Source organism: Variovorax sp. IB41 (assembly GCF_016405905.1).
Taxonomy (GTDB): Bacteria; Pseudomonadota; Gammaproteobacteria; order Burkholderiales; family Burkholderiaceae_C; genus Variovorax.
Map to the genome: position 1 here is coordinate 55,510 of NZ_JAEFCB010000019.1, position 55,322 is coordinate 110,831.

At 68.2% G+C, this 55,322-nt stretch carries 55 protein-coding genes (2 of these 55 only partly in view); 33 read left to right on the top strand and 22 right to left on the bottom strand.

The genetic code is table 11. The annotated features are described in order from the left end of the window. Positions 1-838 carry the 3' portion of a YihY/virulence factor BrkB family protein gene (locus JC881_RS26035; RefSeq protein WP_198788602.1) on the top strand. It extends 86 nt beyond the left edge of the window, so the window shows 838 of its 924 coding nt (coding positions 87-924); its start codon lies off the left edge, out of view; the stop codon is at positions 836-838. A 13-nt stretch (positions 839-851) separates the two neighbouring features. Here JC881_RS26035 and JC881_RS26040 read toward each other — a convergent pair whose 3' ends face one another. After that, entirely contained in the window at positions 852-1,403 is a 552-nt protein-coding gene (locus JC881_RS26040) for a DUF924 family protein (protein ID WP_198788603.1), read from the bottom strand. A 116-nt stretch (positions 1,404-1,519) separates the two neighbouring features. Here JC881_RS26040 and JC881_RS26045 point away from each other — a divergent pair, with 116 nt between their 5' ends. From JC881_RS26045 to JC881_RS26060, 4 genes are all read left to right on the top strand, one after another. Continuing rightward, on the top strand, positions 1,520-1,969 hold the full coding sequence (locus JC881_RS26045; RefSeq protein WP_093431920.1) for a CHRD domain-containing protein: 450 nt from the start codon (positions 1,520-1,522) through the stop codon (positions 1,967-1,969). A gap of 76 nt (positions 1,970-2,045) precedes the next feature. Beyond that, entirely contained in the window at positions 2,046-3,263 is a 1,218-nt protein-coding gene (locus JC881_RS26050; protein WP_198788604.1) for a patatin-like phospholipase family protein, read from the top strand. 78 nt (positions 3,264-3,341) lie between these two features. Further along, the gene (locus JC881_RS26055; RefSeq protein ID WP_198788605.1) at positions 3,342-4,091 is read left to right on the top strand and encodes an acetoacetate decarboxylase; all 750 of its coding nucleotides are present in this window, start codon (positions 3,342-3,344) and stop codon (positions 4,089-4,091) included. Between the two features lie 57 nt (positions 4,092-4,148). Beyond that, positions 4,149-4,931: a 3-hydroxybutyrate dehydrogenase gene (locus JC881_RS26060; RefSeq protein WP_198788606.1), complete on the top strand. Its 783-nt coding sequence runs from the start codon at positions 4,149-4,151 to the stop codon at positions 4,929-4,931. A gap of 3 nt (positions 4,932-4,934) precedes the next feature. Here JC881_RS26060 and JC881_RS26065 read toward each other — a convergent pair whose 3' ends face one another. Then, on the bottom strand, positions 4,935-5,885 hold the full coding sequence (locus JC881_RS26065; protein WP_198788659.1) for a bifunctional helix-turn-helix transcriptional regulator/GNAT family N-acetyltransferase: 951 nt from the start codon (positions 5,883-5,885) through the stop codon (positions 4,935-4,937). Positions 5,886-6,031: 146 nt separating this feature from the next. On the opposite strand from JC881_RS26065, the gene JC881_RS26070 reads away from it, so the two are divergent. Next, positions 6,032-8,431, top strand: coding sequence for a YgiQ family radical SAM protein (locus JC881_RS26070; protein ID WP_198788607.1), 2,400 nt, complete (start codon positions 6,032-6,034; stop codon positions 8,429-8,431). Between the two features lie 21 nt (positions 8,432-8,452). On the opposite strand, the gene JC881_RS26075 is transcribed toward JC881_RS26070, so the two are convergent. Continuing rightward, positions 8,453-8,833 carry a tautomerase family protein gene (locus JC881_RS26075; RefSeq protein WP_198788608.1) on the bottom strand — a complete coding sequence of 127 codons (381 nt, stop codon included), beginning with the start codon at positions 8,831-8,833 and terminating at the stop codon, positions 8,453-8,455. Between the two features lie 57 nt (positions 8,834-8,890). Continuing rightward, positions 8,891-9,580 carry a DUF1294 domain-containing protein gene (locus JC881_RS26080; protein WP_198788609.1) on the bottom strand — a complete coding sequence of 230 codons (690 nt, stop codon included), beginning with the start codon at positions 9,578-9,580 and terminating at the stop codon, positions 8,891-8,893. A 272-nt stretch (positions 9,581-9,852) separates the two neighbouring features. Here JC881_RS26080 and JC881_RS26085 point away from each other — a divergent pair, with 272 nt between their 5' ends. Together JC881_RS26085 and JC881_RS26090 are read left to right on the top strand one after the other, a co-directional pair. Then, complete coding sequence (locus JC881_RS26085) at positions 9,853-10,779, top strand: DMT family transporter (RefSeq protein WP_233102049.1); 927 nt, start codon at positions 9,853-9,855, stop codon at positions 10,777-10,779. A 37-nt stretch (positions 10,780-10,816) separates the two neighbouring features. Then, entirely contained in the window at positions 10,817-11,722 is a 906-nt protein-coding gene (locus tag JC881_RS26090) for a hypothetical protein (RefSeq protein ID WP_198788611.1), read from the top strand. Between the two features lie 6 nt (positions 11,723-11,728). On the opposite strand, the gene JC881_RS26095 is transcribed toward JC881_RS26090, so the two are convergent. Next, positions 11,729-12,604 carry a CoA transferase gene (locus tag JC881_RS26095; RefSeq protein WP_198788612.1) on the bottom strand — a complete coding sequence of 292 codons (876 nt, stop codon included), beginning with the start codon at positions 12,602-12,604 and terminating at the stop codon, positions 11,729-11,731. 152 nt (positions 12,605-12,756) lie between these two features. Between JC881_RS26095 and JC881_RS26100 the strand changes: the two genes are divergently transcribed. After that, positions 12,757-13,659 (top strand): SDR family oxidoreductase, encoded by a 903-nt coding sequence (locus JC881_RS26100; protein ID WP_198788613.1) that lies wholly within the window; start codon positions 12,757-12,759, stop codon positions 13,657-13,659. 12 nt (positions 13,660-13,671) lie between these two features. On the opposite strand, the gene JC881_RS26105 is transcribed toward JC881_RS26100, so the two are convergent. Further along, positions 13,672-14,130 (bottom strand): Lrp/AsnC family transcriptional regulator, encoded by a 459-nt coding sequence (locus JC881_RS26105; RefSeq protein WP_198788614.1) that lies wholly within the window; start codon positions 14,128-14,130, stop codon positions 13,672-13,674. Between the two features lie 114 nt (positions 14,131-14,244). Between JC881_RS26105 and JC881_RS26110 the strand changes: the two genes are divergently transcribed. Continuing rightward, on the top strand, positions 14,245-14,853 hold the full coding sequence (locus tag JC881_RS26110; protein ID WP_198788615.1) for a glutathione S-transferase: 609 nt from the start codon (positions 14,245-14,247) through the stop codon (positions 14,851-14,853). Between the two features lies 1 nt (position 14,854). Here the strand turns inward: JC881_RS26110 and JC881_RS26115 are convergent, their stop codons facing one another. Together JC881_RS26115 and JC881_RS26120 are read right to left on the bottom strand one after the other, a co-directional pair. After that, positions 14,855-15,253, bottom strand: a complete 399-nt coding sequence (locus tag JC881_RS26115) for a DUF488 domain-containing protein (protein WP_198788616.1) — start codon at positions 15,251-15,253, stop codon at positions 14,855-14,857. Between the two features lie 18 nt (positions 15,254-15,271). Beyond that, on the bottom strand, positions 15,272-17,146 hold the full coding sequence (locus JC881_RS26120) for a PhoX family protein (RefSeq protein WP_198788617.1): 1,875 nt from the start codon (positions 17,144-17,146) through the stop codon (positions 15,272-15,274). A 99-nt stretch (positions 17,147-17,245) separates the two neighbouring features. Between JC881_RS26120 and JC881_RS26125 the strand changes: the two genes are divergently transcribed. Together JC881_RS26125 and JC881_RS26130 are read left to right on the top strand one after the other, a co-directional pair. After that, positions 17,246-18,073, top strand: a complete 828-nt coding sequence (locus JC881_RS26125; RefSeq protein ID WP_198788618.1) for a crotonase/enoyl-CoA hydratase family protein — start codon at positions 17,246-17,248, stop codon at positions 18,071-18,073. Between the two features lie 287 nt (positions 18,074-18,360). After that, on the top strand, positions 18,361-18,675 hold the full coding sequence (locus JC881_RS26130; protein ID WP_042580912.1) for a hypothetical protein: 315 nt from the start codon (positions 18,361-18,363) through the stop codon (positions 18,673-18,675). A 34-nt stretch (positions 18,676-18,709) separates the two neighbouring features. On the opposite strand, the gene JC881_RS26135 is transcribed toward JC881_RS26130, so the two are convergent. The 3 genes from JC881_RS26135 to JC881_RS26145 form a co-directional block, all read right to left on the bottom strand. After that, on the bottom strand, positions 18,710-19,969 hold the full coding sequence (locus JC881_RS26135; protein ID WP_198788619.1) for an acyl-CoA dehydrogenase family protein: 1,260 nt from the start codon (positions 19,967-19,969) through the stop codon (positions 18,710-18,712). An 86-nt stretch (positions 19,970-20,055) separates the two neighbouring features. Continuing rightward, positions 20,056-21,198 (bottom strand): DSD1 family PLP-dependent enzyme, encoded by a 1,143-nt coding sequence (locus JC881_RS26140; RefSeq protein ID WP_198788620.1) that lies wholly within the window; start codon positions 21,196-21,198, stop codon positions 20,056-20,058. A gap of 172 nt (positions 21,199-21,370) precedes the next feature. Beyond that, entirely contained in the window at positions 21,371-21,679 is a 309-nt protein-coding gene (locus tag JC881_RS26145; RefSeq protein ID WP_233102050.1) for a hypothetical protein, read from the bottom strand. A gap of 204 nt (positions 21,680-21,883) precedes the next feature. Between JC881_RS26145 and JC881_RS26150 the strand changes: the two genes are divergently transcribed. Together JC881_RS26150 and JC881_RS26155 are read left to right on the top strand one after the other, a co-directional pair. Further along, positions 21,884-22,162 carry a hypothetical protein gene (locus JC881_RS26150; RefSeq protein ID WP_198788622.1) on the top strand — a complete coding sequence of 93 codons (279 nt, stop codon included), beginning with the start codon at positions 21,884-21,886 and terminating at the stop codon, positions 22,160-22,162. A 136-nt stretch (positions 22,163-22,298) separates the two neighbouring features. Next, positions 22,299-23,651, top strand: coding sequence for an LLM class flavin-dependent oxidoreductase (locus JC881_RS26155; protein ID WP_198788623.1), 1,353 nt, complete (start codon positions 22,299-22,301; stop codon positions 23,649-23,651). Positions 23,652-23,693: 42 nt separating this feature from the next. Here JC881_RS26155 and JC881_RS26160 read toward each other — a convergent pair whose 3' ends face one another. Together JC881_RS26160 and JC881_RS26165 are read right to left on the bottom strand one after the other, a co-directional pair. Next, positions 23,694-24,863, bottom strand: coding sequence for an ABC transporter substrate-binding protein (locus tag JC881_RS26160; protein ID WP_198788624.1), 1,170 nt, complete (start codon positions 24,861-24,863; stop codon positions 23,694-23,696). Continuing rightward, on the bottom strand, positions 24,860-26,566 hold the full coding sequence (locus tag JC881_RS26165) for a tannase/feruloyl esterase family alpha/beta hydrolase (RefSeq protein ID WP_198788625.1): 1,707 nt from the start codon (positions 26,564-26,566) through the stop codon (positions 24,860-24,862). The genes JC881_RS26160 and JC881_RS26165 overlap by 4 nt, the downstream gene beginning before the upstream one ends. 209 nt (positions 26,567-26,775) lie before the next feature. On the opposite strand from JC881_RS26165, the gene JC881_RS26170 reads away from it, so the two are divergent. Then, a complete protein-coding gene (locus JC881_RS26170; protein WP_198788626.1) occupies positions 26,776-27,417 on the top strand; it encodes a TetR/AcrR family transcriptional regulator in 642 nt (213 codons plus the stop codon). A gap of 27 nt (positions 27,418-27,444) precedes the next feature. On the opposite strand, the gene JC881_RS26175 is transcribed toward JC881_RS26170, so the two are convergent. From JC881_RS26175 to JC881_RS26180, 3 genes are read right to left on the bottom strand one after another with little or no spacing between them, the layout of a single operon-like run. Continuing rightward, on the bottom strand, positions 27,445-29,025 hold the full coding sequence (locus JC881_RS26175) for a class I adenylate-forming enzyme family protein (protein ID WP_198788627.1): 1,581 nt from the start codon (positions 29,023-29,025) through the stop codon (positions 27,445-27,447). Between the two features lie 29 nt (positions 29,026-29,054). Next, positions 29,055-29,288 carry a hypothetical protein gene (locus tag JC881_RS32750; RefSeq protein WP_332875288.1) on the bottom strand — a complete coding sequence of 78 codons (234 nt, stop codon included), beginning with the start codon at positions 29,286-29,288 and terminating at the stop codon, positions 29,055-29,057. Between the two features lie 9 nt (positions 29,289-29,297). Then, on the bottom strand, positions 29,298-29,876 hold the full coding sequence (locus JC881_RS26180; RefSeq protein WP_332875289.1) for an SDR family oxidoreductase: 579 nt from the start codon (positions 29,874-29,876) through the stop codon (positions 29,298-29,300). 183 nt (positions 29,877-30,059) lie between these two features. Here JC881_RS26180 and JC881_RS26185 point away from each other — a divergent pair, with 183 nt between their 5' ends. Next, positions 30,060-30,752, top strand: a complete 693-nt coding sequence (locus JC881_RS26185) for a glutathione S-transferase family protein (protein WP_198788628.1) — start codon at positions 30,060-30,062, stop codon at positions 30,750-30,752. Between the two features lie 91 nt (positions 30,753-30,843). Here JC881_RS26185 and JC881_RS26190 read toward each other — a convergent pair whose 3' ends face one another. Genes JC881_RS26190 through JC881_RS26200 form a run of 3 tightly spaced genes read right to left on the bottom strand, consistent with a single transcriptional unit; the run spans position 30,844 to position 33,157 of the window. Next, a complete protein-coding gene (locus JC881_RS26190; RefSeq protein ID WP_198788629.1) occupies positions 30,844-31,881 on the bottom strand; it encodes a threonine aldolase family protein in 1,038 nt (345 codons plus the stop codon). A 59-nt stretch (positions 31,882-31,940) separates the two neighbouring features. After that, a complete protein-coding gene (locus JC881_RS26195) occupies positions 31,941-32,798 on the bottom strand; it encodes an AraC family transcriptional regulator (protein ID WP_233102051.1) in 858 nt (285 codons plus the stop codon). A gap of 59 nt (positions 32,799-32,857) precedes the next feature. Beyond that, positions 32,858-33,157 carry a hypothetical protein gene (locus JC881_RS26200; RefSeq protein ID WP_198788630.1) on the bottom strand — a complete coding sequence of 100 codons (300 nt, stop codon included), beginning with the start codon at positions 33,155-33,157 and terminating at the stop codon, positions 32,858-32,860. A 609-nt stretch (positions 33,158-33,766) separates the two neighbouring features. On the opposite strand from JC881_RS26200, the gene JC881_RS26205 reads away from it, so the two are divergent. The 3 genes from JC881_RS26205 to JC881_RS26215 all read left to right on the top strand — a co-directional run bounded on the left by JC881_RS26205 (position 33,767) and on the right by JC881_RS26215 (position 35,623). Continuing rightward, the gene (locus JC881_RS26205) at positions 33,767-34,108 is read left to right on the top strand and encodes a hypothetical protein (protein WP_332875290.1); all 342 of its coding nucleotides are present in this window, start codon (positions 33,767-33,769) and stop codon (positions 34,106-34,108) included. Between the two features lie 499 nt (positions 34,109-34,607). Then, a complete protein-coding gene (locus tag JC881_RS26210; RefSeq protein WP_093433487.1) occupies positions 34,608-34,892 on the top strand; it encodes a hypothetical protein in 285 nt (94 codons plus the stop codon). Positions 34,893-35,404: 512 nt separating this feature from the next. After that, the gene (locus JC881_RS26215; RefSeq protein WP_198788632.1) at positions 35,405-35,623 is read left to right on the top strand and encodes a hypothetical protein; all 219 of its coding nucleotides are present in this window, start codon (positions 35,405-35,407) and stop codon (positions 35,621-35,623) included. 13 nt (positions 35,624-35,636) lie between these two features. On the opposite strand, the gene JC881_RS26220 is transcribed toward JC881_RS26215, so the two are convergent. From JC881_RS26220 to JC881_RS26230, 3 genes are all read right to left on the bottom strand, one after another. Then, on the bottom strand, positions 35,637-37,208 hold the full coding sequence (locus JC881_RS26220; protein ID WP_332875291.1) for a hybrid sensor histidine kinase/response regulator: 1,572 nt from the start codon (positions 37,206-37,208) through the stop codon (positions 35,637-35,639). Next, a complete protein-coding gene (locus JC881_RS26225; protein WP_198788633.1) occupies positions 37,205-38,707 on the bottom strand; it encodes an ATPase domain-containing protein in 1,503 nt (500 codons plus the stop codon). Before JC881_RS26225 ends, JC881_RS26220 begins: the two co-directional genes overlap by 4 nt. A gap of 159 nt (positions 38,708-38,866) precedes the next feature. Next, on the bottom strand, positions 38,867-39,688 hold the full coding sequence (locus tag JC881_RS26230; protein WP_198788634.1) for a ferritin-like domain-containing protein: 822 nt from the start codon (positions 39,686-39,688) through the stop codon (positions 38,867-38,869). A gap of 255 nt (positions 39,689-39,943) precedes the next feature. Here JC881_RS26230 and alaS point away from each other — a divergent pair, with 255 nt between their 5' ends. From alaS to JC881_RS26300, 14 genes are all read left to right on the top strand, one after another. Continuing rightward, positions 39,944-42,568 (top strand): alanine--tRNA ligase, encoded by a 2,625-nt coding sequence (gene alaS, locus JC881_RS26235; protein WP_198788635.1) that lies wholly within the window; start codon positions 39,944-39,946, stop codon positions 42,566-42,568. Then, positions 42,568-43,608: a 2-dehydropantoate 2-reductase gene (locus JC881_RS26240; RefSeq protein ID WP_198788636.1), complete on the top strand. Its 1,041-nt coding sequence runs from the start codon at positions 42,568-42,570 to the stop codon at positions 43,606-43,608. The genes alaS and JC881_RS26240 overlap by 1 nt, the downstream gene beginning before the upstream one ends. Before the next feature lie 60 nt (positions 43,609-43,668). Beyond that, complete coding sequence (locus JC881_RS26245) at positions 43,669-44,937, top strand: D-amino acid dehydrogenase (RefSeq protein ID WP_198788637.1); 1,269 nt, start codon at positions 43,669-43,671, stop codon at positions 44,935-44,937. Between the two features lie 178 nt (positions 44,938-45,115). Further along, positions 45,116-46,102 carry a Bug family tripartite tricarboxylate transporter substrate binding protein gene (locus JC881_RS26250; protein ID WP_198788638.1) on the top strand — a complete coding sequence of 329 codons (987 nt, stop codon included), beginning with the start codon at positions 45,116-45,118 and terminating at the stop codon, positions 46,100-46,102. Positions 46,103-46,109: 7 nt separating this feature from the next. Beyond that, complete coding sequence (locus JC881_RS26255) at positions 46,110-46,925, top strand: SDR family oxidoreductase (protein ID WP_198788639.1); 816 nt, start codon at positions 46,110-46,112, stop codon at positions 46,923-46,925. 26 nt (positions 46,926-46,951) lie between these two features. Next, positions 46,952-47,500 carry a cupin domain-containing protein gene (locus JC881_RS26260; RefSeq protein ID WP_198788640.1) on the top strand — a complete coding sequence of 183 codons (549 nt, stop codon included), beginning with the start codon at positions 46,952-46,954 and terminating at the stop codon, positions 47,498-47,500. A gap of 7 nt (positions 47,501-47,507) precedes the next feature. After that, complete coding sequence (locus tag JC881_RS26265) at positions 47,508-48,380, top strand: alpha/beta fold hydrolase (protein ID WP_198788641.1); 873 nt, start codon at positions 47,508-47,510, stop codon at positions 48,378-48,380. Positions 48,381-48,421: 41 nt separating this feature from the next. Beyond that, positions 48,422-49,258, top strand: coding sequence for an IclR family transcriptional regulator (locus JC881_RS26270; protein WP_198788642.1), 837 nt, complete (start codon positions 48,422-48,424; stop codon positions 49,256-49,258). An 11-nt stretch (positions 49,259-49,269) separates the two neighbouring features. After that, positions 49,270-50,100, top strand: coding sequence for an SDR family oxidoreductase (locus JC881_RS26275; protein ID WP_443083376.1), 831 nt, complete (start codon positions 49,270-49,272; stop codon positions 50,098-50,100). After that, positions 50,093-51,790, top strand: a complete 1,698-nt coding sequence (locus tag JC881_RS26280) for a thiamine pyrophosphate-binding protein (protein WP_198788644.1) — start codon at positions 50,093-50,095, stop codon at positions 51,788-51,790. The genes JC881_RS26275 and JC881_RS26280 overlap by 8 nt, the downstream gene beginning before the upstream one ends. 29 nt (positions 51,791-51,819) lie before the next feature. Continuing rightward, complete coding sequence (locus JC881_RS26285; protein ID WP_198788662.1) at positions 51,820-52,608, top strand: aspartate dehydrogenase; 789 nt, start codon at positions 51,820-51,822, stop codon at positions 52,606-52,608. 22 nt (positions 52,609-52,630) lie between these two features. Further along, positions 52,631-54,106 carry an aldehyde dehydrogenase gene (locus JC881_RS26290; protein WP_198788645.1) on the top strand — a complete coding sequence of 492 codons (1,476 nt, stop codon included), beginning with the start codon at positions 52,631-52,633 and terminating at the stop codon, positions 54,104-54,106. A gap of 13 nt (positions 54,107-54,119) precedes the next feature. Beyond that, complete coding sequence (locus JC881_RS26295; RefSeq protein WP_198788646.1) at positions 54,120-55,091, top strand: VOC family protein; 972 nt, start codon at positions 54,120-54,122, stop codon at positions 55,089-55,091. 14 nt (positions 55,092-55,105) lie between these two features. After that, positions 55,106-55,322 carry the 5' portion of a tripartite tricarboxylate transporter substrate binding protein gene (locus tag JC881_RS26300; protein ID WP_198788663.1) on the top strand. 770 nt of this gene lie beyond the right edge of the window, so 217 of the gene's 987 nt are visible here — the first part of the coding sequence; its start codon is at positions 55,106-55,108; the stop codon falls past the right edge of the window.

Consider the following 55,322-nt stretch of genomic DNA (forward strand, 5'->3'; position numbering starts at 1 on the left):
GGCGCTCGCGTACTACACGGTGTTTTCCATCGCGCCGCTGCTCTTGATCGTGATCGCGGTGGCGGGACTCGTGTTCGGCCAGGAGGCCGCGCGCGGCGAAATCTTCGCGCAGCTCTCGGGCCTCATGGGCGCACAGGGCGCGGCGGCGGTGCAGGGCATGCTGCAGGCGGTGAACAAGCCGGCCGAGGGCATCGTGGCCACGGTGATCGGCATCGGCCTCCTGGTGGTCGGCGCGACCACCGTGTTCGGCGAGCTGCAGGACGCGCTCGACCGCATCTGGCGCGCGCCGGCCCGCGCCAAGAGCTCGGGCATCTTCAACCTGCTGCGGGTGCGGCTGCTGTCGTTCAGCATGATCATGGGCATCGGCTTTCTGCTCATGGTGTCGCTGGTAGCGAGCGCGGCGCTCGCGGCGCTGGGCAAGTGGTGGTCGCCGGTGTTCGGCGCGTGGGAGAGCCTGGCGCAGGTGGTGAACTTCGTCTTCAGCTTCGCGATGGTGACGGTGATCTTCGCGATGATCTACAAGATCATGCCGCGCGCGAAGGTGCAGTGGCGCGACGTGTGGGTGGGCGCGGCCGTGACGGCGCTGCTGTTCACCGTCGGCAAGCACCTGATCGGCCTGTACATCGGCAAGAGCAGCGTCGCCTCGGGCTACGGCGCCGCGGGCTCGCTGGTGGTGGTGCTGGTGTGGGTGTACTACTCGGCACAGATCTTTTTGCTGGGCGCCGAGTTCACCTGGGTCTATGCGCGCACCTACGGCTCGATGAAGGACAAGGCGAGCCTGCCCGATGCGAACCCGTCGCCCACGCGCGAGGTGCCCCTCGCGCACAACGACGCCTGAGGGCCAGCGTTTATCAACCTGAGAAGCCGCCTTCGTCGAGGAACTTCTGTTCTTCCGCGGTGGTGCTGCGCCCCAGCATCCGGTTGCGGTGCGGAAAGCGGCCGAAGCGCGCGACGATGTCCCGGTGCAGCACGGCGAAGCGCTGCGTGTTGGCGTCGAGCGCCGCATTGAGTTCGACCGAACGCTCCTGCTCGGCGAGCACCTCGGAGTGCATGAAGGGCAGGTAGAAGAAAGCGCGCAGTTCATTTTCGAACTGCTGGTCGAAGCCCGCATCGATCGCCTTCTTCGCTGCGGCCAGCGCGAGGCCGTCGGTAGCGAGCATGTGCGGATTGTTGCGCCAGGCGTTGCGCGGCAGCTGGTCGAGCAGCACGAGAAGCGCCAGCGCGCCGTCAGCATCGCCAATCCAGTGATCGAGTTCGCCACGAGCGGCGGCCTGGTGCGCGGCCAAGAAGCGCGTGAGGAATTCGGCATCGAATGCATCGCTCTTGGCGAACCAGCGCGAGGGGCCGGCTTCGCGCCAGAAATCGACCACTTCGCGCGCGGCAGGGAGTGCTTGGGAGGTCATCGTTGCATTCTCTTTCACTCTGTGGCGGGCCCGCAAAGTCGGGGTGGTGGCCGACACGGCGGGGCGCGCGTGCTGCCTATGCTGTGGAGGCTTTCATAACCCAGGAGATAAAGCTCATGACCAAATACGGCACCCTTTTGCGCGCAGCCCTCATCACCGGCGTGGCCAGTGCTGCCCTGGTCGGCTGCGGGATGATGTCCAAGTCGAACACCGCCAGCTTCAGCGGCGCGATGAACGCGGCCAGCGAAGTGCCGCCCAACATGACGCGCGGCAGCGGCATGGCCGAAGCCTGGCTCAACCGGGACACCAACGTCCTCAAGTACAAGATCACCTACACGGGCCTGAGCGGCCCGGCCACCGCGGCGCATTTCCACGGCCCTGCCGCCGCCGGCGCGAATGCCGGCGTGGTGCTGCCGTTCGCCAATGCGGCCAGCCCGATCGAAGGCCAGGCCACGCTCACGCCGGCGCAGGCCGCCGACCTAGTCGCGGGCAAGTGGTATGCGAACGTCCACACCGCGGCCAACCCGGGCGGCGAGATCCGCGGACAGATGCTGCCGAAGATGTGATCTTCTTGCGGGAGAGGGACCGGGGGCTTCGGCTTCCGGTCAGGTTGCTGTCGCGGGGGTGGTGTCAAATGAATGCATGACGACGACCCCGAAGAAGAAGCCCCGCGCGGCATCCCCCTCCCACCCCCCAGCCCTCAATCCTTTCGCGTCTCGCCGCGAGGACATGCGCCAGGCCCGCAAGGCCCTGGTGCTCCAGGGTGGGGGCGCGCTCGGCGCCTACCAGGCGGGCGTGTATGCCGCGCTCAGCGAGACCGAACTGCAGCCGCACTGGATCGCCGGCGTCTCCATCGGCGCGATCAATGCGGCGCTGATCGCGGGCAACGCGCCCGAGCACCGGGTCGACAGGCTGCGCGAGTTCTGGCACCTCGTGTCCTCCGGGCCGTCGCAGCGCCTGCCTTCGTGGCTCGGCGATCGCGCCACGCAGAACCAGTACAGCGCAGCGATGGCATCGCTGGTCGGCATTCCGGGATTTTTCGAGCCACGCTATTCGCCGGCCTTGCTGATGGGCGGTGCGGCGCCGCTCTTGAGCTATTACGACACCTCGCCGCTCAGGGGCACGCTGGAGCGCCTCATCGACTTCGACCGCATCAATGCGTGCGAGGCGCGCTTCAGCGTGGGCGCGGTCAACGTGCGCACCGGCAACTCGGTGTACTTCGACAACACGCGCCAGCGCATCGGCCCCGAGCACATCATGGCCAGCGGCGCGCTGCCGCCGGGCTTTGCGCCGGTGCACATCGACGGCGACGACTACTGGGACGGCGGCATCGTCTCGAACACGCCGCTGCAGTACGTGCTGGACCTGCATCCGCGGAGCGACCCGCTGGTGGTGCTGCAGGTGGACCTCTTCAATGCGCGCGGCGAGATGCCCCGCACCATGGCGGGCGTGATGGAGCGGCAGAAGGACATCACCTATTCGAGCCGCACCCGCATGAACACCGACGCGCTGGCCGCCAACATGAACCTGCAGCAGGCCATTGCCGACCTGATCACCAAGCTGCCGGCCAACCTGCGCAAGGATGCGAGCGTGCTCGCGGTGCAGTCGCAGCTCACGCACGAGCCCATCGACATCTTTCACCTGATCTACCGCGACAAGCCCTACGAGCTCGAGTCGAAGGACTACGAGTTCTCGCGCGCCGCGGTCGAGGAGCACTGGGAGTCGGGCGCGCGCGACATGCGCGTGACGCTCGCGCACCCGGAGACCCTGCGCGCCGACGCCACCGTCAATGGCGTGACGACGTTCGACCTGGGCGACCACGGCTCGGGCCGGGTCAAGCGGCCGGGCCTCTCGCGCTGAGCGCCAGGGCGAGCGATCAGGTTCGACTAAGAAACCAGCGCGAGACTGGATCGGTCACTTCACCAGGAGGAAATGTTCATGAACATTGAAGATGTACGGCGCCAAGCTTTCGCCATGCCGCTCACCAGCCCCGCCTTCCCGCCCGGACCGTACCGGTTCGTGCGCCGCGAATTTCTCATCGTCACCTACCGCACCGACATGGAGGCCCTGCGCGCCGTGGTGCCCGAGCCGCTCGAGGTGGTCGAGCCGCTCGTGAAGTACGAATTCATCCGCATGCCCGATTCCACCGGCTTTGGCGACTACACCGAATCGGGCCAGGTCATTCCGGTGCAGCTGCGCACCGCCAAGGGCGTGGAGCAGGGCGCGTACGTGCACGCGATGTACCTGAACGACCACCCGCCGATCGCCGGCGGCCGCGAACTCTGGGGCTTTCCGAAGAAGCTCGCCTCGCCGGTGCTCGACTACGAGACCGACGTGATCGTCGGCACGCTCGACTACGGCAAGGTGCGCGTGGCCAAGGCCACGATGGGCTTCAAGCACCGCGCGCTCGACCCCGCGCCGATTCTTGCGGGCATCGCGCAGCCGAACTTCCTGCTCAAGATCATTCCGCACGTCGACGGCACGGCCCGCATCTGCGAGCTGGTGCGCTATCACATGGTCGATGTCACGCTGCACGGCGCGTGGACCGCGCCGGCCTCGCTCGAACTGCATCCGCATGCGCTCGCGCCGGTGGCCGACCTGCCGGTGCGCAAGGTCGAATCGGCGGTGCACTACATCGCCGACATGACGCTCGCGCTGGGCACCGTCGAGCACGACTACCTCGCCTGACGACCGCGCCCGATTTTTGCTGTCTTCTTTTCATCCCAACCCGAAGGAACATTCACCATGCAACTCAAGGACAAGGTCGCCTACATCACCGGCTCGGCCAGCGGCATCGGCAAGGAAATCGCGATCCTCTTCGCACAGGAAGGCGCCAAGATCATCATTGCCGACCTCAACAAGGAAGCGGCCGACGCGACGGCCGCCGAGCTCAAGGCCACGGGCGCACAAGCCATCGGCGTGGCCGTGGACGTGACCAACGAAGACCAGGTCAACGCCTCGGTCGAAGAGGGCGCGAAGGCGTTCGGCGGCATCGACATCCTGATCAGCAACGCCGGCATCCAGATCGTGCATCCGGTCGAGGAATTCAGCTTTGCCGACTGGAAGAAGATGCTGGCGATCCACCTCGATGGCGCGTTCCTCACCACCAAGGCGTGCCTGAAGCACATGTACGCGCAGGGCCGCGGCGGCAGCGTGATCTACATGGGCTCGGTGCACTCGAAGGAAGCGTCGCTGCTGAAGGCGCCCTACGTCACGGCCAAGCACGGCCTCATCGGCCTCGCGAAGACGGTCGCGAAGGAAGGCGCCAAGCACGGCGTGCGCGCCAACGTGATCTGCCCCGGGTTCGTGCGCACGCCGCTGGTCGAGAAGCAGATTCCGGAGCAGGCCAAGACGCTGGGCATCAGCGAAGACGAAGTCATCAAGAACGTGATGCTCAAGGAAACGGTGGATGGCGAATTCACCACGACCGAGGACGTGGCGCGCGTGGCGCTGCTGTTCGCGGGCTTCCCGACCAATGCGCTCACCGGCCAGTCGCTGGTGGTGAGCCACGGCTGGTTCATGCAGTAGGCGCTACAGCTTCAGCTCCCACGTCTCGCCCACGAGTTGCTTTCCATAGCTCTCGTGCGGCTCCGACTTGGTGAGCTGGAAGCCGCGCTTGGCATAAATGGCGCGCGCGGCCGTGAGGTCGCTGTTGGTCCACAGCACCATCTTTCGGTAGCCCTTGCGGCGTGCGAAGGCGATGCATTCGTCGACCAGCTTGCCGCCCAGGCCGAGGCCCCGTGCGGCCGGTGACAGGATCAGGAGGCGCAACTGCGCCACGCCGGCCGACTTGCGCACCACGAAGATCGAGCCCATGCGCTCGCCGTTGAGCTCGGCGATCCAACAGCGCTCCCATTCGGGCTGGAACTTGAGCAGGAACTCCCCCGCGATCTGTGCCACCAGCGCTTCGAAGCTGCTGTCCCAGCCGTATTCGCGCGCATAGATCTCGCCGTGCTGCTGCACGACCCAGCCGATGTCGCCGGGCGCCGGGTCGCGCAGGACGGCGGCCTGGGTCTTCGCGGGCGCGGCCGCAGAGTCGAGCAGCGATTGCATCGTGCCCATGGCCTGCACCAGTTGGTTTCGCTGGGCCGGAGCGAGCGGCGAGAGCAGGGCGGCCGCTTCGTCGCGCGATTTCTGTTGCAGCGGCGCGAATGCGGCATGGCCGGCTTCGGTCAAGCGCAGCACGCTTTGCCGGGCATCGCGCGCATGGGGCGCGCGCGTGAGCCAGCCCGCGGATTCGAAGCGGCGCAGGATGCGGCTCATGTAGCCGGCGTCGAGCCCGAGGTCGCGGCCGATCTCGCTGGCGACCGCCGTTTCGCGGTGCGCCAGCTCGTACAGAACGCGCACGTCGGTCAGCGACATGTCGCTGCCCAGGTACGGATCGAGGGCGCCGATCTGGCGCGTGTAGAAGCGGTTGAACTGCCGGATGGCCTTGACGGCGGCGGCGTCGACGGTGGGTGAGGGGGTGGACATAGTTGCCATTGTCATTCGATTGATTGACTTTGGCAATTAATTGATGACCGCACCGAGACCCGGTCACTGGATGTTTGTCGCGACAGGCATGCTCGAAAACCCTAAAATCGAGGGTTGCCCACCACAGCGCCGCCACGGCCCTGTCCACTCCCACGATGAACGCTCCCGTCGACGTCTCCTTTTTTGCGCGCGCCGCCAAGCCGCTGACCAGCTACCGCAAGTACTGGGCAGCCCGTTTCGGCACGGCCAAATTCCTGCCGACCACGCGCAAGGAAATGGACGCGCTCGGCTGGGACAGCTGCGACATCATCGTGGTCACGGGCGATGCCTACGTCGACCACCCCAGCTTCGGCATGTCGGTGATCGGCCGCATGCTCGAGGGGCAGGGCTTTCGCGTGGGCATCATCGCCCAGCCCGACTGGCAGAGCGCCGAGCCCTTCAAGGCGCTGGGCAAGCCGAACCTGTTCTTCGGCGTGACCGCCGGCAACATGGATTCGATGATCAACCGCTACACCGCGGACCGCAAGATCCGCAGCGACGACGCCTACACCCCCGGCGACATCGGCGGCTCGCGCCCCGACCGCGCGGCCATCGTGTATTCGCAGCGCTGCAAGGAAGCCTGGAACGACGTGCCGATCATCCTGGGCGGCATCGAAGGCTCTTTGCGCCGCATCGCACACTACGACTACTGGTCGGACAAGGTGCGCCGCTCCATCGTCGTCGACGCCAAGTGCGACCTGCTCCTGTACGGCAACGCCGAGCGCGCCATCGTGGAGATCGCGCACCGCCTGGCCGCCAAGGAGCCCGTGCAGCAGATCACCGACGTGCGCGGCACCGCCTATGTGCGCCGCGAAACGCCCGAGGGCTGGTTCGAGATCAATTCCACCAGCGTGGACGAGCCGGGCCGCGTCGAGGCACACGTCAACCCTTACCTGATGGTGTCGGACCAGGCCAAGGCCAACGGCGCCACCTGCGCGAAGGAAGACGAAGCGAAGGACGTGGCCAAGGCCGCGGAAGCTGCCGGCTCGCCGGCGGTGCAGTCAGTGCAGTCGATGGTGAACCCCGCCATCAAGCCGCTGACCTTCATGCCCAACCCCGCGCTGCAAAGCCGCGGCAAGATCACCGTCCCGCCGCGCGACCGCTCGGTGATCCGCCTGCCGTCGTACGAGCAGGTGCGCAGCGACCCGGTGCTTTACGCCCACGCCAACCGCGTGCTGCACCTGGAGACCAACCCCGGCAACGCCCGCGCGCTCGTGCAGGCGCACGGCGAGGGCACCACGGCGCGCGACGTGTGGATCAACCCGCCGCCCATTCCGCTCACCACGGCGGAAATGGACTACGTGTTCGACCTGCCGTATGCGCGCAGCCCGCACCCGCGCTACGCCGACGAGAACGGCAGCCACGACGGCGCGACGAAGATCCCCGCCTGGGAAATGATCCGCTTCAGCGTGAACATCATGCGCGGCTGCTTCGGCGGCTGCACCTTCTGCTCGATCACCGAGCACGAAGGCCGCATCATCCAGAGCCGCTCCGAAGAATCGATCATCAAGGAGGTCGAGGCCATTCGCGATTCCGTGAGCGGCTTCACCGGCACCATCTCCGACCTGGGCGGCCCGACGGCCAACATGTATCGCCTGGGTTGCAAGAGCCCCGAGATCGAATCGGCGTGCCGCAAGCCCAGCTGCGTGTACCCCGGCATCTGCCCGAACCTTGGCACGAACCACGATCCGCTCATCAAGATCTACCGCCGCGCGCGGGCGCTGCGCGGCATCAAGAAGATCCTGATCGGCTCGGGCCTGCGCTACGACCTGGCCGTGCAGTCGCCTGAATACGTGAAGGAGCTCGTGCAGCACCATGTGGGCGGTTATCTGAAGATCGCGCCCGAGCACACCGAGCAGGGCCCGCTCACCAAGATGATGAAGCCCGGCATCGGCAGCTACGACAAGTTCAAGCAGATGTTCGAGAAGTTCTCGGCCGAGGCGGGCAAGAAGCAGTACCTCATTCCGTACTTCATCGCCGCGCACCCGGGCACCAGCGACGAGGACATGATGAACCTGGCGATCTGGCTCAAGAAGAACGGTTTCCGCGCCGACCAGGTGCAAACGTTCTATCCGAGCCCGATGGCCACGGCCACGACGATGTACCACACCAACAAGAACCCGCTGCGCAAGATCACGCGCGAGAGCGAGACGGTGGACATCGTGCGCGGCGACAAGCGCCGCCGCCTGCACAAGGCGTTCCTGCGCTACCACGACGCCAACAACTGGCCGCTGCTGCGCGAAGCCTTGAAGAGCATGGGCCGCGCCGACCTCATCGGCAACGGCAAGCACCACCTCATCCCGACGTGGCAGCCGCTGACCGATGGCGGCTACACGAGCGCGCGCCGCAAGAACTCGACCTCCGCGCCTGTCGCCGCCAAGGCCTCGGCGCCCGTGAGGCTGGCGCCGGTGAAGCCCTCCAAGGGCCGCATCCTCACGCAGCACACGGGCCTGCCACCGCGGGACAACGGCAGCGGCAAGCCAGTCAACAAGCCTTCATCGCGCAAGGTGCGTTGATCGGACGGTAGCGGGCGACCGCTACGCGTACTGCATCTCGCCGTTCCCGAACGACCAGTTCTCCTTCATCACCTCCACGAGGTTGATGAACACATCCTCGCGCCGGATGCCCAGCTTCTCGTGCAGGTCGTCGGCCACGCGCCGGTAGAAGGCCTTCTTCATCTCGACCGTGCGCCCCTGGTTCAGCGTGATCTGGATCAGCACGAAGCCCGCCGAATACGTGACGCCCAGATAACTCGCCGGATGCACCAGGCCCTGCGCGGCATGCCGCGTGATGACCTGGAACTTGTCGTCCTTGGGCACGTTGATGGTTTCCGTCATCGCCTGGTAGACCAGGTCGCCGATGGCGGGGCCCAGCGTGTCGGCCGAGGCGTCGGACAGTTCGATTCGAACGAGTGGCATGGGAGGTTTCTCCTGGATGGGGGTGAAGCCCAGTCTAGAGACGGCGTGCGCGGCAGGTCAGGTCGCGGGCGAAATACCACGCAGCCAGAAGACCCAGCCCAGCAGCGCCGCGCAGTGAAGGACGACGGTGGCGCGGTACACGCGCAGAAAACCCTGCTTGCTCGACTTGTGGCGCAGCAGCCTTTGTCCGGCCCAGGCGCCCGGCCAGCCGCCCGCCAGCGCGAGCAGGTGCAGCGTGCTTTCCTTCGTGCGCCAGCGGCCGGTCTGTGCGGCGTTCTTGTCGAGGGCGTAGGCGAAGAAGGCCAGCAGGCTCAGCCCCGGGACCACGCCGAAAACCAGCAAGGGCAAGCGGCCGGACCAGACGGCCGCGCCGATCAGTACACCGTACGCCAGGAGGAAAAGCAGGCCCCACGAGGCCGAGGGCCCGGAAGCGCTCGCGCGGCGCGGATTCGCCCGCTTGGTGGGAGCCGGAGCAGGAGCGCGTTCACGGCGGTTGACCCGCGTTTGTTTCGGCGGGGGCCGCGAAGCCTCGGCCGATGCCGCTGCCGCCTGCACGGCCACGGCGCGCGGTCCCTTGCCGCCGACATGAATCTCTTCGAAGCTCAATGCCATGCCCACCTGCGGCAACACCCGCCGGTCGCTGAAGTCGCGCAGATGCACGAACACATCGGCCGACACGTCGGGGCTGCGAATGAAACCGAAGCCGCGTTCGGCTTCCCATCGGACGAGTCGGCCTTGGCGTTTCATGTTTCGTGGCGGATTGGGGGAGGGCTCATGCCTGCGATTCTCCCTTGCCCCTCCCGGCCCGCGCTTCTATCATCGGCCGCTCATGCACCTGCACCATTCTCCCCCTCCGTCGACCCGCAGCTGACGCGCGCCTCGCGCCGCGCTCAGACCCGCAAGTGGTCGCCGTCGTCCGCCTTCTTTCGCAAGGCGGACTGACGGCCCGATGGTCATGCCCGCCTTCGACAAGAACGAGCGGCGGGCGTCATGGAGAAATTTCAACAATGAACGCAAGAATGTCTGCCGCCCTGGCCTGGGGCGGCGTGTTGCTGGCCGGCGCGCTCTGGGGCGGCGGTGCCCTGGTGGCGCAATTCCTCATCGATGGCGGCATCGCGCCGCAGAGCCTGTCGCTCGCGCGCTTCGCGCTCGGGGTGCCGCTGTTGTGGTGGCTGCATTGGAGGGCGCAGCGCACGGCGCGGTCCTCCGACGCGCGCTGGCGCGACCTCACCCGGCGCGAGCAGTTCCAGGTCGTCGGCACCGGCGCCGCGATGGCGCTCAACGTGAGCTGCTGGTTCGCGGGCATCGCGCACCTGGGCGCCGCGCTGCCGACGGTGATCTCGATCTGCTGCGCACCGGTGATCGTCGCGCTCGTCTCTGTGCTGCGTGGCTACGAGCCCTTCGGCCTGCGCCTGCTCGGCGGCCTCGTGATGGCGCTCGGGGGCGTGGCGCTGCTGGTGATGCCGGCCGGGGGATGGGGCCCGCTGCCCGCGGGTCATGCCGCGGGGCTGGCCTGGTCGTTCGGATCGGCCTTCTGCTATGCGCTGGTGGTGCTCGGCAACGCGCGCATGCCCGTGCGAGTGCCGGCCGTCACGGCATCGGCGTGGGGCATGAGCGTGGCGGCGCTGTGTATGCTCGCGGTGGCGTGGCCGTCGGGCATCACGTGGCCGGGCGGCACGAGCCAATGGCTGGGTGCGGCCTACACCGGCGTGGTCACGACTTCGGTGGCCTACCTGGCCTTCGCCTGGGGCGCGCGGCGCCTGTCGCCGACGGCGGCGGTGGTCGGCACGCTGATCGAGCCGCTGGTGGCGGCGTTGCTGGCGGCGCTGCTGCTTGCCGAGCCGATGGCGCCCCGCCAGTGGCTGGGCGCCGTGCTGCTCGCGGTGGCCATGCTGCTGCTCATGCGGCGCGGTGCGAAGACGGCATCCGAAACAGAAGCCGACTGAAGCCAAAAGTGGTCGCTCCGTTGTATGGTGTGGCCCCATGAGCAGTTCGCCCCACCTGCCGGCATCGTGGACCCGCACCCTGTGCGGCGCCGTCCTGTTCGCGGCCTCGCTGCAGCTGTGTGCCGCGGCACCCGCCGAGTCCGCAGCGCCCGCTCAGGCGCTGCGCGACACCCACCAGCGCCTGAGCGACAAGCTCGACCGCAGCAGCTTCGGCCGCCCCGTGCAGCTCGACTCGAGCGAGACGCCCGGCGGCCTGGAGGGCGACATCTACGCCGTGATCGACCACCCGCTGTCGGAGGTCACGGCGGCGTTCAAGGGGTCGGCCCACTGGTGTGAACTGCTCACGCTGCACATCAACAACCGGCGCTGCAAGATCGGCACGGCGCAGGGGCACGAGACGTTGACGCTCTATGTGGTGCGGCGCTATGACAAGCCGGTTGACCAGGCCTTCGAGCTGCCCTTCGTCTATCGTGTGGTGAGCGCGACGCCCGAGAACCTGTCCGTGGAGCTTTCGGCCGCCAGTGGTCCGTTCGGCACGAGCAATTACCGCGTCACGCTCGAGGCCGTGGCGCTCGATGAGCGCAAGAGCTTCGTGCACTTCAGCTACAGCTACGACCACAGCATGATGGTGCGAATGGCGACCCAGGCCTACCTGGCGACCTTCGGCCGCGACAAGGTGGGGTTCACCGTGGTGGGCAAGGCGTCCGATGGCAAGCCCGAATACATCCGCGGCCCGCGCGGGCTGGTGGAGCGCAATGCGATGCGCTACTTCCTCACGCTGGACGCCTACCTCTCGACCGATGAGAAGGACGCCGCCGAGCGCCGCCAGCGCCACTGGTTCGCCGCGGCCGAGCAGTACCCGCGGCAGCTGCACGAGGTGGACCTGGACACCTACCTCGCGCTCAAGCGAGAAGACCGGCAACGCGACGGCGTCGCCCGCTGAAAGTCTTCAGCCGGCCAGCGTGAGCAGCGGCACGTCGCGCTCGCGGCTCATGGCATCGAGCTCGGCGCGCGTGCGCGTCGCCAGCCACGCCGCCAGCGCCTCGTGCGTGGCCGCTGCCATCATGTCGGGCGGCGTCACGCCGGCGGCTTCGCACAGGCGCTGCGCGAAATGCGGCTCCAGCGCCGCCACCGCCACGCGGCCATCGGCGCACGGGTAGACGCGGTAGCCCGCATGCGCGCCGCCCACCGCGCCCGTGGGCTGCGTGAGGCCCCAGGTGCGCGGCAGCGCGAGCCAGTCGGCCGAGGCGTTCAGCGCCACTTCGAGATAGATCCCTTCGGGCTTTTCACCGCCGCGGGCGCGCCGCAGCATGGCGGTCAGCACCGCCTCGCTCGCGAGCAAAGCGCCGCCCATGTCGGCGTAGAGCGTGGGCGGCAGCTCGGTGCCGGTGACGAGACCGCTTTCGGCGACGTAGGTGAGGTCGTGGCCCGGCTCCTCGGCGCGCTCGCCCGGCGCGCCGACGATGGCCACCTGCGAGAGCGACGGATGGCGCGCCTGCAGCGCGGGCCAGTCCAGGCCCAGCTTGCGCAGCGCGGAGGGGCGGAACGAGGTGAGCAGCACGTCGGTCTTTGCCAGGGCGGCGTGCAGATGCTGCTGTCCCGCTTCGGTCTTGAGGTCCGCTTCCTCGATGGCGATGCCTTCGTGCAGCGCGGCATACGCCGGCCGGTTGTAGAGCGCCATCGGATCGCCGGCCGGCGGTTCGAGCTTCAGGCAGCTGGCGCCCATCTGGCGGCAACGCAGCAGCGCGGCCGGGCCGGGCAGGTTGAGCGCAAGGCTCAGGACGCGCACGCCTTCGAGCGGCAGGAAGGAGGTGGGGCTGGACATGGGTGTCGTCGATCCGCAAAACAGGTCAACGGTCATTCTCACCCGAGCGGCGAGGGAGCCAGATGCCGCAAGCCGCCGCGCGGGCGCCGCGCGTAGCATGCGCCATGGCAGCGCTCGTCCTTGCCGCTGCCGCAGACCCAAGGAGACTCCTCATGTTTCAACCTTCCCTGATGAGCGGCCAGCGCATCCTCGTGACCGGCGGCGGCACGGGCCTCGGCCGCGCGATGGCCGAGCGCTTCCTCGGCCTGGGCGCCGACATCGCCATCTGCGGCCGGCGCCAGTCGGTCTGCGAGGAAACGGCGGCCGAATGGCGCCAGCAGTTTCCGGGGCGCCGCATCGACACCTTCGGCGTGGACATCCGCATCGCGCAGAGCGTGGACGAGATGGTCGAGAGCCTCTTCCAGAGCGGCGGTCTCACCGGCCTCATCAACAACGCCGCGGGCAATTTCGTCGCGCCGACCGAGAGCCTCTCGCCGCGCGCCTTCGATGCGATCGCGAACATCGTCTTCCACGGCAGCTTCTACGTGACGCAGGCGGTGGGCAAGCGCTGGGTGGCCGAGGCCAAGTCGGGCAAGTGGAAGCAGGGCGACCCTTTCCGCAGCGTGATGAGCATCATCGTCACCTGGGTGGACAACGGCAGCCCCTACGTCGTGCCCTCGGCCATGAGCAAGGCGGGCATCGAGGTGATGACCAAGTCGCTCGCGGTGGAGTGGGCGCGCCACGGCATCCGCCTGAATGCCGTGGGCCCCGGCGAGATTCCCACCGAAGGCATGAGCAAGCGCCTGAATCCGGGCGAGGAGCCCGGCGCGCGCACCAAGGAGATGAGCCCGATGGGGCGCACCGGCCGCATGAGCGAGCTGCAGAACATCGCCGCCTTCCTGATGGCGCCGGGCCAGTGCGATTGGCTCACGGGCCAGAGCATCATGATGGACGGCGCCAACGCGCTGGCCAACGGCGGCAGCTTCTACGAGCTGCGCCAGTGGAGCGACACCGACTGGAAGGACGCGCGCGACCGCATCGAGGCGCAGAACCAGAAGGACAAGGCGCAGCGCTGAGCGCGTCGTCGTCTACTTTTTCGGCGGCTTCACCGCGTGCACGGTGACGGGTTTCTGCACGGGGCTGGACAGCACCAGCGAGGTGGTCACCGCGCCGTCCACCGCCAGCGCGTCCACCACGCGCTGCAGGTCGGCCGGCTCGGCGATCGCGCAGCGCACGATGAAGCAGTCTTCGCCCGTCACGCGGTCGGCGCTCAGCACCTCGGGCATGTCATGGAAGAGCTGCTGGTACCTGGCGATGCCCGCGTGCGAGGTCTGCACGCGGATGATGGCCTGCAGGCCCACGCCCAGCGCCCGCAGGTTGACGCGCGCGCCATAGCCTTCGATCACGCCAGCATCTTCCAGCTTGCGCACGCGCTCGCTCATCGCGGGCTGCGAGAGGCCGATGCGCTTGCCCAGCGCGGCCAGGCTCTGGCGCGCATCGGTCTGCAGCGCTTCGAGGATCAGTCGGTCCTTCTTGTCGATGTTCATGGTGTGTTTCACGACCGATGGTCGATCGGTTTGCGGGCCTGATTTTCGATGGATTGCCATTCGCCGCGGGCGGGTGCGGCCGCTATCGTGGCACGTATCTTTTCAGGAGAAACCATGCAACTCGTCGGCATGCTCGACTCACCCTATGTGCGCCGCGTCGCCATTTCGCTGCGGCTGCTCGGCCTGCCGTTCGCGCATCGCCCGGTCTCGGTCTTCAGCGGCTTCGAGGCCTTTCGCGCGATCAACCCGGTGGTCAAGGCGCCCACGCTGGTGTGCGGCGACGGCACGGTGCTGATGGATTCCACCTTGATCATCGACCACGCGGAAGCCCTCGCCGGACGCAGCCTGATGCCCGCCGATGCGGCCGGCCGGCTGCGCGGCCTGCGCACTGTCGGCCTGGCGCTCGCGGCGTGCGAGAAGACCGTGCAGATCGTCTACGAACACAACCTGCGCCCGGCCGAGAAGCTGCACCAGCCGTGGCTCGATCGCGTTCAGGGGCAGCTCGTCGCGGCGTACTCGGCGCTCGAGCAGGAGGCGGCTGCAACGCCGTTGCCTTCCGACGAATCGACGATGACGCAGGCTGGCATTTCGTCGGCCGTCGCCTGGGCCTTCACGCAGCTGATGCTGCCCGAGGTCATCGTGCCGGGCCGTTTTCCGACGCTGGCGGCCTACTCCGCGCGCGCGGAAAACCTGCCGGCGTTCCTGGCATCGCCTCAGGTGTAGTTCAGTCCGCGATGTCCGCGCCGCGCTCGGCCAGCAGGCCGCGCAGCAGCGAGCGATGGCAGCGCGATTCGTCCTCGCAATAGCAGCCGACCGCCAGCGCGGTGCCGTGCGAAAGCGCAGCCAGCAGGTCGAGGCTGCGGCTCGCGTCGGCCTCGGCCATCTCGGACTTGTACTTGCGCGCGAAGGCGTTCCATTGCGCGGGCTCTTGCGTCGCTTGCGCCTCCTGTCCGAGCTTCATCGTCTCGGCGGACGGCGCGAGGTTCGGGTACCACACGTCGTACCAGTTTTGCGAGGCGAATTCGGTCTTCGGAACGCCGCGCGGCGGGCGGCGCACGGTGCCGACGCGCAGGCCCTCGCCGGGTGCGCGCGGTGTGCCCAGGCGAACGATGCGGATGCTCATGGTGGTCCTCCGTTTTTTTCAGGTGCCGACGATGCCGCCGTCGCGACGACGGATCGCGAGCGTCGCCGAGCGCGGCCGCGCGCTGCCCGGCGTGGTGCCGTCGGGCCAGGCGCTGACGGGCGTGCCATTGCCATCGTCGCGCGCCTCGCCCGGATGCTGGATGTTCACGAACAGCGTGCGGCGGTCCGGCGTGACCACGCAGCCGGTGATCTCGCTGCCGCTGGGGCCGGTCAGGAAGCGCTTGATGCGGCCGGTGGCCGGGTCGGCGCAGAGCATCTGGTTGTTGCCGAGGGATGCGTAGGCGGGCTTGCCGATCACCTGGCCGCTCATGTCGGTCTGGATCCAGAGCAGGCCGCCGCTGTCGAAATGCAGGCCATCGGGGCTGCCGAACATGTCGGCCTCGGCCGAGGGGTAGCGCGCGCCGCTACCCGCCTGCGCGGGGTCGCCGGCGAGCGCGAAGTGGTCCCAGGCGAAGCCCGTGCTCGCCGCATCCGCGCCGTCCTCGCGCCAGCGCAGGATGCCGCCGAAGAGGTTGTTCGCGCGCGGGTTGGCCGCATCGGGTGCGGGCTTGCCGGCGTCGCCGCGCTGGCTGTTGTTCGTGAGCGTGACGTACACCTCGCCGCTCGCCGGATGCACGGCGATCCATTCGGGGCGGTCCATCTTCGTGCCGCCGACGATGTCGCCCGCCAGGCGCGCGTGGACCAGCACTTCGGCCGGGCCGGCAAAGCCGTTGGCCGCATCGAGGCCGTTGCGGCTGTGCGTGAGTTCGAGCCACCGGCCGCGCCCGCCCGCGTCGTAGCGCGCGACGTAGAGCGTGCCCTCGTCCAGCAGGTGGCGGTTGGCGGCGCGCGCGGCCGCGTAGGTGCCGGGGCGCACCTTCTCGCGGCTCACGAACTTGTAGATGTATTCGAAGCGCGCGTCGTCGCCCATGTAGACCACCACGCGGCCGTCTTTCGCGAGCGTGCAGGTGGCGCTCTCCTGGCGCTTGCGGCCGAGGGCCGTGCGCTTGACGGGCGTGGACGCCGGGTCGAACGGATCGATCTCCACCACCCAGCCGAAGCGGTGCGGCTCGTTCGGATGGCGGGCGAGGTCGAAGCGTTCGTCGAAGCGCCAGTACTCGACCCACTGCGAGCCGGGCACCGTGCCGTAGCGGCGCTGCGCATCCGTCATGTCCTTGGCCGCTTCCTTCGGTCCGCCGAAATAGCCGTGAAAGTTTTCTTCGCAGGTGAGGTACGTGCCCCAGGGCGTGACGCCCATGGCGCAGTTGGCGAAGGTGCCGAACACCTGGTCGCCGGCCGGGTTGGCGGCGGTGCGCATCAGCGGCGTGCCCGCGGCCGGGCCGGCGATGCGCATCGGGGTGTTGCCGTGGATGCGGCGCGCGAACGGCGAGGGCTGCACCTGCTGCCAGCCGCCGGCGGTGCGGCGCACCTCGATCACCGAGACGCCCATCGCGTGGAGCGACTTGCGCACCTTGTCGGCGGTCCACACCTTGACGCCGTCGGTGTGCAGCAGTTGCTCGTCGGTGTATTCGTGGTTCATCACGAGCAGGCCGCGCTCGCCACGCTTGCCGCCTTCGTCAAGCGCGAAGAAGTGCATGCCGTCGTGGTGCATGCCGGCCTGCACGGCCTGGTCGGCGGCGCTGTTGGAACCATCCGCGGCGAAGGCCGGCATCTGCCCGGCGATGCCGGTAGGCGTGCCCCACGGATAGAGCAGCTGCCACTCGTATTCGGGCGGCACGACGACGGTGTCGCGCAAGGACACGGGCACGCCTGTGAATCCGAGTGCGTTGCCGCCGCGCGCCGCGGAAGGCAAGGCGCAGCCCTGGCCGAACAGCGCCACCACGGCGGCGGCCGAGCCCGATTGAAGGAGAAAGTGACGGCGGTCCAGCGGCATGGCAGGGGTGTTGGGTGGGCGACAGCCGCCATCATCGCCCAGGCGCCGCGCCGGGCGATACTGGCCAAAACCCACGACGAGACCCCCAAGGAGACACGCATGAGCGATCGCATCGAATGGACCCGCCACCCCGACGGCGTGGTGGAACTGCAACTGGCGCGCGCCGACAAGATGAACGCGCTCGACCCCGCGATGTTCGATGCGCTCATCGAAGCCGGCGAAGCCCTGCGCCGCGACGCGGCGGTGCGCGCCGTGGTGATCTCCGGCCGCGGCAAGGCGTTCTGCGCGGGGCTCGACATGGCGTCGTTCGAACGCATGCAGCAGGGCGCGGGCGAGGGCGTGCTGGGAGAGGGCGCGGCAGGGGCCGATCTGGTGACGCGCACCCACGGCATCTCCAACGCCGCGCAACACGTCGCGATGGTCTGGCGCGACGTGCCGGTGCCCGTTATCGCCGCGGTGCACGGCGTGGCCTTCGGCGGCGGCCTTCAGGTGGCGCTGGGCGCGGACATCCGCATCGTCGCGCCCGACACCAAGCTGTCGGTGATGGAGATCAAGTGGGGCCTGGTGCCCGACATGGCCGGCATGGTGCTGATGCGCGAGCTGGCACGCAGCGACGTGGTGCGCGAGCTCACGTTCACCGGGCGCATCTTCTCGGGCGAGGAGGCGCTCCAGATCGGCTTTGCCACGCGGCTCTCGGCCGATCCGCTGGCCGAGGCGCTGCAGATGGCGCACGAGATCGCCGGCAAGAGCCCGGATGCGGTCCGGGCCGGCAAGCGCCTGCTCAACGCGGCCATGTCGCAGGGCGCCGCCGAGCTGCTGATGGCCGAATCGGTCGAGCAGAAAGCGCTGATCGGCAGCGCGAACCAGGCCGAAGCGGTGAAAGCCAACATCGAGCGCCGCCCGCCGCGCTTTTCTCCGCCTGCTTGACCGGCACACCCCGCTGCGTTGCACGTTCCGCGCTTCGAAAAGAGGCGTGGGGCGCTCCCTTTTTGGGTTCTTTACGTGTTTTGGTCGCCGAAAAAGTCAGTACTTAGCACACATCGGGTATCGGTGTGTAAGAATTAAGTAGTTGTTTTATGGCAAGGATGGGCGGAAATGGAATCACTTTGTGTGCAGAAGGTCACGGCTTTCCGGGGAGTAGTCCCTTGGAAGGATGGCTCCTGAACGCGCCCTCCTTAACAATCGAACGCTTTGCCTAGCGACGGCGATCCTGCATGTCGACGACCACGTTTTTTTGTAACCTCAGCGTGCCCATCCTGGTGGGCGAGGACCGCTACAAGTACGTCCCCATCGTTGGGGTTTTCCGCAGCATTCCATTCGATCAAGTCGACGAATGGGTGATGCATCCCGACGGCGGACCGCGCAGCGATCGCGAACTCGCGGCCGAAGTGCTTGTGGAGATCAGGAAGCCCCTCGGCGCGAGCGGCCGCACGGCGCCGCACGCCTTCGACGTGGCCGACATCCTGCAACTGGACCGCGCCGCTGCGATCGTCGTCTCCACCTTCCTCGCCGCACTGCCTCGCGTCTGAGGCTCGCGCCTGTCTTGCGCCCTTGGCCTCGGATTCAGGCCGCAATCGCCCCCACCGCCCAATAGAACGTCGGCCTCGCTCCGTTGAGCAGGTGATCGCCGACCACGCGCCCCTTGTAGATCGTCGGGTTGTGCGATGCCAGCGTGCGCGCGTTGCGCCAGTGGCGGTCCAGCCGCCGGTCTTCCTGCAGCGCCGAGGCGCCGCCGATGTCGAAGAGCCGCGTGCCGGCCTGCAGCACCGCATCGACGATGCCGGCCTGCGCCTTGGCAGTGTTGAGTTCCACCTCGAAGAGCAGCGCTTCGGGAACGGTTTCGCCGCGCTGGCGGAAGCGGTCGATCTCGCCGAGCCCGCGCGCCACCGCCTGCACGGTCGAGGCCGCGATGAACGCGGTGCTCGCGAGCTGGCCGATGACCTGCTGCACCAGCGGATCCTCGCGCGGCGTGTCGCCGCTGCCGTGGCTGTAGACGCGCTTGCGCGGCTGCACGAAGGCGACCGCGTCGCGCACGATGGCACGCGCGATGCCGGCCAGCGTGGCCAGGTGCGTGAGCTGGAAGTGGGCGGTCAGCGGCGTCGGCTGGTCGCGCACGTAGAGCAGCACGTGCTCGGGCTTCACCCGCACGTTGCGAAAGCGCGTGGTGCCCGAGGCGCTCAGCCGCTGGCCGAAACCGCGCCAGTCGTCCACGCGCTCCACGCCCGTGGCCTCCGAGGGCACGAGCGCGATCACGCGGTCGCTGCTGCCGTCGGCATTCAGGCGCTGGGCCGAGACCGAGATCCAGTCCGCGTAGAGCGTGCCGGTGCTGTAGTACTTGTCGCCGTCCAGGCGCCACGCATCGCTGTCGCGCGACAGCGTGGTCTGCAATGCGCCGAGCGCGCCTTCGCCCAGTTCGGTGGTGGCATTGCCGAAGACCACGCCTTCCGCGGCGAGCCGCATCCACGGGCCGTGCAGCGACGGGTCGATCTCCGCGAACAGCCGCTCGATGAAGCCGAAGTGCGCGCGCAGGATCTGCGGCAGGTTGGAATCGGCTTCGCCCAGCTCGATGAGCAGGTCGTACAGCTGCTCGACCGAGGCCCCCAGGCCGCCGTATTCGAGGGGCACGCGCAGCGCGCCGAAGCGCTCGGCGTTGAGCCAGGCGACCGGTTCGTAGGCGAGCTCTCGCTCGTTTTCGCGCTGCGCCGCGCGCACCGCGATGCGATCGAAGATGGGGCGAAAGCGCGCGAAGAGCTGTTGCGAGGAGGGCGCGGCCGGTGCCGCAGGGGCGCGCACCGGGCGCGGCGTGTCTTGAGTGATGGCCATGAAAGCCGGACTGTGCCCGGCCGCATGCGCCTTGGGAAATACGCTTTCCGAGTTTCCTTATGCCGCGCCGGCAACCGCCTTATCGGCTATCGCTTCCCGCGCGCATCCACCGGCCAGATCGCCACCAGCGCCCCGCCTTCGACCACGTGATAGACGTCGTGCAGGTTCACCGTCGGATCGCAGTGCGGCGTCACGAACTCGATGCGCGTGCCCAGCGCCGGCCGCGGTCCCGCCGGCATCAGCTTGCCGTGTTCGTCGCCGAAGAAGGCATAGCGGCTGGCGGCATCGATGCCGCGCGCGACCAGCGGCACGCCGCCGTCGGTGGCGAAGCATTTGGTGCCGCCGTCGACGGTGACCCAGTCGGGCGCATTGGTGCTGACCACGGCCGTCTGCACGAAGAGGGCCACCTCGAAGGGCGAGGGCTCGGTGCCGGCGGCCAGCACCTGGGTGTATTCCGCGTCCATGAAGACATAGGAGCCGGCCTGCAGTTCGGTGAAGGCGTTCTGCTCCGTGTCGAGGTCGTGCGTGCCGGTGCCGGCACCGGTGACGATCTCGAAATTGAACCCCTTGCGCCGCGCCGCCGCGACGATGCCCGCCACGGTTTCGCGCAGGCCCGCGGCCGCCGCGCTGCGCTCGTCGCGTGCCACGATGTGCTGCAGGTTGCCCGCATACGCCTGCAGGCCGCGCAGCCTGAGGCGCGGCTCGCCGGCGATGGCGGCGGCGAGCGCGAGCACCTGCGCCTCGTTCGCGGCGCCGGTGCGGTTGTAGCCGGCGCCGTAGTCGACAAGCACGGGCAGCGGGTGCAGGAGGCCGCTCGCGGCCCGGGCCAGGTCGGCCACGTTGGCCAGGTTGTCGGCCACCACCATCACGCCGCCGGGCGCCGCGCGCTCGGCCAGCTTGACCAGGCGCGCAATCTTGCTCGGCGTGACCGCGGGCGAGGTGATCAGCACGCTGCGGATGCCGCCGTCGACCATGACCTCCGCTTCGCCCAGCGTGACGCAGCTCACGCCGATGGCGCCCGCGGCCACCTGGCGCCGCGCGATCTCGATCGACTTGTGCGTCTTCACGTGCGGCCTGAGGCCGATGCCGCGCGCCTTGGCGAAGGCGGCCATGCGTTCGATGTTGCGGGTCATCGCGGGCAGGTCGATCAGCAGGGCGGGGGTGTCCAGCAGGTGGCGGCCGCCGGGAACGCCGATCAGCGGGGCATTGGGATGCAGGGGGCGGGGCATTCTTTTGTCTTCCTTTGTTCTTGGATGGGGATGTGCGATGCGGGGTGCATGGTGCAGGAGGGCGAAATGATCGCATCCAAATATTCGCACGATCCGCGGAGGTGCAAACGGCTGCCGTTGCGCCGGTGCGCCGTTGTGCAGTGACAGCGCGTGGCGTCGAAGCCGTGCAGGTCTACCGGGTCCGCTTCGCGGCGCTGCTCGGCACGTCGCTTGGGAATTCCGCATCCCTCGGCCGCAGGGCCAGCCACCAGAGCAGCGCCGCATTGACCGCCCAACCGCCCGCCAGCAGCAGCAGCGCGGTGCTCGCCACACCGGGCGAGAGATCGAGCGTCAACAGGCCCAGCGACCACGGCAGGCCGCCCGCGATGGCGGCCAGCATGCCCACGTCGCTCTCCGGCACGACCGCGCTGCCCAGCACGCAGACCACGCCGGCGACCGTGTAGACCGACGCCGCGATGCGCCAGCCGGGGCGAAAAGACAATCGTGAACGCGCCGTGGACATGACCCGAGCATCGCCGATAGCGGTGTCCGCCGTGAAGGCTGGATACGCGAAGAAACGTAGTGTTTTGGCGACGGTTCGCGCGCAGGGTTGCCAAGCATTTCACGATCGCTGCGCTCCGCTACGGCAGCAGAACCTTCACGGCCCTTTCGCGCGACTGTCACCTGAGGGCGCCACCATCGGCGCATGGCTGGCCAACTCATCTCCATCTCCCTGACCGTCGACCAACACGATGCCGGGGACTATTTCTGGGTGCTCCTCGAATCCTTCGACAACTCGATGGAGTTCGAGCCGCTGATGGAGGCGGCCACCGGCTTCGCCACCTACGGCGATGCGCTGCAGGCGGGCTACGTGGTGCTCAAGGGGCTGTCGGAGGACCTGAACGTCGGGCCCCGGGAAGAGGGCGACGATCCGGATATCGTCGTGATGGACGAAATGGAAGAAGCCGACCGACAAGGTCGCTGACTTCCCGGGTCTTCAGGGGTGCAGGCCGGGGATGGTGCCTGCGCGGGGCGTGCCGCATATCGAAGCGCGAAATTCTTCTTTGGCGGCATTGCCATGGCGGACTAAGGTCGCGCGTCACCCGCTGCAACCAATCCTCATGAGTCAACGCAAGCTGCGCCTGGGCGCCTTCATCATGGCCACGGGCCACCACGTGGCCGCATGGCGCCATCCGGGCTCGCAGGCCGATTCGGGCGTCAACATCGATCACTACATCGAAGTCGCGAAGACCGCCGAGCGCGGCCTGTTCGACCAGGTGTTCGTGGCCGACAGCCCGGGCGTCGCCTTCCACGGCGACGACGAGGCCTTCAGCCGTCAGGGGCGAGTGTCTTACTTCGAACCGGTGACCTTGTGGGCCGCCTTGTCGGCCGTGACCAAGCACATCGGCTTCGTGGCGACCGCGTCCACCACCTACGAAGATCCGTTCCTGCTCGCACGCAAGTTCGCATCGCTGGACCACCTGAGCAAAGGCCGCGCGGGCTGGAACGTGGTGACCACCAGCGCGGACAACGTCCACGGCAACTTCGGCCTGGACAAGCACCCCGACCCGGCCTCCCGCTACGAGCAGGCGCACGAGTTCATCGACGTGGCCAAGGGCCTGTGGGACAGCTTCGAGGACGACGCCTTTCAGCGCGACCCCGTCTCCGGAAAGTACTTCGACCCGGCCAAGCTGCACGCGCTGAACCATTCGGGCAAGTACTTCAAGGTCGCCGGTCCGCTCAACCTGGAGCGCCCGCCGCAGGGCTATCCGGTGATCGTGCAGGCCGGCTCGTCCGAGCCCGGGCGCGAACTGGCGGCCGCGTCCGCCGAAGCGATCTTCACCGCGTGGACCAGCCTGGCCGAGGCGCAGGCGTTCTACCGCGACGTGAAGGGACGGCTCGCCAAGTACGGCCGCCGTCCCGAGCAGTTGCTGGTGCTGCCCGGCATTTCGCCGGTGATCGGCCGCACCCAGGAAGAGGCCGAGGCCAAATGGGCCGCGCTGCAGAAGCTGATCCACCCGTCGGTCGGGCTGAACACGCTGCACACGTTCTGGCCCGGCGAAGACCTGTCGAAATGGGACCTGGATGCGCCGCCGCCCTACATTCCGGATGCGCCGCCCGGGCGAAACAGCCGCGCCCACGTGGTGCTGGAGCTGGCCCGGCGCGACAGGCTCACCGTGCGGCAGCTCTACGAATACCTGGCCGGCGCGCGTGGCCACTGGGTGGTGGTCGGCACGCCGCAGACCATCGCGGACCGGATGCAGGAGTGGTCCGAAGGCGGCGCGGCCGACGGCTTCAACGTCATGCCGCCGGTGCTGCCCGAATCGCTCGACGAGTTCGTGGACCTGGTGATCCCGGAGCTCCAGCGCCGCGGCCTCTTTCGCACGGCCTACGAAGGGCGCACCCTGCGCGAGAACCTGGGGCTGGAGCGGCCGGTGAATCAGTTCTCCGTCAAGGGGCGCAAGGTCGCGTAGCAAATCGAGAGCGCCGATGCGGCATCGCGCACCGGCTGCCGATCAACGCAAGACGCGTTTCGAGGCGCCGACGATCGTCAGCTCGACGTGGCTCGACCCGTTGTGGTTGCGGTCGGAAAAGCGCACCAGGTAGCCGCCGAGGTCGAGTTCACGAAGCCCTTCGAGCCCGCGCACGAAGCTCTCGCGCGTGGGCGACGGGCCGGCCTGTTGCAGCCCTTCGACCAGCACCCTGGCGGACACGAAACCTTCCATGTGGTTGTAGCCGGCCTCCACGCCCTTGCGGCTTGCCAGCTCGGAGAGTTCGCGCGCAAGCCGCGTGGCGCTGCCCCACGGATAGGGCATCACCTGCGCGATCGCGACGCCCTTGCTGCGATCGCCCAGCGCCTGGATCAGTTGCTGGGAGCTGACCACCGACAAGGCATAGAACTGTGCGCTGGCCCCGGCCGACGCATAGGCCGCGATGAAGTCGCTCGTGACCTTGCCCGCCGTGACCAGGACGATCACCGGCGGCCTGGCGCGTGCGAGGTCTTGCGCCGCCGTTTGCAGCCCGCTGCCGTCGACCGCCAGCGGCGTTGCCGCCGCAAGCGCCACGCCGCGCCGGGCGGCCGCGCTCTTGAGGGCGTCCAGCCCGCCCGTGCCGAACGCGTTGTCCAGATAGGCCACGCCCACGCGGTCGATGCCCAGCACGGCCAGGTGCTGCACGATCTTCTCGATCTCGTCCGCATAGCCGGCGCGCACGTTGAAGACGTACCGCTCGAAGCCGCTGCGCAGCGCATCGGTTCCGGTGAAGGGCGCGACCAGCGGCACCTTGCGCTCCCGCACCACCGGGAGCGCGGCCAGGGTGGTCGGCGTGCCCGCGAGGTTGAAGAGCGCGAAGACGCCGTGCTTGTCGATCAGCTGCCGCACGTTGTCCGCCGTGCGCTGCGGGTCGTAGGCGTCGTCCAGCGCGACCACCTTCAGCTGCCGCCCGTGCACGCCGCCCCTGGCGTTGACCTGCTCGAAGCACCAGGCCGCGCCTTCCTGGAGCTCGCGCGTCAACGGGGCGAGCGGGCCGCTCAGCTGGCACGACTGGCCGATCAGGATCTCCGCGTCGGCCTCGGTGCGCGGCGCCGAAGACGCCCATCGGGGCCACGGCGCCGCGGCCAGCGCCGCCGCGCCCGCGCCCATGACTCGCAGCGCGCGACGCCGCGTCGCCGTCGCTCGATCCCTCACGGCGTGCAGGTGAAGCTGGCCGCGGCGTTGACGTCGCCCGTCCCGTCGTAGCGCGGGTACTTCGGCGACTCGCAGACCGGCATCGTGCGGGCCGTGGCGCCGGCCATGAAGTTGTAGGTCAGCTGGTCGGGCGCCTTGCTGTTCTCCACCCAGTCGACGACGGCGCTGAGCCAGTCGACCTCGTTGAGGTTGCCGCCCGCCCCGTGGGTCGGAGCGGGCACGATGAACATGCGGGCGTTGGCGCGCGGGTCGGCGAGGCCGAAGGCCTTCGCGGCGGCGGACATGGTGGTGAAGTTGCGAACGTGGTCGTTCACCGACATCAACGGATCCCCCGCGTCGTGCCAGGAGAGCAACTTGCCGCCCGACGCCACGTAGGCCGCGATGGCGTTCCTGTCGTGGTCGGCGCCCAGGCGCTGCAGGCCGCTGCTGAAGACGTAGTAATCGCGGTTGACGTCGAAGCTCGCCAGGTTGGGCGCCGGCGCCGTGCCCGGAGGCGGCGCGCCGAACCACAACGGATCGTTGGTCGCCAGGAACGCGAAGCCGCCACCCAGGCCGCCATAGCTCGTCACGCCCAGCGCCGGCACGCCGGGGATGGGAGACGCGGGCGCGAAGTTGGTCCAGTTGTACCTGCTGTACGCGGTCGCGCCGGAGGCCAGCGTCAGGTCGTTGAGCAAGCCCGCGAGCGTGGGCACCTGCGCCGCCGACAGGCAGAGCGCAGGGTCGGCATTCGCGCCGGGCTGGCCGCATTGCAGCGACGCGGCGGGCAGGGCGCACGCGCCGGGGTTGGCGAGGTAGCCGTCGGTCGCGCCGTCGCTGGCGTCGCAGGCTGCCACCGCGGCCGCATAGGCGGCGGCGTACTGGGGCGGGCTGATCTCGGCCGGCGTGGCCGCCTTGGCGGCGGTGTTCATGAGGCCGGTGACGGCACCGCCCATGTCCATGGTTTCGCAGCCGGCGACGATGCCGTCGAACTCCTGCGGCCAGCGCTGCGCGGCGATGTAGGCGTTGCGCCCGCCGTTGGAGCAGCCGCTGAAGTAGCTGTGGCTCGGTGCCTTGCCGAAGAAGGCCTTGGCGACGGCCTTGCCGAAGTGCAGCGTGGTGCCTCCGGCGGCGTACGCGTAGTCGATGGCCGATTGCTGGGCGTCGGGCGTGCCGCTCACCCACACCCCCGGCGCGGCCTGCGCGGGCACGCTGGCCCGGTTGCCGCCATTGGAGGCCGCGTACACCGCGCCCTTCACCGCGAGCACGGGGCTGACCGCGACCACCGCGCCGCCCGAGTCGGTCGTCAACACCGAGGCGATGCGCCCGTCGAAGCCGCCGCCGCCTTGCTGCCAGTAGCGGCCGGTCCAGTTGTCGGGCACGTCGATCTCGATGTCCAGGAACGGCGCGCGCGTGCCCAGCACCTGGCAGAAGCCCGACGGATAGAGCGGCGCCTTCGCCTCGAAGCGCACGGTGCCGGTGACGGTCACGCCTTCGATGACCTGTCCCTTGAGCGTGGTGCAGGTGCTCTTGAGCTGCTCGGCGGTGGGGCCCGTGGGCGGCGGCGGTGCGGGGGGCGCCGGTGCGGGTGCGGGCGGAGGAACGATCGGCAGAAAGCTGCCGCCGCCCCCGCCGCCACCTCCTCCGCAAGCCTGCAGGGCCAGGCCTGCGGCCAGCAGCAGGCCCTTTGACAGCAGGGCTCGGGGTCTACGTTTTTCGTCGCGCATGGGTTGTCTCCAGTGTTTGAGTGGTGCGCCGGATGCCCGGCAAATCTCTCTCGATGCCTGCTCGATCGAGCTACCGACCGGTCGGTCGGTATGAAAGCAGGGCGAGGCTAACGCATGAGCCCGAACCCAGGCAAGCGGCGGACGCTCGGGACTAACCCCTAAGATCCACGATCGCGCCGCCTGGCGCAGGGCCCCTCCCTCTCGAACCCATGACCGTTGACCTTCCTTCTCCCCGCCCGGGCGACCAGCGCAGCCTGATCGCCCGAAGCGCCGCCGAGCTGTTCGCCCGCAAGGGCTATGCGGCGACGTCGATGAACGAGATCGCCGAGGCCAGCCACCTCTCCAAGCCCGGCCTGTACCACCACTTCAAGGACAAGGCCGAGGTGCTGCTGCACATCGCCGACGGCCATGTCTCGCGGCTGGTCGACATCGTGACGGGGGTGGAAGCGCTGGACCTCGCCGCGGAGCAGCGGCTGCCCGAGCTCATCGAGGCGTTCATGCGCGAGTACGCGGAGGCGCAGAACGAGCACCGCGTGCTCACCGAAGATGTGCGCTTCCTCGCCCCCGAGGCGCAGGCGCGCGTGCTCGACAAGGAACGCACGGTGGTGCAGGTGTTCGCCGATGCCATCGCCGCGACGCGCCCCGACCTGCACGACGCGCAGCTTCACAAGCTGCTGACGATGTTCCTCTTCGGCATGCTCAACTGGATGTTCACCTGGTTCCGGCCCGGCGGACGGTTCACCTACGAGGAGATGGCGCCGATCGCGACGCAGCTGTTCGTGAACGGCATCTCGGGCCTGGAGATCGCGCCGAAAAAGAAGACCGAGGCGACGCGCGGCAAGCGCCGGTGAAGTCGCCCTGACCGGCTGCGCGCGGGCCTATCCCTCTTCGGCCGCAAAGAGCGCCAGATGCGCGGTGCGCAGCTGGAACTTCTGCACCTTCCCCGTCGGCGTCATCGGCAGCCCGCCGACGAAGCGAACCGACTTGGGCACCTCGAAGCGGCCCAGGCGCTCCCTGCAGAACGCGAGCAGTTCGTCCTCGCCGCACGCGTCGGCCATTGGGCGCAGCACCACGAACGCCGCGACCGCCTCGCCCCAGTGCGGATGGGGCAGCCCCACCACGGCCGCGCCGGCGACCGCGGGGTGGGCCAGCAGCACGGCTTCGAGCTTGATGCTGGAGACGTTCTCGCCGCCGGACTTGATCATGTCCTTCTTGCGGTCGAGGAACAGCATCTGCCCGTCGGCGTCGAACATGCCGATGTCGCCCGTGTGGTGCCAGCCGAAGCGGCGCGCCGCGGCGGTGGCCTCGGGGTCCTTGAGGTAACCCAGAAAGACGTTGGGGCCGCGGTGCACGATCTCGCCGACCTCGCCCGGCCCGAGCAGCCGGCCGTCGTCGTCCATCACGGCGGTCTCCACGCCCGCCACCGACACGCCCCAGCAGTTGCCGTCTTTGCCCGGATGCTCGCTCGCGCGGTAGACCATGGTCGGCGGGTACATCTCGGTCTGGCCGGTGCCCAGGCGCACGTCGGCGCACATCTCGCGGCGCACGTCCGCAAGCAGGTTCTTCGGCATCGGCGCGAGGCCGTACATGCACATGCGCAGCGAGGAGACATCGGTGCGCGGGCGCTCGGGGTGCTTCATCAATGCGTCGAACATCATCGGCAGGCACGAGAGCCAGCTGATGCGTTCGCGCGCGATCGCCGCCAGCATGGCCGCGGGGTCGAAGCCGTTGGCCAGCCAGATCGTGGCCCCCACCATCAACGCCCCCATGCTGATGGTGTGCTGCGCGCAGTGAAAAAGCGGCAGCACCGAGCCCACGACATCGCGCTCGGTGGCCTCGAAGCTCTGTGCGCAGCTCAGCAGCGCGCCGTGGATCGCGCGGTGCGAATGCATCACGCCCTTTTGCTTTCCCGTGGTGCCGCTGGTGTACATGACGAGCGCGAGGTCGTCGTCGCCCTGGTCCACGGCCAGCGGCTGCGCCGGCGGGCGCGACGCGAGCGCATCGAACTGCAGCGTGCCGGCGATGGGCTCGTGCGCGCCGATCACGACCGCGAGCAGCCCCAGCCGCTCGACCAGCGCGCGCAGCGCCGGCACCGCGAACAGCGTGGCGTCGATGAAGACGCCGCTGGCTTCGGCGTGGCTGAGCACATGTTCGATCGAGGCCGCATCGAGCTGCACATTCACCGGCACCCAGACGTTGCCCGACTTGTGGATGGCCTGGATGGCCGCGAGGTGCTCGATCGAGTTGACGCACATCGTCGCGATGCGGCGATCGGTGAGCCCCTGGTCGCGCAGCGCCTCGCCGACGCGTTCGCTCGCCGCATCGAGCGCCGAGAAGGTGATGCGCCGCTCGCCCTGGATGACGGCGGTCTTGTCGGGGTTGCGGCGGGCGCTGCGCCGCACGATGTCGGCGAGCGAGATGCGGGCGATGCGGGTGCGTTCGGCGTCGGCTGTCTGCATGAGGGCTCCTGGAGGGCTCGCTGGTCCGGTCACGGTTCGACGAAGAAATCGATCAGCGGCTCGACGCCCGGCGTCACCAGGTACGGCGCGAAATCGGCGACGCCGGCATCGCGCAGCACCTGCTCGTCGATCAGCAACTGGCCGGTGAGCTCGCGGCTCGGGCGGGTCAGGATGTGCCACGCGGCGTCGGCCATGATGGCCGGCAGGCGCGCCTGTCCGGCCACGTCGGGCGCCGCGATGCGCAGGGCGCTGGTGGCAATCACGGTGCGCGGCTACAGCGAGTTGCTCGCGATGCCGCGCCCGCGCAGCTCCTCGGCCAGGCCGCGGCTGAGCATGCTCATCGCGTACTTCGAGGTGGTGTAGGCCGCATGGCGCGCGAACCACTTGGGGTTCATGTCCAGCGGCGGCGACAGCGTGAGGATGTGCGGGTTGGCCGCTTTCTCCAGGTGCGGCAGGCAGGCCTGCGCGCACAGGTAGCTGCCCCGCGCGTTGATCTCGAACATGAGGTCGTAGCGCTTCATCGGCGTGCGCTCAACGGTCTCCAGGTGGATCGCGCTGGCGTTGTTGACCAGGATGTCGATGCCGCCGAAGCGCGCCACCGCCGCATCAACGGCGGCGCGCACCTGGGCTTCGTCGCGCACGTCGACCACCACCGCCAGCGCCTGCCCGCCGGCCGCGACGATTTCCTCGGCGGCGCTGTGGATGGTGCCGGGCAGGCGCGGATCGGGCGTTGCCGTCTTGGCCGCGACCACGATATTTGCGCCGTCGCGCGCGGCCCGCAGCGCGATGGCCTTGCCGATGCCGCGGCTCGCGCCGGTGATGAAGAGTGTTTTCGATTTCAGGGACGGCATGCAGGCTTTCGGAAATCGCGATGCGCGATCGCAGGAGCCCGCAGGCTATGCGCCGGTGCGGCAAAAGACTTGCGCAGACTGGCTGCGGCGGATGCGGCCAACGCAGCCAATCGACGCAAGGTGCCGGGGCGGGGCGCGTGCGACCATCGGCGAGGCAACTCCCGGCGTCGAGCCCTTCATTCGATGATCACGCTCTATCACTGCGCGAATGCACGCTCGTTCCGCGTCCTCTGGATGCTCGAGGAACTCGGCGCGGCCTACCGGCTGGAGATGCTCCCGTTTCCGCCGCGGGTGCTGCACCCCGCGTACCTGGAGATCAACCCGCAGGGCACGGTGCCGCTGCTGGTCGATGGCCAGACGCGCATGACCGAGTCGGCCGCGATCTGCCAGTACCTGGCCAGCCTGCACGCGCCGACCCCGCTGGGCGTGGAGCGCGGCGAGCCCGGCTACGGCGACTACCTGAACTGGCTCCACTTCGGCGAGGCCTCGCTGACCTTTCCGCAGACCCTGGTGCTGCGCTACACCCTGCTGGAGCCCGAGGAGCGCCGCCAGCCCCAGGCCGCGGAGGACTATGCCCGGTTCTTCTTCGTGCGCCTGCGGGCGCTCGAACAGCGGCTCCAGGCGCAGGACTTCGCGTGCGCCGGCCGCTTCACGGCAGCCGATATTTCCGTCGGCTACGCCTTGCTGCTGGCCCGCGTGCTGGGCCACCACGAGCGCTTCGGGCCGGCGGTGCGGCGGTACTGGGAGCGCCTGAGTTCGCGCGCGGGCTTTGTGCGTGCGATGGCGGTGCAGGACGAAGCGGCTGCGCGCCAGGGCCTTGCGCTGTTGCCGGCGCCCGGCGTGGGGCTCGGGAAGCGGTCGCAGGTGCGCGAATGAGTGTGGCCATCAAACGGGCCCTGAGCAATCGCTCCGCGATGGCACTGGAGATCCTTGTCGCGGCTGGCGTGCTAGCGGCGCCGCGGCAGCGTCAGTCCGTCGCAAGACGGGACAGGAAGGCGTCGACCTGGTCCTCGGCAGTGGCCCATGAGGTGACCAGGCGAATCACCGAATGTTTTTCGTCCGGTCGGCCCCACACGTAGAACGCGAAGTCCTTCTGCAGCGCGGCGACGACGGCGTTCGGAAAAATGGGGAACACCTGGTTCGTCTCGGTCGCCGCAGCGAATCCGTAGCCGCCCGAGGCGATGCCGGCCGCCAGCCTCGCAGCCATGGCATTCGCATGCCGCGCCATGACGGAGAACAGGTTGCCATCGCCGAACAATTCCCTGAACTGGATGCCGAGCAACCGCCCCTTGGCCAGCATGCCGCCGCGCTGCTTGAGGTGAAAGGGGAAGTCTTCTGCAAGCGCCGGGTTGCACACCACGATGGCCTCGCCCAGCAGCGCGCCCACCTTGGTCCCGCCGATCCAGAACAGGTCGACCAGCGAAGCGATGTCGGCCAGCGTCGCATCGTTCCTGTGCGAAGCCAGCGCGGCCCCGAGGCGGGCGCCGTCGAGAAACAGGATGAGCCCCCGCCGCCGCGCGAGCGCGGAGATGCTGCGCAATTCGGCCAGCGTGTAGACCGTGCCCGTTTCCGTCGCATTCGACAAGTAGATGAGCCGCGGCCGGGCCATGTGGGGAAAGTGCGAGTTGGTCTCGAGCGCCTCCTCGATGTTCTCGGGCGTGATCTTTCCATCGACCGCGGGAACGAGGATGAGCTTGTGTCCCGTGGCCTCGATCGCGCCGGCTTCCCGCACGACGATATGGCCGGAGCTCACGGCGATCACGGCTTCGTGCGGGCGCAGGCAACTGGAGATCGAAACGATGTTGGCCATGGTGCCGCTGGCAACGAAGTGGATGGCGCCTTCGAACGCGGCGCCCAGGTGTGCCTTGATCCTCGATGCCGCATCGGCCGAGTAGGCGTCGTCGCCGTAGGGCGCCTGCTGCGCGAGGTTGGTTTGCGCGAGCGCGCGCAGGATGTCGGGGTGCGCGCCCTCGCTGTAGTCGTCGAGAAAACTGAAGGTGGTCATTCGGTGCCGTCGTGTGTGTGCGCCCGGCCCGGAACCGGGCGGGCATCGAGCACCGGAGGCTACCGAGCGGAACCGCGATCGCCTTGTAAAAAGTTGCCGGCAGGACGCTGGAAGCGCGCTGGCGTGACGCTGTAGGCGTCGCTGAACGCACGCGTGAAATGGCTCTGGTCGAAGAATCCGACGGCGTGCGCCACGTCGGTGATCGGCATGTCGCGGTTCGTCTTGATCAGCTCGACCGCTCGCTCGAGCCGCAACCGCAGCAACCACGCATGGGGCGTCATGCCGACCGTGCGCTTGAAGAGCTTCAGGAACCGGAACCGGTCGAGGCCGAGCACAAGGGCAAGATCTTCCAGCACCACCTTGTCGCACAGGCGCGCTTCCATGAAGTCGCGCACGCGCATGAGCTGCCGCGGCGTCAACGTACCGGAGACAACCTGGGGCGATGGCTTCAGCAGCCGCGCGAACAGGGACTCGAAGAGTTCCATGACGTGCGCCTCCTTCAGCTGCGGATCGTCCGACGCGTCCCGCAGCGCGGTGTGCATGCGGATCAGCTGTTCGGCCAGCCGCGTGTCGCGCAGCACCACGGCCGCTTGCGAGGGGAAGTGGTGCTTGCCGGTGATCTCCTCGCCCAGGCCCGCCAGCAGTTCGGGCGAGAGCCGGAACGTCTGCAGCGTGTAGGCCTCGTTGGCGCCGGCGACGCCGTCGTGCACCTCGCCAGGCGGCATCAGCTGGATCGCGCCGCGGGTAAGCAGCAGCGATTCGCCCTTGAACTGCTGGCGCTGCACGCCATCGGCCACGAGCGCGACGTGGCAGTCCAGGTGGTAATGGGGCTTGAAGCGAAAGGCGGAAAACCGGGCCGTGCTCAGGACAAGGCCGGGTACCTCGATCGCGCGGCTGTAATGAACCTCTTCACGCAAAGACGCGGCTCCTGCAGGTGGGCGGATTTCTCGCATGGTAGATGCAACCGCACACCGCCCTACAGCATCGATTCGGGGATCAGGAGCGACTGCCATTGCAGCTTGAAGCGCATCCATGGACTGCTCCGGGCTCGCTGTCCGTCACCCTGGCCGGCGTTGCGGCGCATGCCCTCGAGCGCGGCGGGGCTGGGCATGAAGTAGGGCGAAGAGGTGAGGATTTCGGTCTGCTCCTGCTGCGCTGCTTCGCCGAGGAGGAGGCGGCGGCTCGTGTCGATCAGCGCGCCGCTGGCGAGCCGACGCGTTTCCGACAGGCCCCACATCAGCCGGAAACCGCTGGCGCCCGGGGGAGCGCTGGCCATCGAGGTCGTGACGCTGCGCGGGCCTTCGTCCCGGAGGCTCGCGTATGCAAAGGATCCCGCCGCGGGACCAGGCAAAAAAATACCCGCCGAAGCGGGTTCGAGGAGCCCGTGCAGGGCGCTCTAAGGACGAAACAGAGAGCTCTTCTTTTATGCGGCCCTGTTGCGTGACAGCCCCTCGATCGTCGGTGGGGTGGCTGCAATCGGCTGTAAGCCAAAATTAGGCTGTTAGCGTAGGACACACTTAAAAACGTGAAGTATTTGGCAGGCTGCAAACGTTGCTGCTTGGCCATGGCGCTCGAAGTGTCGGTCTCGTCTGACAAGGCCTGCCTCTGCGAAGCCCTAGATTTTGCGGACTCGCTTCGAAGTGCGAGTTCTCTGTGTGTGACAGCACCTAAAGAGATTCAACCCAGCCTGGTGCTGGGTTTTTTTTGCGCCCGACATTCTTGGGAGCGTGAATTAATGCCACTTCATGCCATGAAGTTTGTGTAAGTGTGTCTTGTTGTGCCTTATGTCGCAGGCCAGCCATTCCCAATGTACGGATCGCTGCAGCACACTCTTCGCAACAAAAAGAGGTGTCTCATGGGAGTTATGAATGAACTGTCACCTGAGGTGGACACATTCGTGTGCCGCTTCAGCATTCCGATCCGGCTCGACGAAGAGCGGTTCCAGTATTTCCCCGTGGTGGGGGTCTTTCGCAGCATGCCGTTCGATCAGGTCGATCGATGGGTGATGCGACCCGACGGTCGGGCGCGCACCGATCGGGAGTTGGCGGCCGAAGTTCTTCTTGAACTGCGCCGGCCGCTCGGTTCCTCGGGAAAGACGGCGGCGCTTCAGTTCGGTATCACCGATGTGCTCGAAGTGGATCGGGCTGCGGCCATCATCGTGGCGACTTTCCTGTCCGAGCTTCCGCGCGGCGCGCAGCGCGAACTCGAGAGCGAAGTCGTGGGCTAGGACGGGAAGCCCAACGAAAAAGCCCGCACGAGGCGGGCTTTGGAATGTGGTCGTGAACTCTCACGCGGTCCACGTTACGGCAAATGTTCAATTGCGGAAGCCACCTGTTGTTTTTCTCGTCGTAGTGACTTCGACGCGCCGGTGTGAGATTCGGCTTGCCTGGCCAGGCAACACTCAGAGTGAATCTGAGCGAGGGGCGATTGTACCAGACGAGGTTTTTGTGCCCGGCAAGGAACGGAATCCGGGCCGAGCCCAAATATTTTTCGCAGGCTGCCGCTTTTGCAGGCACCGTGTTGCAGGCCACGCCAGGCAACGATCCTGAACTCTTCACACATGGTTTTCCACAACATTGTCCCCATTGAAAATGGAAAACATGACATGGCCGTGTGCTAGGTAAAAACAGTTGTTGCACAAACCGGGGTAGGCGCGCGCTGACAGACTTCCCGGGGCTCGCGGGAGGAACATCTCCTGACCGCAATGTTGCGGCAAGGAGCATGAAATGACCTTCGACTTCTTGTTTCGTCCCAGCCATACCGCCTACCTCAAAAGGGCGTCGGCGTTGCTGGAAGAAGCGCAGATGGCGCGCATCGAGCACCAGGCCGCCGCGGAGCATCACAGCGCACTGGCGCGGATGTACGCCGAGCGTGTCCGGCGGCTAGAGAGCGAGCTCTACCGGCAGCCGCGCGGCGCGGAACACGGGCCTGCCGATGTCCTGGCCGAGGATCGGCCGCAGTTGTATTCGCTGGATGGCACTCGCAAGCCGGGGCTGACATCAGCGACCTGAGCGCCTGCCGAAGCACGCAAGCCGGCCATCGCTATCCCGGACATGAATATTGCCAAACCTGTGGCGCGGGCAGACACGGCACCATCAAGGCTCATTCTTGGAGAGCCGCATGAAGATGTTCAAAAAAGTCGTTGGTGGGGTCATCTCGTTGGCCGGTGCCGTGGTGATCGTTGCTCAGCACTTCTGAAGGAAGGCGCCAACCCGGCGAAACGTGACGTGGTGCCCATGCGGGCAAGCCAGGAACGGACGAATGACTTTCGGCACTGGTGAACGCTGCGGCATCGCACTAGCCTCGTGACCCGGATGACAGGGGCAGGCGACTGGTTTTCAGTTCGGCTTAAGGTTGGAGAACGATACTGAATCTTGACGGTCTTCCGGCGTTGGTAGAGGTTGCTTCTGCACCCGCTTTTGCACCCGCTCTTTGCAGCGGTTCCTCGAGGCTGAAGGTCGTCAAGATTTCTTTCTCCGCGCCTGATGCAACCCCTGTCGTTCATCCAGGACCTTCAAGAAGCATGCGCCACTCGCTGTTGCACTACCTCTCCACGCAGCCATTGCCCGCCACCGTCGCAGGTGCGCAGGGCATTGCCGCCGTTCAGGCCCTGTTGCAGGAGGGCTGCGTGAAGGCCATCTTTCCGCAGCCTCGCTCCCCCGAAGTCGATATGCCCGTGGCAACGGTGACCGAACTCACCCGGCTCGGCCACCGCGCACTGCGCCGGTTCAGCGGCGCCTGAAACGCCCCTTCGACTAGCGCTGCGCCAGCCGCCGCAGCGCCATCGACAGTTCCTCCATATCGATGGGTTTGAGCAAGTGATGGTCGAAGCCGGCCTGGGCGATGCGCACCCTGTCGTCCGGTTGGCCCCATCCCGTCAGTGCGATCAGCGTCAGCCCGCTGTGCGCGGGGTCAGCCCGAAGCCTGCGGGCCAGCTCGCAGCCATCCATGCCGGGCATGCCGATGTCCAGGATCGCCAGCGAAGGACGAAAGCCGTCCGCCGTCTTCAGCGCTTCGGTGCCGCTGAACGCCACGGCGGTGCGCGCTCCGAGAAGGCCCAGCAGCGCCGCCAGCGATTCCGCCGCATCGCGGTTGTCATCGACGACCAGGATGCTGTGCCGCGCGATGGCCGCTTCGGTGGACGGGGCCTCGCGCTTCTCGGCCCCCGCATCGTGCGCGATCGCCAACGGCAGCGTTACCACGAATTCGCTGCCCTGGCCGAGGCCGCCGCTTGTCGCGCTGACAGTGCCCCCGTGCAGCTCCACCAGGCTCTTCACCAGCGTGAGCCCGATGCCCAGGCCCCCCTGGGCGGCCCTGGCCGTGCCGCTCACCTGCACGAACATGTCGAAGATCGACGCCAGCATGTCAGGCGGAAGGCCGGCGCCGTTGTCGAGGACGCGGACCACCGCATTCGCGCCTTCGCGTTCGACGAACACGTCGATCCGGCCGCCTTCGGGCGTGTACTTGGCGGCGTTGTTCAACAGGTTGGAGAACACCTGCGTGAGCCGCACCCCGTCGCCTTCGACGGCCAATGAGGCATCCGCCGCATGCACCTGCAGCTGGTGCCGGCCGGCGTCCATCAGCGGCCGGCTGAGCTCCACGGCATCGCGGATCACCTGGTCGACCATCAGCTCGCCGAGTTGGAGTTCGATCTTTCCGCGGGTGATGCGCGACACCTCCATCAGGTCGTTCACCAGGCGCACCATGTGATCGATCTGGCGGCCCATGAGCTGGTAGTAGGGCTGCGCGGCTTCGGGCGTGAGCGGCTTGCGCGTGAGGATGGCCAGCGCCGTGCTCAGCGGCGCCATCGGGTTGCGAAGCTCGTGCGCCAGCGTGGCGAGGAATTCGGTCTTGCGCTTGTCCGCTTCGCCCAGGTCGTCCAGGATGCGGCGCAGTTCGTACTGCCGGCGCCGGGCCCGCAGCGCGCTTCGCAGCGCGCTCACCAGGGCCGCCACGCGGATCGGCCGCTCCAGCACCGTGACGTTGGCCATGCCCTCCATGGCCACGGCAACGGCGCGCGAATCGGCCCCCTGCTTGGCCAGCACCAGCACCGGCAGGTCCGACCACGGCGGCTGCGTCGACACCGCATCGGACAGGTCGGCCGCATCGTTGCCCGAGAGCATTTCCTCGGACACCAGGATGGCGCCCGCGCCCTGGCCGATTTCCAGTACCAGCTCGTGCAGCGTCGCGCAGACCCGGGTGGCGATGCCGGCGCGCTCGAGCACGGCGGTCGCCATCACGGCGTCCTTCGAAGTGGCCGTCCTGAGCAGGACGCGCAGTTGCGTGTCTTCGTGCGTGATCGTGGCGCCTGGCGTGTTCGTCGTCACGGCCGGGTGGCAGTGACGCCATCGATGGGCACCGGAATGCCGCTCAGGATGCCCCGGAAGTGGCGCAGGGGCTCGCCCACGTGCAGCCCGCTGCCATCCATCGAGAAATCGCGGATGGTCCGCTCGTGCGCGCTGCCGCGTTTCTTGAGCACCGAGATGGCCTGCCGGACCTCGCCCTCGAATTCGAAGTAGCGCAGCAACACGACCGCGTCCGCGAGGTAACTGGCGTCAACCGGCGTCTGCATCTGCATGCCGATGAGCCCGTGCTGCGCGCCGACCAGCAGCGTGGCCACGCCGGCCTGCCCGAGGTAGGTCAGCAGTTCGTGCAGCTGCACGATGAGAAAGCGCTCATCGGGCATGGCGTTGAGATAGCCGTTCAGGCTGTCGATGACGACGACCGTCGCGGCATGCTCGGTCACGGCCAGGCGGATCTCGTGGACCAGCTCGCCCGGCGAAAGCTCGGCGGGGTCGACCTGCTTGATGCGCAGGTGCCCCGACGCGAGGTAGGGCTCCAGGTCCATCCCCAGGCCCGCGCAGCGCGTGCGCAGCGTGTTGACGCTCTCGTCGAAGATGAAAAGCGCGGCGCATTCGCCCCGACGGGCGGCGGAAACGGCGAACTGAACGGCCACCGACGATTTGCCCGTGCCCGGCGCGCCGACGAAGAGGGTGCTCGTTCCCTTCTCGAGGCCGCCCCCGAGCAGGTCGTCCAGTTCGGCGATTCCGCTGGGCATCTTGGTGAGCGGTGCGCTGGTCGCGTGCTCGGAGGCGACGAGCCGCGGAAACACCTGCAGGCCCCCGCGATGGATCTTGTAGTCGTGAAAGCCGCCGCGATAGGCCTGCCCGCGGTACTTGACCACCAGGAGGCGCCGCCGCGCCGAGCCGTAGTCGGAATTGAGCTGCTCCAGCCGCAGCACGGCGTGCGCGATGCTCTGCACCTGCAGGTCGTGCTCCGTGGCAGTCATGTCGTCCAGCAGCAGCACGGTGCATTGCCGGCCCGCGAAGAACTGCTTCAACGCCAGGATCTGCCGGCGGTACCGCAGCGACGTGCCCGACAGCAGCCGCAACTCGGACAGCGAGTCGAACACGATGCGAGAGGGCTTGAGCGTGTCCACGTCGCTGAGGATGCGCAGCGTCGTTTCGCTCAACTCCACCTCCGAGGGGTGGAACATCGTGTACTGCTCTTCGGGGTGAAGGCTGTCCTGCGCGGGGAGCATCTCGCGCACATGGATGCCCGAGAGGTCCCAGCCGTGGGAGTTGGCCACGCCGCGCAGTTCGTTCTCGGTTTCCGAGAGCGTGACGTACAGGACCGACTCGCCCGTCCGGGCGCCCTCGAGCAGGAACTGCAGCGCGATGGTCGTCTTGCCGGCGCCCGGCGTGCCCTCCACCAGGTAGAGGCGGTTGGGCTCCAGCCCCCCGCCCAGCACATCGTCCAGCCCCGGCACGCCGATGCCCAGCAGGTTGTTTTGCCGTCCCCCGAGGCTTGATGCCTTGGCCTCCATCGTTGTTGCTCCATGAAAAATTCGGATACCAAATTCAATCATGCGAGCGCGAAAAAACCATGCAGGACAAGGCCGGAAAAACGACCCAGCCTTTGTCGGCCGGAACCGATTCTTTCCGTGATGCTCAGGGAGGGAAAAGGTGCAGAGCCGCCGAGGCGGCTAGCGCAGGAACACGTGCTGCATGAACTGCTTGATCGGGTACTGGATCACCGTCTGCACCCGGGCCGGCAGCTCCAGCGGCCGCATCAGCATCTTGAGCGTGCTGCCGGCGCTCAGGTTGGTGCGGATGGTGCTGTTCATGCGCGCACTCAGCTGCTGCACATAGGCCGTGTCGTCGGCGCGATGGGGCGCCCGGGCCTTCACGACATGGCGGATCGCGCAGTCCGCGTCCTCGCTCTTGAGTTCCAGCGTGCGCCGGCCGATGGTGCCGATCACGCGAAAGCGGCTGAGTTTCTCCTGTTCGCGATAGCGTCGGAAGAACCGGTAGAAGTGCTTGTAGTGGTTGACCTCGTCCGTCGCGATGCGGGTGGCCAGGTCGTGCAGCACCGGCTCGTCGGTGGCGCGGGCCATGGCGCGGTAGTAGGTGGCGGTGCCGGTCTCGACCACGCAGCGCGCGGTCATCTCCAGGGCGCGGGTGGGGGCGAGCAGCTCGACCTTGCAGTAGGTCGCGTATTCCTCCAGGAAGCCGCGGTAGGCCGTGTCCCACTCGAATTCGGGCCACACATGGCGCACATAGGCGCGCAGGGCCTGGCCGTGCTGCAGTTCCTCGGGCTCCCAGTGGTTGGAGAGCCAGTCGGTCACTTCGTCGTCGCCGCGGAAGAAATCCACCAGGTTGTGCGTGTACAGGTCCGAGCCGCTTTCGATGAACGAGGCTGAGGTCACGAGGTAGAAAAGATTCTCGTCCAGGCGCACCTTGTCGAGCGCGATGCGCGAGAAATCGAGGTCCTCGATCTTCCAGTGTTCGGCCTCAAGACCTGCCATGCGGACTCCTTGATTCATGTTGTGCATATGAATAGGACGGGGCCCGCTGCGTTTGGTTCGGCCGCGCGGGAGCTCCAGGGCGCATATTAGCCGCGGTGCTGCGATCACGCAGTCGCCCCGGGGCCGCCCGGGCGGCATGGGCAAACCTATAATCGTTTGTTCAAGCAAATCAAGCAGTTAGGTCGGTTCAACGCAGTGGTTTCGACGAGAGGTCGCCATCGCCAGGCCGCCCTCGACAGAAGACGAAATCCAAAGATGAGCCAGCCCACATTCACGGTCGCGGACATCCGCAAGACCTTTCTCGATTTCTTCGCCTCCAAGGGCCACACGGTGGTGCCCTCCAGTTCGCTGGTGCCGGGCAACGACCCGACGCTCATGTTCACCAACTCGGGCATGGTCCAGTTCAAGGACGTGTTCCTCGGCGAAGACAAGCGCAACTACGTGCGCGCCGCCTCGGTCCAGGCGTGCCTTCGTGCCGGCGGCAAGCACAACGACCTGGAGAACGTGGGCTACACCGCGCGCCACCACACCTTCTTCGAGATGCTGGGCAACTGGAGCTTCGGCGACTACTTCAAGCGCGAATCGCTCACCTGGGCCTTCGAGCTGCTGACCAAGGTCTACAAGCTGCCGGCCGAGAAGCTCTGGGCCACCGTCTACATCGAGGACGACGAGGCCTACGACATCTGGACCAAGGAAATCGGCCTGCCCCCCGAGCGCGTCGTGCGCATCGGCGACAACAAGGGCGGGCGCTACATGTCCGACAACTTCTGGATGATGGCCGACACGGGCCCGTGTGGCCCGTGCTCCGAGATCTTCTACGACCACGGCCCCGAGATCCCCGGCGGCCCGCCCGGCAGCCCCGATGAAGACGGCGACCGCTACATCGAGATCTGGAACAACGTGTTCATGCAGTTCGACATGCAGCCCGACGGCTCGGTCAAGAAGCTGCCCGCACCGTGCGTCGATACCGGCATGGGCCTGGAGCGGCTGGCCGCGATCCTGCAGCACGTGCACAGCAACTACGAGATCGACATCTTCGATGCGCTCATCAAGGCCGCGGCCCGCGAGACCGGCGAAAAAGACCTGGGCAACAACTCGCTGCGCGTGATCGCCGACCACATCCGCGCGACCTCGTTCCTGGTGGCCGATGGCGTCATTCCCTCCAACGAAGGTCGCGGCTACGTGCAGCGCCGCATCGTGCGCCGCGCCATTCGCCACGGCTACAAGCTCGGCCAGAAGAAGCCGTTCTTCCACAAGCTCGTGCCCGACCTCGTGAAGCTGATGGGCGATGCGTACCCCAAGCTCGTGGCCGACGAGAAGCGCATCACCGACACGCTCAAGGCCGAGGAAGAGCGCTTCTTCGAGACGCTCGCCAACGGCATGGAAATCCTCGACGCGGCCCTGGCCGGCGATGCCAAGACGCTGCCGGGCGACGTCGCCTTCAAGCTGCACGACACCTACGGTTTCCCGCTCGACCTGTCGGCCGACGTGTGCCGCGAGCGCGGCGTGAGCGTCGACGAGGCCGGCTTCAATGTCGCCATGGAAAAGCAGAAGGCCGCGGGCCGTGCGGGCGGCAAGTTCAAGATGGACCGCAACGTCGAATACATCGGCGCGGGCAACACCTTCACCGGCTACGAGCACCTGGAGGAAAGCGCCAAGGTCGTCGCGCTGTACTTCGAAGGTGCGGCAGTGAACGAGCTGAAGGAAGGCCAGCCCGGCATCGTCGTGCTCGACGCCACGCCCTTCTATTCGGAGAGCGGCGGCCAGGTCGGCGACCAGGGCGTGCTCAGCGCCGAAGGCGTGCAGTTCGGCGTCGAGGACACGCAGAAGATCAAGGCCGACGTGTTCGGCCACCACGGCACGCAGACCCAGGGCACGCTCAAGGTCGGCGACGCAGTGAAGGCCGCGGTCGACGGCGAGCGCCGCAACGCGACCATGCGCAACCACTCGGTCACCCACCTGATGCACAAGGCCCTGCGCGAAGTGCTCGGCGACCACGTGCAGCAGAAGGGCTCGCTGGTCGATGCCGACAAGACGCGCTTCGACTTCGCGCACAACGCCCCCGTCACGCGCGACCAGATCCTGGAGATCGAGAAGCGCGTGAACGCCGAGGTGCTGGCCAACGTGGCCACGCAGGCGCGCGTGATGGACATGGAATCGGCCCAGAAGACCGGCGCGATGATGCTGTTCGGCGAGAAGTACGGCGAGACCGTGCGCGTGCTGGACATCGGCTCGAGCCGCGAACTGTGCGGCGGCACCCACGTGGGCCGCACCGGCGACATCGGCCTCTTCAAGATCGTGAGCGAAGGCGGCGTGGCCGCCGGCGTGCGCCGCATCGAGGCGGTCACGGGCGCCAATGCGCTCACCTACCTGCAGGACCTCGAATCGACCGTGCAGAGCGTGGCCGCCACGCTCAAGTCGCCGGCCGCCGAGCTGCAGGGCCGCTTGACGCAGGTGCTCGATCAGGTGAGGGCGCTGGAGCGCGAAGTGGGCTCGCTCAAGGGCAAGCTCGCATCGTCCAAGGGCGACGAACTCATCGCGCAGGCGGTGGACGTCAATGGCATCAAGGTGCTCGCGGCCAAGCTGGACGGCGCCGATGCCAAGACGCTGCGCGACACCATGGACAAGCTGAAAGACAAGCTCAAGACAGCCATCATCGTGCTGGCCGCCGTCGACGGCGACAAGGTGCAGATCGCGGCCGGCGTCACCGCCGACACCGTGGGCAAGGCCAAGGCCGGCGAGCTGGTCAACTTTGTGGCGCAGCAGGTCGGCGGCAAGGGCGGCGGCAAGGCCGACATGGCCATGGCCGGCGGCACCGATGCGGCGGGCGTGCCCGCCGCGCTGAAATCGGTTCAGGGCTGGGTCGCGGAACGCGTCTGATGACCGACGCGCTGCCCGGCGAAGAGTCTGGCACGCCACTTGGCGAGGTGCTCGTGATGGGCGCGGGCACCATCGGCTGCTACATCGGCGGCCGGCTCGCCGCGGCGGGCGTGCCCGTCACCTTCGTCGGCCGGCCCCGCGTGCTCCAGAAGCTCGCGGACCACGGCCTCTCGCTCAGCGACCTCGACGGCGCCAAGCACCACATCCTGCCCTCGGCGCTGCGCCTGTGCGAGCAGGTGCCCGCCGGCGCCAGGCCTGCGCTGGTGCTCCTTTGCGTGAAGAGCGGCGCCACCGCCGAAGCCGCAGGCGAACTGGCCTTTGCGCTGCCCGCGGGCACCACGGTCGTCTCGCTGCAGAACGGCATTTCCAACAGCGCCGCCGCATCGCAAGCGGGCCCGTCGCTCAACGTGCTGCCGGGCATGGTGCCTTACAACGTGGCCGAGATCGGCGAGGGCGCCTTCCATCGCGGCACCCCCGGCCGGCTCGCCGCGAAGGACGATGCGGCGCTGCGCCCGTGGCTCCCCGTGTTCGAGCGCGCAGGCGTGCCGCTCGACCTGCACGACGACCTCTTGCCGGTGCAGTGGGGCAAGCTGCTGCTGAACCTCAACAACCCGGTCAACGCGCTTTCGGGCCTGCCGCTGCGCGAGGAGCTGATGCACCGCGGCTACCGCCAATGCTTCGCGGCGCTCATCGACGAAACGCTGGGCGTGCTCGGCGTGAGCGGCATCGTGCCGGCGCAGGTGGCGGCCGTGCCGGCGCAGCGGCTCTCGAGCCTGCTGCGGCTGCCCGACTGGCTCTTTCGCATCGTTGCGGCGCGCATGCTGCGCATCGATGCGAAGGCGCGCTCCAGCATGGCCGACGACCTCGCGCTCGGCCGCCGTACCGAGATCGATGCGCTCAGCGGCGAGGTCGTGCGTCTCGCGCAGGAACATGGCCTGAGCGCACCGCGCAATGCGCGCATGGTGGCGCTGCTCGAAGCCTGGCCGAACCAGCCCGAGCGCTGGCCGGCACGGCGATTGCAAGACGCTCTCGGCCTGTAGCGCTTAGCCTGTACCCTCGGGCTCTTGCGGCGCTCGGCCCACAAGAAAGAGGGAGTTCTCATGCAGGTCCTGATTCTCGGCAGCGGTGTCATCGGCACCTCGGTGGCGTACTACCTGGCACGCGCCGGCCACGAGGTGACGGTGCTGGAGCGCCAGCCAGCGCCCGCGCTCGAAACCAGCTTCGGCAACGCGGGCGAGGTGTCGCCCGGCTACTCGGCGCCCTGGGCCGGCCCCGGCGTGCCGGTGAAGGCCATCAAGTGGATGCTGATGCAGCACAGCCCGCTGGTCGTCAAGCCGATGCTCGATCCGGCGATGTGGCGCTGGGGCCTCTCGATGCTGCTCAACTGCACGCAGGCGCGCTACGAACTCAACAAGGGCCGCATGGTGCGGCTGGCCGAATACAGCCGCGATTGCCTGAAGGCCCTGCGCGCCGACACCGGCATCCAGTACGACGAGCGCATGCAGGGCACGCTGCAGCTCTTTCGCACGCAGCAGCAGCTCGACGGCACCGCGAAAGACGTGGAGGTGCTCAAAGCCTCCGGCGTGCCCTACCAGGTGCTCGACCGCGAGGGTTGCCTGCCCTACGAGCCCGCGCTTGCGGAGGTGAAGGAGAAGTTCGTCGGCGGCCTGCGCCTGCCGGGCGACGAAACCGGCGACTGCTTCAAGTTCACGCAGGCGCTCGCGAAGCTGGCGGAAGCCGAAGGCGTGACCTTTCGCTTCGGCGTGAACATCCAGGCCATCGAGCACGACGCCGCTAAGGGCGTGAATGGCGTGACTGCGGTGCGCACCGACCAGGGCAACTTCACCGCCGACCGCTACGTGGTCGCGCTCGGCAGCTATTCGCCCGCGCTGGTCAAGCCGCTGGGCATCGACCTGCCGGTCTACCCGGTCAAGGGCTTCTCGATCACCGTGCCGATCACCGACGCGGCCGGCGCCCCCGAATCCACCGTGATGGACGAGACCTTCAAGGTGGCTGTCACGCGCCTGGGCGACCGCATCCGCGTGGGTGGCACGGCGCAGCTTTCGGGCTTCGACCTCGCGCTCAATCCGCGCCGGCGCGACACGCTCGAACACGTCGTGACCGATCTTTTCCCCAAGGGCGGCAACGTGCGCGACGCCTCCTTCTGGACGGGTCTGCGCCCCATGACGCCCGACGGCACGCCCGTGATCGGCGCCACGCGCATCCCGAACCTGATGCTGAGCACCGGCCACGGCACGCTGGGCTGGACCATGGCCGCCGGCACCGGCCGCGTGATGGCCGACCTCGTCGCAGGCAAGGCACCCGAGATCGACATGGAAGGCCTGACCGTGGCGCGCTACGGCGGCTAGCAGGCACGACGCCATCCACCGAGCAGGGCGGTCCGAAAGGGCCGCCCTGTTTACGTTGGGTTGCGACATCTAGGGTTTCTACTTAGTCACGAAGTTGTCTTCGTGGCTATCCTTCGTGCGTTCCATTAATAAATCGTTGTTTCTTTAGTGAAACAAAAACGCCGACCACGACGGACCCATGAAACACACACGCCGCCTCGCCATCGCCGCCGCCATGTCCCTGGCCGGCGCCTGCGCCACCGGACTGGCCTGGGCGCAGAGCTACCCCGCCAAGCCGATCACGCTGGTGGTCGCGTATCCGGCGGGCGGCGACACCGATGCGCTGGCGCGGCTCTTCGCCGAGAAGCTCTCGGCGCGGGTGGGGCAGCCGGTGGTGGTGGACAACCGCCCGGGCGCCAGCGGCATCATCGGCAGCGGCTACGTTTCGAAGGCGCCGGCCGACGGCTACACGCTGCTGCTCGCGCCCAGCACCTTCTCGATCGCGCAACTGGTCCTGAAGACCAACGGCGCCTCCGGCTACGACGTGCTCGCCGGCTTCACGCCGATCGTGCAGACCGGCAGCCAGCCGCTCTTCCTGGTGGCGAGCGCCGGCAGCGGCTTCGCCACCGCGAAGGACGCGGTCGCCGCGGCCAAGGGCGCCGGCAAGTCGCTCTCGTACGCGAGCCCGGGCAGCGGCTCGCCGATGCACATCCTGGGCGAAATGTTCGCCCGCGCCTCGGGCGCGAACCTCGCGCACGTGCCCTACAAGGGCGTGGCGCCCGCGGTCAACGACGTGCTGGGCGGCCATGTGCCGGTCACCTTCATCACGCTCGGCCCGGTGGCGCCGTACTTCGCCAACGGCAAGCTCAAGCCGCTGGCCGTCGCTTCGAGCCAGCGCTCGCCGCTCGCCCCCACCGTGCCCACGCTCGCCGAGCTCGGCTACAAGGACGTCGAGGTGGTCGCCTGGAACGGCCTCTGGGGCCCGCGCAACCTCTCGCCTGACATCGTGAAGACGCTCAACGGCCACTTCAACGACATCCTCAAGATGCCCGACATCGTCGCGCGCATGGCCGTGCTCGGCACCACGCCGGTGGGCGGCGATGCCGACGTGCTCGGCAAGACCAACGCGGCGGACTACGCGCGGTTCGGCAAGGTCATCAAGGAGCTCGGCATCCAGGCCGACTGAACACGCCATGACCGAACTCAAAGCCACCCCCGATCCCTCGAGCCTGCAATCGCTGCTGGCCGAACTGCCCGCCAACCTGCTGGCCGGCCGCCGCGTGCTCGTGACCGGCGGCGCGCGGGGCCTGGGCCTCGCGTTCGCGCAGTGCATCGCCGCGGCGGGCGCGAGCGTGGTGCTGGCCGACATCCTCGGCGAGCTCGCCGAAACCGAAGCCGAGGCGTTGCGCGATGCGGGCCACAAGGCGCACGCGCTCACCGTCGACCTGTCGGCGCCGGCCTCCGTCGACGCCTGCGCCGCCGAGGCGATCCGCCTGCTCGGCGGGCTCGACGGCCTGGTCAACAACGCCGCCATCACCAACTCGGGTGGCCGCGATGCGCACCAGCTCGAGATCGACATGTGGGACCGCGTGATGAATGTCAACGTGCGCGGCACCTGGCTCATGGGCCGCGCCTGCCGCGCCGCGCTGGCCGAGAGCGGCCGTGGCGCGGTCGTGAATCTCGCGTCCGACACCGCGCTCTGGGGCGCACCCAACCTGCTGGCCTACGCATCGAGCAAGGGCGCGGTCATTTCCATGACGCGCTCGCTGGCGCGCGAATGGGGCGGCGACAGCATCACCGTCAACGCCGTGGCGCCGGGCCTCACGCTGGTCGAGGCGACCGAGTACGTGCCGATGGCGCGCCACCAGAAATACCTCGAAGGCCGCGCCATTCCGCGCGAGCAACAGGCGGCCGATGTCTGCGGCGCCACGCTGTACCTGCTTTCCGGCCTCTCGCGCTTCGTGACAGGCCAACTGCTGGCCGTCAACGGCGGCTTTGCGATGCACTGAATTTTTCCGACGAAGGAGTAAACCCGATGAGCGATTTGTCCGAACAACAGAAGATCAACGATGCCGCCGGCACGACCCTGGCGCAGCCCGAGGGCACGAGCCTGGCCGAGTGGATGAACACCCGCATCGCGCGCTACGAGACGCGCAAGTACGACTGGGACGCGCTGAAGTTCCAGGCCGACTTCGACCCCAAGTTCCGCCGCGCGCAGATGCGCTACGTGGGCACCGGCGGCACCGGCGTCGAGAAGGACGCGAACACCGTGCCTTCGGAGCACTTCACCTTCTCCACCATGGTGATCCCGGCCGGCCACGAAGGCCCGCCGCACCTGCACACCGACGTGGAAGAGGTGTTCTTCCTCATCCGCGGCAAGCTCAAGGTCGTGATCGAGAAGGACGGCGAGCGCTTCGAAACCATCATGACCGACCGCGACCTCATCTCGGTGCCGCCGGGCGTGTACCGCGAGGAAATCAACATCGGCGACGAAGACGCGCTGATGTGCGTGATGCTCGGCGCGCAGAAGCCTATCAAGCCGACGTACCCGGCCGACCACCCGCTGGCCAAGATCAAGCGCTGAGGACGAGATGAGCGACGCGATGACCACCGACGCACTGGCGCTGCCCGCTTCCGAGCTGGCGCTGCTCGACGCCCGCTTTCCAGCACGCAGCGTGCCGGTCGGCGGCGGCGCGGTGGTGTCGGTGCGCGAGCGCGGCGCGGGCCCGGCCCTCGTGTGCCTGCACGGCATCGGCTCGGGCGCGGCGTCGTGGCTCAGCGTGGCGCTGCTGCTGGCGCCGCAGGCGCGCGTGATCGCGTGGGACGCGCCGGGTTACGGCGCATCGACGCCGCTCACGCCGGCCGCACCATCCGCTGCGGACCATGCGCAGCGCCTGCATGCCTTGCTCGATGCGCTCGATGTCCAGTCCTGCGTGCTCGTCGGGCATTCGCTCGGTGCGATCACCGCAGCATCGGCCGCGCGCAAGGATTCGGCCCTGGCTTCGCGCATCCGCCGCCTCGTGCTCATCAGCCCGGCCGCGGGCTACGGCGCACCGTCGCGCGCCGAAGCACGCGCCAAGGTGCGTACCGAACGCCTCGCCACCCTCGACGAACTGGGCATCGCCGGCATGGCCGCGAAGCGCGCGGGCCGCCTCGTCTCCGACACCGCCAGCGAACTCGCGCGCCAGTGGGTGCGCTGGAACATGGCGCGCCTGAACGACGGCGGCTACCGCCAGGCCGTCGAGCTGCTGTGCAACGGCGACCTCATCGCCGACCTGCCGCCCGCCATGCCGGTGCGCGTGGCCTGTGGCACGCTCGATGTCGTCACCACGCCCGGAGCCTGCGCCGAAGTCGCGCGCGGCTGCGGGGTGACGCTCGAGGCGATCGACGGCGCCGGGCACGCCAGCTACGTGGAACGGCCGGAGGCCGTCGCCGCGCTGCTGCGTGAAGCACTCGCTGCCTGAGCAGGCCACCACAAGACATCCAACGGAAACAACGAACCACCATGGCAACGAACGACAACGAAGTGATGGAAGAGGGCGCCGACCGCTACAACGTGCCCGCGCTGGAACGGGGCCTGCGCGTGCTGTGCGAGTTCAGCCGCGAGAACCGCACGCTCTCCGCGCCCGAATTGGCGCGCCGCTTCGACCTGCCGCGCTCGACCGTCTTCCGCCTGCTCACCACGCTGGAGAACATGGGCTTCCTCGAACGTGCCGAGGGCGGGCGCGACTACCGCCTCGGCCTCGCGGTGCTGCGCCTGGGCTTCGAATACCTCGCCTCGCTGGAGCTCACGCAGCTGGGCACGCCGCTGCTCAATCGCCTCTGCGACGAACTGCGCACGCCCTGCAACCTGGTGGTGCGCGATGGCCGCTCGATCGTCTATGTCGCCAAGGTCGCGCCGCCCACGCCGTTCGCCAGTTCCGTGACCGTGGGCACGCGCCTGCCGGCCCATGCCACGGTGCTCGGCCGCGTGCTGCTGGAAGACCTCACGCTGCCGCAGCTGCGCGCGCTGTACCCCGAAGACAAGCTGGAGACCTTCTCGCCGAGCACGCCCAAGACGGTGAACGAGCTCTTCGACATGGTGCAGGCCGACCGCACGCGCGGCTATGTGCTGGGCGAAGGCTTCTTCGAATCGAACATCTCCAGCATCGCCGCGCCGGTGCGCGACCACAGCGGCCACATCGTGGCGGCGCTGGGCGCGACCATCACCTCGGACCACATCGAGGAAAGCCGCATGGACGAGATGGTGCTGCGCGTGCGCGGCGTGGCCGACGAGATCTCGGGCCTCCTGAACTACTCGCCCGCGCGCTCCAGCAAGGTGGTGCCGCTTCGCAGCGCATGACGGCCATGACGATGCCCGCACCTTCTCATTTCTTTGCCGCCGATGCATTGGCTGGCCGCGTGGCCGTGGTCACGGGCGGTTCCTCGGGCATCGGCCTTGCGACCGTCGAGCTGCTGCTCGCGAGCGGCGCCGCCGTCGCGCTGTGCGGCCGCAACGCCGAGCGGCTCGACCGCGCGGTGGCCGGCCTGCGCGAGCGGTTCCCCAGCGCGAAGCTCTTCGCACAGCCTTGCGATGTGCTCGATGCCGCTGCGGTCAAGGCCTTCGCCGCCGCCAGCGAGGCCGCGCTCGGCCCAGCCTCGATGCTCGTCAACAACGCGGGGCAGGGCCGCGTCTCCACCTTCGCCGACACCGAAGACGCAGCCTGGATGGACGAGCTGCACCTGAAGTTCTTCTCCGTCATCCACCCCACGCGCGCCTTCCTGCCGCAGCTCGCGGCGCAGCGCGCGGTGCTGGGCGATGCCGCCATCGTCTGCGCCAATTCGCTGCTCGCGCGCCAGCCCGAGCCGCACATGGTCGCCACCTCGGCCGCGCGCGCGGGCCTGCTGAACCTCGTGCGCTCGATGGCCACCGAATTCGCGCCACAGGGCGTGCGCGTCAACGGCATCCTGATCGGCCTTGTCGAATCGGGCCAATGGCGCCGCCGCTTCGAGGCGCGCGAAGACAAGTCGCAAGACTGGGCCGCCTGGAGCGCCCAGCTCGCGAAGACCAAACACATCCCGCTGGGTCGCCTGGGGCTTCCGACCGAAGCCGCGCGCGCGATCCTTTTCCTCGCTTCGCCCCTCGCGTCGTACACGACGGGCAGCCACATCGATATCTCCGGAGGCCATTCCCGCCATGCATAACCCCCACAACACCGTCACTGTCGGCGCTGTCGTCGCCGCCTTCCTGGAGCAGTGCGGCGTCAAGGCAGCCTTCGGCGTGATCTCGATCCACAACATGCCGATCCTGGATGCGTTCGCGCAGCGCGGCACGATCCGCTTCATCTCCGCGCGCGGCGAAGCGGGCGCGGGCAACATGGCCGACGCCTATGCGCGCTCCACCGCGAGCCTGGGCGTGTGCATCACCAGCACCGGCCCGGCCGCGGGCAACATCGCGGGCAGCATGGTCGAGGCGCTGACCGCCGGCGCGCCGCTCCTGCACATCACCGGGCAGATCGAGACGCCGTACCTGGACAAGGGCATGTCGTACATCCACGAGGCGCCCGACCAGCTCACGATGCTCAAGGCGGTGTCGAAGGCGGCGCTGCGCGTGCGCAGCGTGGAGACGGTGCTCGGCACGCTCAAGCGTGCGGTGCAGCTCGCGCTCACGGCGCCGACGGGCCCGGTGAGCGTGGAGATTCCGATCGACATCCAGTCGGCGCTCATCACGATGCCGGCCGACCTTTCGCCGCTGCCGGTGGAGCGGCCCATGCCGTCCGCCGCCGCGCTCGACGCATTGGCCGCGCGCCTGGCGACTGCCAAGCGCCCGCTGCTGTGGGTGGGCGGCGGTGCACGCCACGCCCGCGCCGCCATCGAACGCCTGCAGAAGCTGGGCTTCGGCGTGGTCACCACCACGCAGGGCCGCGGCACCGTGCCCGAAGACGATGCCGGCTCGCTCGGCGCCTACAACATCCAGAAGCCGGTCGAGGCCTTCTATCAAACCTGCGACGCGATGCTGGTGGTCGGCTCGCGCCTGCGCGGCAACGAGACGCTCAAGTACGAGCTGAAGCTGCCGCGCCCGCTGTACCGCATCGACGCCGATGCCGCCGCCGAAGGCCGCTGCTATGCCTCCGAGGCCTTCGTCTGCGGCGACTCGGCACTGGCCCTCGAAGGCCTGGCCGATCGCCTCGAAGCCGCCGGCTACAAGGCCGATGCGCAACTGCTGGCCGACCTGCGCGCCGCGCACGACCAGGCAGTGGCCACGCTGCGCGACGGCCTCGGCCCGTATGCCGAACTCGTGCGCCGGCTGCAGTCGGCCGCCGGCCGCAAGTTCAACTGGGTGCGCGACGTGACCGTCTCCAACAGCACCTGGGGCAACCGCGAACTGCGCATCTTCGAGCCGAGCGCCGGCGTGCACGCCACGGGCGGCGGCATCGGCCAGGGCATGCCCATGGCCATCGGCGCGGCCATCGGCGCGGCGGTGACCGGCTCGGGCCGCAAGACCTTCTGCCTGGCCGGCGACGGCGGCTTCATCCTGAACCTGGGCGAGCTCGCCTGCATGGTGCAGGAGAAGGCGCCCATGGTGATCGTGCTCATGAACGACAAGAGCTACGGCGTCATCAAGAACATCCAGGACGCGCAGTACGGCGGCCGACAGTGCTACGCCGAACTGCACACGCCCGACTACGACCTGCTGTGCAAGTCGATCGCGCTGCCGCACGCCCGCGTGAAAGACCTGGCCGACCTGCCCACGCGCCTGGACGAAGCGCTCTCCACCGACGGCCCGTTCCTGCTGGAGATCGACATGCTCTCGGTCGGCGGCTTCAAGACCAGCTTCGCCGGTCCGCCGACCAACACGGTCACGCAGATTCCCGCGCTCGGCACGGCGCAGTGAGAGCGAAAGCAGCCAAGTCCATGACCGCCATCACACGCATCGCACTCGTCGGTTGCGGCGCCATCGGCACCGCGGTGCTCGACCTCCTGCGGGGCGATCCTGCGCTGCGGGTGACGGTCGTCGTCGTGCCCGTCGAAGGCATGGCGGCTGCGCAAAAGGCCGTGCCGGGCGCAGAGGTGCTGAGCATGGTGCCCGTCGCCGGCATCGACCTCGTGGTCGAGACGGCGGGCCACGCCGCCATCGAGGAGCACGTGCTGCCGGCGCTCGCGCGCGGCACGCCCTGCGTGGTCGCCTCGGTCGGAGCGCTGTCGGCCGCCGGGTTCGCCGAAAAGCTCGAAGCCGCCGCCATCGCGGGCCGCACGCAGGTGCAGCTGATTCCGGGTGCCATCGGCGCGATCGACGCGCTCGCCGCAGCCCGCATCGGGGGCCTGGACAGCGTGCGCTACACCGGCCGCAAGCCCCCGAAGGCCTGGAAGGGAACGCCGGCCGAACAGGGCCGCGACCTCGACGCGCTGGCCGAGGCCACCGTGATCTTCGAAGGCAGCGCGCGCGAGGCGGCCTCGCTCTATCCGAAGAACGCCAACGTCGCGGCCACCGTCTCGCTCGCGGGCCTGGGCCTGGACAAGACGCTGGTGCGCCTGATCGCCGACCCCGCCACCGCCGAGAACGTGCACACCGTCGAAGCCGAGGGCGCCTTCGGCAGCTTCGAGCTGACGATGCGCAACAAGCCGCTCGCGGCCAACCCCAAGACCTCCGCGCTGACCGTGTACAGCGCGGTGCGGGCGCTGCGCAACCGCGTCGCGCCGCTGTCCATCTGATCCCTAAGTCCTGAGCCCTTCCATGATTTCTTCCGAACTTCTTCCGATCTGCATTGCCGGCGAATGGCGCCTGGGCGGCGGCGAGGTGTATGAAAGCCTGTACCCCGCCACGGGCGAGCCGATCGCGCGCCTGAAGGCCGCGAGCCTCGCCGACGTCGAGGAGGCCATCGTTCGCGCCGACCACGCGTTCCGCACCAGCGGCTGGGCGCAGCGCCTGCCGCACGAGCGCGCCGCCGTGCTGCATCGCGTGGCGCAGCTGATTCGCGAAGAGAGCGAATCGCTCGCGCAGAAGCAGCGCCTGGACAACGGCAAGCCGATCAACGAAACGCGCAACCTCGTGGCGAGCGCCGCGGGCACCTTCCAGTTCTTCGCGGCCGCATTGGAGACGCTCGAAGAAACCATCACCCCCTCGCGCGGCGCCTTCGTCACGATGAGCGTGCACGAGCCCATGGGCGTGGTCGCGGCCATCACGCCGTGGAACTCGCCGATCGCAAGCGAAGCGCAGAAGCTCGCGCCTGCGCTCGCGGCCGGCAACGCGGTGGTCGTCAAGCCCGCCGAAGTCACGCCGCTCATGGCGCTGGAACTCGCGCGCATCTGCGAAGCGGCCGGCGTGCCCAAGGGCATCGTGAGCGTGCTGCCGGGCAAGGGTTCCGTCATCGGCGACGCGATCACCAAGCACCCGCTGGTCAAGCGCGTGTCGTTCACCGGCGGCACCACCACCGGCAAGCACATCGCGCATATCGCGGCCGACAAGATGATGCCGGTGTCGCTGGAGCTGGGCGGCAAGTCGCCCACGATGGTGCTGGACGATGCGGACCTGGGCCATGCGGTGAACGGCGTGCTCTATGGCATCTTCAGCTCGTCGGGCGAATCGTGCATCGCGGGCTCGCGCCTTTTCGTCGCGCGCAGCATCTACGACGAATTCCTCACGCGGCTGGCCGAAGGCGCCAATGCGCTGCGGGTGGGCGATCCGGCCTCGGAGCAGACGCAGATGGGCCCGCTCATCACCGCCAAGCACCGCGAAGGCATCGAGCGTTGTGTGGACCTGGGCGTGTCCGAAGGCGGCCGCATCCGCACGGGCGGCGTGCGACCGCACGGCGCCGGCTATGACAGCGGCTACTTCTACAAGCCGACCATCATCGAAGGCCTGGACAACAGCGCGCGCATCAGCCAGGAAGAGATCTTCGGCCCGGTGCTCGTCGCGATGCCCTTCGACGACGAGGAGTCGCTGATCGCACAGGCCAACGACAGCGTCTATGCCCTGGCCGCAGGCGTGTGGAGCCGCGACTTCAAGCGCGCCTGGAAGCTCGGCCGCGCGGTGCAAGCCGGCACGGTCTGGGTCAACACCTACAAGCAGTTCTCCGTCTCGACGCCGTTCGGCGGCTGGCGCGACAGTGGCCTCGGCCGCGAGAAGGGGCGCGAAGGCATCTTCCAGTACATGGAGCAAAAGAGCATGTACTGGGGCACGAACGACCAACCGCTCCCGTGGGCGAACTGAAGAGGACACGACCATGAGCGTTCTAGGCATCGACCAGATCACCTACGGGGCGGACGACCTCCCCACCTGCCGCCAGTTCTTCGAGGACTGGGGCCTCGCGCTGAAGTCCGAGGCGGCCGACGAACTCGTCTTCGAGTGCCTCAACGGCTGCAAGGTCGTCGTCGCGGCGTTGGACAAGGCCAATCTGCCGCCCGCGATGGAAGAGGGCCCGACGCTGCGCGAAGTGGTGTGGGGCGTGGAAAGCGAAGCGGACCTCGACCGCTACGCCACCGCCATCGCGAAAGACCCGGCCTTCTTCGACAGCACCGTCGACGGCGCGCGCCGCATTGGCTGCATCGATCCGAACGGCCTCGCGGTGCGCCTGCAGGTCAGCCGCAAGCACGCGGTCGATGTCGACTGCGGCGCGATGAACACCTGGAACGCCAAGCTTCGCGTGAACCAGCCCGCGCCGATCTACGAGCGCGCGACGCCGATCGAAGTCGGCCACGTGGTGTTCTTCGTGAGCGATGTGGTGGGCACCAGCGCGTTCTACGCGGATCGCTTCGGCTTCGTCTCGTCCGACAGCTACCCGAACCGCGGCGCCTTCATGCGCTGCGCAGCCGAGGGCGGCCATCACGACCTGTTCCTGCTGCAGATTCCCTCGGGCAAGCGCGGGCTCAACCACGTGGCGTTCACCGTGCGCGACATCCACGAGGTGTTCGGCGGAGGCCTGCATTTCTCGCGCCGCGGCTGGGAGACGCAACTCGGCCCGGGCCGGCACCCGGTGTCGTCGGCGTACTTCTGGTATTTCAAGAACCCGGCTGGCGGACTCATCGAGTACTACGCCGACGAAGACCAGCTCACGGCCGACTGGCAACCGCGCGAGTTCGAGCCGGGCCCGACGGTGTTCGCCGAATGGGCGGTCGATGGCGGCCTGGACGGCAACACGCGCCGCCAGAAGAACGCGGAAGGCCCGAAGGGCGCTTTCCTCACCGAGAAGAAATGACGGCCTCGATCACCATGCAACGACGTTTTTCCCTCTCCCTTTTTCTCGCCGCCGTGGCCGCTGTTGCCATGCCGGTGCATGCGCAGAGCGATGCGCAGAAGCAGCTCTCCAGCGATCGCTTCACCATCGTCTCGCCGTTCCCGCCCGGCGGCCCGGTCGATACGCTGGCGCGTGTGCTCTCCGACGGCCTTGCCAAGCGCTACGGCCAGGCGGCCGTGGTCGAGAACCTCG

Excerpts from the sequence above, each read along its gene's own strand:
- JC881_RS26040 (WP_198788603.1), bottom strand. The coding sequence starts at position 1,403 with ATGACCTCCCAAGCACTCCCTGCCGCGCGCGAAGTGGTCGATTTCTGG.
- JC881_RS26045 (WP_093431920.1), top strand. The coding sequence starts at position 1,520 with ATGACCAAATACGGCACCCTTTTGCGCGCAGCCCTCATCACCGGCGTG.
- JC881_RS26050 (WP_198788604.1), top strand. The coding sequence starts at position 2,046 with ATGACGACGACCCCGAAGAAGAAGCCCCGCGCGGCATCCCCCTCCCAC.
- JC881_RS26055 (WP_198788605.1), top strand. The coding sequence starts at position 3,342 with ATGAACATTGAAGATGTACGGCGCCAAGCTTTCGCCATGCCGCTCACC.
- JC881_RS26060 (WP_198788606.1), top strand. The coding sequence starts at position 4,149 with ATGCAACTCAAGGACAAGGTCGCCTACATCACCGGCTCGGCCAGCGGC.
- JC881_RS26065 (WP_198788659.1), bottom strand. The coding sequence starts at position 5,885 with ATGGCAACTATGTCCACCCCCTCACCCACCGTCGACGCCGCCGCCGTC.
- JC881_RS26070 (WP_198788607.1), top strand. The coding sequence starts at position 6,032 with ATGAACGCTCCCGTCGACGTCTCCTTTTTTGCGCGCGCCGCCAAGCCG.
- JC881_RS26075 (WP_198788608.1), bottom strand. The coding sequence starts at position 8,833 with ATGCCACTCGTTCGAATCGAACTGTCCGACGCCTCGGCCGACACGCTG.
- JC881_RS26080 (WP_198788609.1), bottom strand. The coding sequence starts at position 9,580 with ATGAAACGCCAAGGCCGACTCGTCCGATGGGAAGCCGAACGCGGCTTC.
- JC881_RS26085 (WP_233102049.1), top strand. The coding sequence starts at position 9,853 with ATGTCTGCCGCCCTGGCCTGGGGCGGCGTGTTGCTGGCCGGCGCGCTC.
- JC881_RS26090 (WP_198788611.1), top strand. The coding sequence starts at position 10,817 with ATGAGCAGTTCGCCCCACCTGCCGGCATCGTGGACCCGCACCCTGTGC.
- JC881_RS26095 (WP_198788612.1), bottom strand. The coding sequence starts at position 12,604 with ATGTCCAGCCCCACCTCCTTCCTGCCGCTCGAAGGCGTGCGCGTCCTG.
- JC881_RS26100 (WP_198788613.1), top strand. The coding sequence starts at position 12,757 with ATGTTTCAACCTTCCCTGATGAGCGGCCAGCGCATCCTCGTGACCGGC.
- JC881_RS26105 (WP_198788614.1), bottom strand. The coding sequence starts at position 14,130 with ATGAACATCGACAAGAAGGACCGACTGATCCTCGAAGCGCTGCAGACC.
- JC881_RS26110 (WP_198788615.1), top strand. The coding sequence starts at position 14,245 with ATGCAACTCGTCGGCATGCTCGACTCACCCTATGTGCGCCGCGTCGCC.
- JC881_RS26115 (WP_198788616.1), bottom strand. The coding sequence starts at position 15,253 with ATGAGCATCCGCATCGTTCGCCTGGGCACACCGCGCGCACCCGGCGAG.
- JC881_RS26120 (WP_198788617.1), bottom strand. The coding sequence starts at position 17,146 with ATGCCGCTGGACCGCCGTCACTTTCTCCTTCAATCGGGCTCGGCCGCC.
- JC881_RS26125 (WP_198788618.1), top strand. The coding sequence starts at position 17,246 with ATGAGCGATCGCATCGAATGGACCCGCCACCCCGACGGCGTGGTGGAA.
- JC881_RS26130 (WP_042580912.1), top strand. The coding sequence starts at position 18,361 with ATGTCGACGACCACGTTTTTTTGTAACCTCAGCGTGCCCATCCTGGTG.
- JC881_RS26135 (WP_198788619.1), bottom strand. The coding sequence starts at position 19,969 with ATGGCCATCACTCAAGACACGCCGCGCCCGGTGCGCGCCCCTGCGGCA.
- JC881_RS26140 (WP_198788620.1), bottom strand. The coding sequence starts at position 21,198 with ATGCCCCGCCCCCTGCATCCCAATGCCCCGCTGATCGGCGTTCCCGGC.
- JC881_RS26150 (WP_198788622.1), top strand. The coding sequence starts at position 21,884 with ATGGCTGGCCAACTCATCTCCATCTCCCTGACCGTCGACCAACACGAT.
- JC881_RS26155 (WP_198788623.1), top strand. The coding sequence starts at position 22,299 with ATGAGTCAACGCAAGCTGCGCCTGGGCGCCTTCATCATGGCCACGGGC.
- JC881_RS26165 (WP_198788625.1), bottom strand. The coding sequence starts at position 26,566 with ATGCGCGACGAAAAACGTAGACCCCGAGCCCTGCTGTCAAAGGGCCTG.
- JC881_RS26170 (WP_198788626.1), top strand. The coding sequence starts at position 26,776 with ATGACCGTTGACCTTCCTTCTCCCCGCCCGGGCGACCAGCGCAGCCTG.
- JC881_RS26175 (WP_198788627.1), bottom strand. The coding sequence starts at position 29,025 with ATGCAGACAGCCGACGCCGAACGCACCCGCATCGCCCGCATCTCGCTC.
- JC881_RS26180 (WP_332875289.1), bottom strand. The coding sequence starts at position 29,876 with ATGCCGTCCCTGAAATCGAAAACACTCTTCATCACCGGCGCGAGCCGC.
- JC881_RS26185 (WP_198788628.1), top strand. The coding sequence starts at position 30,060 with ATGATCACGCTCTATCACTGCGCGAATGCACGCTCGTTCCGCGTCCTC.
- JC881_RS26190 (WP_198788629.1), bottom strand. The coding sequence starts at position 31,881 with ATGACCACCTTCAGTTTTCTCGACGACTACAGCGAGGGCGCGCACCCC.
- JC881_RS26200 (WP_198788630.1), bottom strand. The coding sequence starts at position 33,157 with ATGGCCAGCGCTCCCCCGGGCGCCAGCGGTTTCCGGCTGATGTGGGGC.
- JC881_RS26210 (WP_093433487.1), top strand. The coding sequence starts at position 34,608 with ATGACCTTCGACTTCTTGTTTCGTCCCAGCCATACCGCCTACCTCAAA.
- JC881_RS26215 (WP_198788632.1), top strand. The coding sequence starts at position 35,405 with ATGCGCCACTCGCTGTTGCACTACCTCTCCACGCAGCCATTGCCCGCC.
- JC881_RS26225 (WP_198788633.1), bottom strand. The coding sequence starts at position 38,707 with ATGGAGGCCAAGGCATCAAGCCTCGGGGGACGGCAAAACAACCTGCTG.
- JC881_RS26230 (WP_198788634.1), bottom strand. The coding sequence starts at position 39,688 with ATGGCAGGTCTTGAGGCCGAACACTGGAAGATCGAGGACCTCGATTTC.
- alaS (WP_198788635.1), top strand. The coding sequence starts at position 39,944 with ATGAGCCAGCCCACATTCACGGTCGCGGACATCCGCAAGACCTTTCTC.
- JC881_RS26240 (WP_198788636.1), top strand. The coding sequence starts at position 42,568 with ATGACCGACGCGCTGCCCGGCGAAGAGTCTGGCACGCCACTTGGCGAG.
- JC881_RS26245 (WP_198788637.1), top strand. The coding sequence starts at position 43,669 with ATGCAGGTCCTGATTCTCGGCAGCGGTGTCATCGGCACCTCGGTGGCG.
- JC881_RS26250 (WP_198788638.1), top strand. The coding sequence starts at position 45,116 with ATGAAACACACACGCCGCCTCGCCATCGCCGCCGCCATGTCCCTGGCC.
- JC881_RS26255 (WP_198788639.1), top strand. The coding sequence starts at position 46,110 with ATGACCGAACTCAAAGCCACCCCCGATCCCTCGAGCCTGCAATCGCTG.
- JC881_RS26260 (WP_198788640.1), top strand. The coding sequence starts at position 46,952 with ATGAGCGATTTGTCCGAACAACAGAAGATCAACGATGCCGCCGGCACG.
- JC881_RS26265 (WP_198788641.1), top strand. The coding sequence starts at position 47,508 with ATGAGCGACGCGATGACCACCGACGCACTGGCGCTGCCCGCTTCCGAG.
- JC881_RS26270 (WP_198788642.1), top strand. The coding sequence starts at position 48,422 with ATGGCAACGAACGACAACGAAGTGATGGAAGAGGGCGCCGACCGCTAC.
- JC881_RS26275 (WP_443083376.1), top strand. The coding sequence starts at position 49,270 with ATGCCCGCACCTTCTCATTTCTTTGCCGCCGATGCATTGGCTGGCCGC.
- JC881_RS26280 (WP_198788644.1), top strand. The coding sequence starts at position 50,093 with ATGCATAACCCCCACAACACCGTCACTGTCGGCGCTGTCGTCGCCGCC.
- JC881_RS26290 (WP_198788645.1), top strand. The coding sequence starts at position 52,631 with ATGATTTCTTCCGAACTTCTTCCGATCTGCATTGCCGGCGAATGGCGC.
- JC881_RS26295 (WP_198788646.1), top strand. The coding sequence starts at position 54,120 with ATGAGCGTTCTAGGCATCGACCAGATCACCTACGGGGCGGACGACCTC.